This window comes from Streptomyces sp. NPDC001852 (assembly GCF_042891825.1).
Taxonomy (GTDB): Bacteria; Actinomycetota; Actinomycetes; order Streptomycetales; family Streptomycetaceae; genus Streptomyces.
Genome location: NZ_JBIATN010000030.1, coordinates 57672 through 114983, shown reverse-complemented (window position 1 = coordinate 114983; position 57312 = coordinate 57672). Strand labels below are relative to the sequence as shown.

47 protein-coding genes (2 of these 47 running past the window's edge) are annotated in these 57312 nt (G+C 71.5%); 24 read left to right on the top strand and 23 right to left on the bottom strand.

Annotated elements, in window-relative coordinates; translation table 11 throughout:
- Together ACFYZB_RS37290 and map are read right to left on the bottom strand one after the other, a co-directional pair.
- On the bottom strand, positions 1 to 2196 hold the 5' portion of the coding sequence (locus ACFYZB_RS37290) for an ATP-dependent Clp protease ATP-binding subunit (protein ID WP_388766037.1). Its footprint begins 339 nt before the window's first position; the window shows 2196 of its 2535 coding nt (coding positions 1-2196); it begins with the start codon at positions 2194 to 2196; its stop codon lies beyond the left edge, outside the window.
- Positions 2197 to 2313: 117 nt separating this feature from the next.
- Positions 2314 to 3090, bottom strand: a complete 777-nt coding sequence (gene map / locus ACFYZB_RS37285; protein WP_388766034.1) for a type I methionyl aminopeptidase — start codon at positions 3088 to 3090, stop codon at positions 2314 to 2316.
- Positions 3091 to 3151: 61 nt separating this feature from the next.
- Between map and ACFYZB_RS37280 the strand changes: the two genes are divergently transcribed.
- The 9 genes from ACFYZB_RS37280 (at position 3152) to ACFYZB_RS37240 (ending at position 14486) form a co-directional block, all read left to right on the top strand.
- Entirely contained in the window at positions 3152 to 3403 is a 252-nt protein-coding gene (locus tag ACFYZB_RS37280) for a helix-turn-helix transcriptional regulator (protein WP_351214673.1), read from the top strand.
- 138 nt (positions 3404 to 3541) lie between these two features.
- Positions 3542 to 5470 carry a hypothetical protein gene (locus tag ACFYZB_RS37275; RefSeq protein WP_388766032.1) on the top strand — a complete coding sequence of 643 codons (1929 nt, stop codon included), beginning with the start codon at positions 3542 to 3544 and terminating at the stop codon, positions 5468 to 5470.
- Positions 5471 to 5676: 206 nt separating this feature from the next.
- A complete protein-coding gene (locus tag ACFYZB_RS37270) occupies positions 5677 to 6519 on the top strand; it encodes a nitrilase-related carbon-nitrogen hydrolase (protein WP_351214671.1) in 843 nt (280 codons plus the stop codon).
- A gap of 29 nt (positions 6520 to 6548) precedes the next feature.
- A complete protein-coding gene (locus tag ACFYZB_RS37265) occupies positions 6549 to 7799 on the top strand; it encodes an aspartate aminotransferase family protein (RefSeq protein WP_388766055.1) in 1251 nt (416 codons plus the stop codon).
- A gap of 16 nt (positions 7800 to 7815) precedes the next feature.
- Positions 7816 to 9381 (top strand): PucR family transcriptional regulator, encoded by a 1566-nt coding sequence (locus tag ACFYZB_RS37260; protein WP_388766030.1) that lies wholly within the window; start codon positions 7816 to 7818, stop codon positions 9379 to 9381.
- Positions 9382 to 9536: 155 nt separating this feature from the next.
- Positions 9537 to 10379, top strand: a complete 843-nt coding sequence (locus ACFYZB_RS37255; protein WP_351214667.1) for a nitrilase-related carbon-nitrogen hydrolase — start codon at positions 9537 to 9539, stop codon at positions 10377 to 10379.
- Between the two features lie 24 nt (positions 10380 to 10403).
- Positions 10404 to 11807: a dihydropyrimidinase gene (gene hydA, locus ACFYZB_RS37250; protein ID WP_388766027.1), complete on the top strand. Its 1404-nt coding sequence runs from the start codon at positions 10404 to 10406 to the stop codon at positions 11805 to 11807.
- 11 nt (positions 11808 to 11818) lie between these two features.
- Positions 11819 to 12838: a TIGR03842 family LLM class F420-dependent oxidoreductase gene (locus ACFYZB_RS37245; RefSeq protein WP_388766025.1), complete on the top strand. Its 1020-nt coding sequence runs from the start codon at positions 11819 to 11821 to the stop codon at positions 12836 to 12838.
- 121 nt (positions 12839 to 12959) lie between these two features.
- Positions 12960 to 14486: an NCS1 family nucleobase:cation symporter-1 gene (locus tag ACFYZB_RS37240; RefSeq protein WP_388766054.1), complete on the top strand. Its 1527-nt coding sequence runs from the start codon at positions 12960 to 12962 to the stop codon at positions 14484 to 14486.
- Between the two features lie 15 nt (positions 14487 to 14501).
- Here the strand turns inward: ACFYZB_RS37240 and ACFYZB_RS37235 are convergent, their stop codons facing one another.
- Complete coding sequence (locus ACFYZB_RS37235) at positions 14502 to 15194, bottom strand: hypothetical protein (RefSeq protein WP_388766024.1); 693 nt, start codon at positions 15192 to 15194, stop codon at positions 14502 to 14504.
- Between the two features lie 191 nt (positions 15195 to 15385).
- Positions 15386 to 15922, bottom strand: coding sequence for a GNAT family N-acetyltransferase (locus ACFYZB_RS37230; RefSeq protein ID WP_388766023.1), 537 nt, complete (start codon positions 15920 to 15922; stop codon positions 15386 to 15388).
- A 146-nt stretch (positions 15923 to 16068) separates the two neighbouring features.
- Here ACFYZB_RS37230 and ACFYZB_RS37225 point away from each other — a divergent pair, with 146 nt between their 5' ends.
- The 5 genes from ACFYZB_RS37225 to ACFYZB_RS37205 all read left to right on the top strand — a co-directional run bounded on the left by ACFYZB_RS37225 (position 16069) and on the right by ACFYZB_RS37205 (position 25425).
- Positions 16069 to 17886 carry a gamma-glutamyltransferase family protein gene (locus ACFYZB_RS37225; RefSeq protein ID WP_388766022.1) on the top strand — a complete coding sequence of 606 codons (1818 nt, stop codon included), beginning with the start codon at positions 16069 to 16071 and terminating at the stop codon, positions 17884 to 17886.
- A gap of 92 nt (positions 17887 to 17978) precedes the next feature.
- On the top strand, positions 17979 to 18827 hold the full coding sequence (locus tag ACFYZB_RS37220; RefSeq protein ID WP_388766019.1) for an inositol monophosphatase family protein: 849 nt from the start codon (positions 17979 to 17981) through the stop codon (positions 18825 to 18827).
- Positions 18828 to 19134: 307 nt separating this feature from the next.
- Positions 19135 to 20553 carry an NAD(P)/FAD-dependent oxidoreductase gene (locus ACFYZB_RS37215; protein ID WP_351214653.1) on the top strand — a complete coding sequence of 473 codons (1419 nt, stop codon included), beginning with the start codon at positions 19135 to 19137 and terminating at the stop codon, positions 20551 to 20553.
- Positions 20550 to 21059, top strand: a complete 510-nt coding sequence (locus tag ACFYZB_RS37210; RefSeq protein WP_388766017.1) for an O-acetyl-ADP-ribose deacetylase — start codon at positions 20550 to 20552, stop codon at positions 21057 to 21059. The genes ACFYZB_RS37215 and ACFYZB_RS37210 overlap by 4 nt, the downstream gene beginning before the upstream one ends.
- A gap of 538 nt (positions 21060 to 21597) precedes the next feature.
- Complete coding sequence (locus ACFYZB_RS37205; RefSeq protein ID WP_388766016.1) at positions 21598 to 25425, top strand: amino acid adenylation domain-containing protein; 3828 nt, start codon at positions 21598 to 21600, stop codon at positions 25423 to 25425.
- 89 nt (positions 25426 to 25514) lie between these two features.
- Here the strand turns inward: ACFYZB_RS37205 and ACFYZB_RS37200 are convergent, their stop codons facing one another.
- The 4 genes from ACFYZB_RS37200 to ACFYZB_RS37185 all read right to left on the bottom strand — a co-directional run bounded on the left by ACFYZB_RS37200 (position 25515) and on the right by ACFYZB_RS37185 (position 28949).
- Positions 25515 to 27206 carry a PLP-dependent aminotransferase family protein gene (locus ACFYZB_RS37200; RefSeq protein ID WP_388766052.1) on the bottom strand — a complete coding sequence of 564 codons (1692 nt, stop codon included), beginning with the start codon at positions 27204 to 27206 and terminating at the stop codon, positions 25515 to 25517.
- 148 nt (positions 27207 to 27354) lie between these two features.
- Positions 27355 to 28056: a B3/4 domain-containing protein gene (locus tag ACFYZB_RS37195; RefSeq protein ID WP_388766014.1), complete on the bottom strand. Its 702-nt coding sequence runs from the start codon at positions 28054 to 28056 to the stop codon at positions 27355 to 27357.
- A gap of 2 nt (positions 28057 to 28058) precedes the next feature.
- Entirely contained in the window at positions 28059 to 28421 is a 363-nt protein-coding gene (locus ACFYZB_RS37190) for a chloride channel protein (RefSeq protein ID WP_388766013.1), read from the bottom strand.
- A gap of 36 nt (positions 28422 to 28457) precedes the next feature.
- Positions 28458 to 28949, bottom strand: a complete 492-nt coding sequence (locus tag ACFYZB_RS37185) for a hypothetical protein (RefSeq protein ID WP_388766011.1) — start codon at positions 28947 to 28949, stop codon at positions 28458 to 28460.
- 156 nt (positions 28950 to 29105) lie between these two features.
- On the opposite strand from ACFYZB_RS37185, the gene ACFYZB_RS37180 reads away from it, so the two are divergent.
- The 3 genes from ACFYZB_RS37180 to ACFYZB_RS37170 all read left to right on the top strand — a co-directional run bounded on the left by ACFYZB_RS37180 (position 29106) and on the right by ACFYZB_RS37170 (position 32157).
- Positions 29106 to 29975, top strand: coding sequence for a methylenetetrahydrofolate reductase (locus ACFYZB_RS37180; protein WP_388766009.1), 870 nt, complete (start codon positions 29106 to 29108; stop codon positions 29973 to 29975).
- Positions 29976 to 30164: 189 nt separating this feature from the next.
- On the top strand, positions 30165 to 31643 hold the full coding sequence (locus ACFYZB_RS37175) for an AlkA N-terminal domain-containing protein (RefSeq protein ID WP_388766008.1): 1479 nt from the start codon (positions 30165 to 30167) through the stop codon (positions 31641 to 31643).
- A 25-nt stretch (positions 31644 to 31668) separates the two neighbouring features.
- On the top strand, positions 31669 to 32157 hold the full coding sequence (locus ACFYZB_RS37170) for a methylated-DNA--[protein]-cysteine S-methyltransferase (protein ID WP_388766007.1): 489 nt from the start codon (positions 31669 to 31671) through the stop codon (positions 32155 to 32157).
- A gap of 87 nt (positions 32158 to 32244) precedes the next feature.
- Here ACFYZB_RS37170 and ACFYZB_RS37165 read toward each other — a convergent pair whose 3' ends face one another.
- On the bottom strand, positions 32245 to 32943 hold the full coding sequence (locus ACFYZB_RS37165) for an NAD-dependent deacetylase (RefSeq protein WP_388766005.1): 699 nt from the start codon (positions 32941 to 32943) through the stop codon (positions 32245 to 32247).
- Between the two features lie 214 nt (positions 32944 to 33157).
- Here ACFYZB_RS37165 and ACFYZB_RS37160 point away from each other — a divergent pair, with 214 nt between their 5' ends.
- Positions 33158 to 34312 (top strand): pentapeptide repeat-containing protein, encoded by a 1155-nt coding sequence (locus tag ACFYZB_RS37160; protein WP_388766004.1) that lies wholly within the window; start codon positions 33158 to 33160, stop codon positions 34310 to 34312.
- A 65-nt stretch (positions 34313 to 34377) separates the two neighbouring features.
- Here the strand turns inward: ACFYZB_RS37160 and ACFYZB_RS37155 are convergent, their stop codons facing one another.
- Both ACFYZB_RS37155 and ACFYZB_RS37150 read right to left on the bottom strand, forming a co-directional pair.
- Positions 34378 to 35112 carry an NAD-dependent deacetylase gene (locus ACFYZB_RS37155; RefSeq protein ID WP_388766002.1) on the bottom strand — a complete coding sequence of 245 codons (735 nt, stop codon included), beginning with the start codon at positions 35110 to 35112 and terminating at the stop codon, positions 34378 to 34380.
- Positions 35113 to 35506: 394 nt separating this feature from the next.
- Positions 35507 to 36703 (bottom strand): epoxide hydrolase family protein, encoded by a 1197-nt coding sequence (locus tag ACFYZB_RS37150; RefSeq protein ID WP_388766001.1) that lies wholly within the window; start codon positions 36701 to 36703, stop codon positions 35507 to 35509.
- A gap of 393 nt (positions 36704 to 37096) precedes the next feature.
- Between ACFYZB_RS37150 and ACFYZB_RS37145 the strand changes: the two genes are divergently transcribed.
- The 4 genes from ACFYZB_RS37145 (at position 37097) to ACFYZB_RS37130 (ending at position 42025) form a co-directional block, all read left to right on the top strand.
- Entirely contained in the window at positions 37097 to 39874 is a 2778-nt protein-coding gene (locus ACFYZB_RS37145) for an ATP-binding protein (RefSeq protein WP_388766000.1), read from the top strand.
- A 286-nt stretch (positions 39875 to 40160) separates the two neighbouring features.
- Complete coding sequence (locus ACFYZB_RS37140; RefSeq protein ID WP_388765998.1) at positions 40161 to 40526, top strand: hypothetical protein; 366 nt, start codon at positions 40161 to 40163, stop codon at positions 40524 to 40526.
- A 351-nt stretch (positions 40527 to 40877) separates the two neighbouring features.
- Entirely contained in the window at positions 40878 to 41177 is a 300-nt protein-coding gene (locus tag ACFYZB_RS37135; RefSeq protein ID WP_388765996.1) for a hypothetical protein, read from the top strand.
- A 107-nt stretch (positions 41178 to 41284) separates the two neighbouring features.
- A complete protein-coding gene (locus ACFYZB_RS37130; RefSeq protein WP_388765995.1) occupies positions 41285 to 42025 on the top strand; it encodes a class I SAM-dependent methyltransferase in 741 nt (246 codons plus the stop codon).
- A 254-nt stretch (positions 42026 to 42279) separates the two neighbouring features.
- Here the strand turns inward: ACFYZB_RS37130 and ACFYZB_RS37125 are convergent, their stop codons facing one another.
- Positions 42280 to 42879 (bottom strand): TetR/AcrR family transcriptional regulator, encoded by a 600-nt coding sequence (locus tag ACFYZB_RS37125; RefSeq protein WP_388765993.1) that lies wholly within the window; start codon positions 42877 to 42879, stop codon positions 42280 to 42282.
- Positions 42880 to 43033: 154 nt separating this feature from the next.
- Between ACFYZB_RS37125 and ACFYZB_RS37120 the strand changes: the two genes are divergently transcribed.
- Positions 43034 to 43558: an ATP-binding protein gene (locus ACFYZB_RS37120; RefSeq protein WP_388765992.1), complete on the top strand. Its 525-nt coding sequence runs from the start codon at positions 43034 to 43036 to the stop codon at positions 43556 to 43558.
- Here the strand turns inward: ACFYZB_RS37120 and ACFYZB_RS37115 are convergent.
- Positions 43543 to 44037, bottom strand: coding sequence for an NUDIX domain-containing protein (locus ACFYZB_RS37115; RefSeq protein WP_388765990.1), 495 nt, complete (start codon positions 44035 to 44037; stop codon positions 43543 to 43545). The genes ACFYZB_RS37120 and ACFYZB_RS37115 overlap by 16 nt on opposite strands.
- A 28-nt stretch (positions 44038 to 44065) precedes the next feature.
- The gene (locus ACFYZB_RS37110; protein WP_388765989.1) at positions 44066 to 45133 is read right to left on the bottom strand and encodes an ADP-ribosylglycohydrolase family protein; all 1068 of its coding nucleotides are present in this window, start codon (positions 45131 to 45133) and stop codon (positions 44066 to 44068) included.
- 165 nt (positions 45134 to 45298) lie between these two features.
- Between ACFYZB_RS37110 and ACFYZB_RS37105 the strand changes: the two genes are divergently transcribed.
- Complete coding sequence (locus ACFYZB_RS37105) at positions 45299 to 46435, top strand: glycerate kinase (protein ID WP_388765987.1); 1137 nt, start codon at positions 45299 to 45301, stop codon at positions 46433 to 46435.
- A gap of 107 nt (positions 46436 to 46542) precedes the next feature.
- On the opposite strand, the gene pssA is transcribed toward ACFYZB_RS37105, so the two are convergent.
- The 9 genes from pssA to ACFYZB_RS37060 all read right to left on the bottom strand — a co-directional run.
- Complete coding sequence (gene pssA / locus ACFYZB_RS37100; RefSeq protein ID WP_388766050.1) at positions 46543 to 47364, bottom strand: CDP-diacylglycerol--serine O-phosphatidyltransferase; 822 nt, start codon at positions 47362 to 47364, stop codon at positions 46543 to 46545.
- Between the two features lie 22 nt (positions 47365 to 47386).
- Positions 47387 to 48043 carry a phosphatidylserine decarboxylase gene (locus ACFYZB_RS37095; RefSeq protein WP_351214844.1) on the bottom strand — a complete coding sequence of 219 codons (657 nt, stop codon included), beginning with the start codon at positions 48041 to 48043 and terminating at the stop codon, positions 47387 to 47389.
- A gap of 169 nt (positions 48044 to 48212) precedes the next feature.
- Entirely contained in the window at positions 48213 to 49418 is a 1206-nt protein-coding gene (locus ACFYZB_RS37090) for an acyl-CoA dehydrogenase family protein (RefSeq protein WP_388765985.1), read from the bottom strand.
- Positions 49418 to 49930, bottom strand: a complete 513-nt coding sequence (locus ACFYZB_RS37085) for a MaoC family dehydratase (protein WP_019757884.1) — start codon at positions 49928 to 49930, stop codon at positions 49418 to 49420. Before ACFYZB_RS37085 ends, ACFYZB_RS37090 begins: the two co-directional genes overlap by 1 nt.
- Positions 49931 to 49935: 5 nt before the next feature.
- The gene (locus ACFYZB_RS37080) at positions 49936 to 50901 is read right to left on the bottom strand and encodes an HpcH/HpaI aldolase/citrate lyase family protein (RefSeq protein WP_388765983.1); all 966 of its coding nucleotides are present in this window, start codon (positions 50899 to 50901) and stop codon (positions 49936 to 49938) included.
- Positions 50898 to 52925 (bottom strand): protein meaA, encoded by a 2028-nt coding sequence (locus ACFYZB_RS37075; protein WP_388765981.1) that lies wholly within the window; start codon positions 52923 to 52925, stop codon positions 50898 to 50900. Before ACFYZB_RS37075 ends, ACFYZB_RS37080 begins: the two co-directional genes overlap by 4 nt.
- A gap of 9 nt (positions 52926 to 52934) precedes the next feature.
- Positions 52935 to 54278 carry a crotonyl-CoA carboxylase/reductase gene (ccrA, locus tag ACFYZB_RS37070; RefSeq protein WP_388765979.1) on the bottom strand — a complete coding sequence of 448 codons (1344 nt, stop codon included), beginning with the start codon at positions 54276 to 54278 and terminating at the stop codon, positions 52935 to 52937.
- A 428-nt stretch (positions 54279 to 54706) separates the two neighbouring features.
- The gene (locus ACFYZB_RS37065) at positions 54707 to 55516 is read right to left on the bottom strand and encodes a TetR family transcriptional regulator (RefSeq protein ID WP_351214837.1); all 810 of its coding nucleotides are present in this window, start codon (positions 55514 to 55516) and stop codon (positions 54707 to 54709) included.
- Between the two features lie 154 nt (positions 55517 to 55670).
- Positions 55671 to 57312 carry the 3' portion of a 3-hydroxyacyl-CoA dehydrogenase family protein gene (locus tag ACFYZB_RS37060; RefSeq protein WP_388765975.1) on the bottom strand. Its footprint extends 164 nt past the window's final position, so only the last 1642 of its 1806 coding nucleotides appear in the window; its start codon lies beyond the right edge, outside the window — the gene reads right to left on this strand; the stop codon is at positions 55671 to 55673.

Genomic DNA, 57312 nt, shown 5'->3' with positions numbered 1-57312 from the left:
GTTGAGGAACTCCGGCCGGAAGTGCTCGCGCAGCGGCCGCAGGATCTGCTCGCGTCGCGCCTCCTCGTCCGCGTCCGCCCCGCCCGGCCCGAACCCGATCCCGGCACCGCGCCGGGTGATCGCCTCGGAACCCAGGTTGCTGGTCATCACGATCACCGTGTTGGTGAAGTCGACCGTACGGCCCTGGGAGTCCGTCAGCCGGCCGTCGTCCAGGACCTGCAGCAGGATGTTGAAGACGTCAGGGTGGGCCTTCTCCACCTCGTCCAGCAGGAGCAGCGAGTACGGGTGCCGGCGCACCACCTCGGTGAGCTGCCCGGCCTCCTCGTGGCCGACGTACCCGGGCGGGGCGCCGACCAGCCGGGAGACGGTGTGCCGCTCCTGGTACTCGCTCATGTCGAGCCGGACCATGCGGTCCTCGCTGCCGAACAGCGCCTCGGCGAGCGCCCGGGCCAGCTCGGTCTTGCCGACGCCGGTCGGGCCGAGGAACAGGAAGCTGCCGATCGGCCGGTGCGGGCTCGCGAGCCCCGCACGGGAGCGCAGGACGGCCTCCGAGACCACGGCGACGGCCTCCTCCTGGCCGACGACCCGCTCGTGCAGGTGTTCCTCCAGGCCGAGCAGCCGTTCCTTCTCCTCCTGGGTCAGCCGGCTGACCGGGATGCCGGTCTGCCGGGACACCACCTCGGCGACGGCCTCCGCCGTCACCTCCAGGTCCAGGCCCTCGTCGACCTTGTCGTCCCCGCTCGCCTCGGCGATCCGCTGCTTCAGCTCGCCGATCCGGTCGCGCAGCTCCTTGGCCTTGTCGTAGTCCTCGCCGGCGACCGCCTGGTCCTTGTCCAGCACGAGCTGGTCGACCTCGCGCTCCATCGCCCGTACGTCCGTGCCCTTGGTGCGGGCGCCGAGCCGTACCCGGGCGCCCGCCTGGTCGATCAGGTCGATCGCCTTGTCCGGCAGCCGCCGGTCGGTGAGATACCGGTCGGACAGCTCCACCGCGGCGACCAGCGCCTCGTCGGTGTAGCGGACCTGGTGGTGGGCCTCGTACCGGTCGCGCAGCCCGCGCAGGATCTCTATGGTGTCCTCGGCCGTCGGCTCGGGCACCAGGACCGGCTGGAACCGGCGGGCCAGCGCCGCGTCCTTCTCGATCCTGCGGAACTCCTCCAGCGTGGTCGCGCCCACGATGTGCAGCTCGCCCCGGGCCAGGGCGGGCTTGAGGATGTTGCCGGCGTCCATCGCGCCGCCCTCGCCGCCGGTGCCCGCGCCCACGACGGTGTGCAACTCGTCGATGAACACGATCAGCCGGTCCGAGTGGGCGCGGATCTCCTCCACGATGTTGTTCAGGCGCTCCTCGAAGTCGCCCCGGTAGCGGGTGCCGGCGACCACGCCGGTCAGGTCCAGGGCGACGACCCGGCGGCCCGCCAGGATGTCCGGGACGTCCGAGTCGGCGATGCGCTGGGCGAGGCCCTCGACGATGGCCGTCTTGCCGACCCCCGCGTCCCCGATGAGGACGGGGTTGTTCTTGCCGCGCCGGGACAGCACCTCGATGGTCTGCTCGATCTCGGTGTCCCGGCCGATGACCGGGTCGATCCGGCCCTGCCGGGCCAGCTCGGTCAGGTCACGGCCGTACTTGTCCAGCGTGGGCGTGCCGGTGGCGCGCTGCCGCTCCACGCGGACCTGGGTGCCCTCCGGGACCTCGGGCGGCAGCGAGCCGGCCGAGAACCGGGCCGCGTTCAGGATGTGGCCGGCCGCCGAGTCCGGGTTGGCGGCCAGCGCGCTCAGGACGTGTTCCGGGCCGATGTACCCCGCACCGCTCGCCCGTGCCATGTCGTGCGCGTCCAGCAGGGCGCGTTTGACGGCCGGGGTGAGCGACAGCGAGGTCGGCGGTGGCACCTCGCCCGGCGGGTGCTGGGTCGGTCCGGCCCGGTCGTCGATCTCCGACGCCAGCGAGTCCGGGTCCGCGCCCGCGCGGCTCAGCAGGCTCCGGGTGGGCTCGGCCGCCACGGCGGCGCGCAGCAGGTGCTGGGTGTCCAGGTCCCGGCTGCCGTGCTCGGCCGCGTACAGGGCGGCCCCTCTGACCAGCTCGCGGGCCGGCTGGCTGAGCAGGCGGCCGATGTCGATGTGGCGTTTGGCTCCGCTGGGCGGGCCGCCGAAGAAGCGAGCCAGGAATTCGCCGAAGGGGTCAGGAGGGTAGCCGTTGGTCATGGCGATGCGCTTCCTTCGCTGACGACTGGCTCCGCCGGGTAACCGGGTGGGGGCTGTTCATGCCCACGATGACACGAACCGTGGGGGGTGGCATGTTCGCCCACCTCCCCGCGCCCTCTAGGAGGTTTCCCGTGCCGTGAGGATCCGGGGACCGTTCTCCGTGATCGCCACCGTGTGCTCCACGTGGGCCGCGCGGGAGCCGTCGGTGGTCCGCAGGGTCCAGCCGTCGCTCGCCGCGACATAGTCGTCCTTGCCACCGGCGATGAGCATGGGCTCGATGGCCAGGGCCATGCCGGGGCGCAACGGCAGTCCCCGCCCCGGGCGGCCCTCGTTGGGGACGTCCGGGTCCTCGTGCATACGGCGGCCGACGCCATGACCGCCGAAGCCGTGCGGGATGCCGTAGCCGGCCGTACGGCAGACGCGGCCGACGGCGTGGGCGATGTCGCCGATGCGGTTGCCGGCGACGGCCGCCTCGATGCCCGCGGCCAGTGCCCGCTCGGCGGTCTCGATCAGACGGACGTCCGCCGGACGCGGGCGGCCCACGGTGAAGCTGATCGCGGAGTCGCCGACCCAGCCGTCCAGGGTGGCGCCGCAGTCGATCGAGACCAGGTCGCCGTCGCGGAGCCGGTAGCGGGTGGGGACGCCGTGCACGATCGCGTCGTTCACGGAGGCGCAGATCACGGCGGGGAAGGGGGTCGGCGCGAAGGAGGGGCGGTAGCCGAGGAACGGCGACGAAGCGCCGGCCTCGCGCAGTACCTCCCGTGCCACCTCGTCCAGCTCCAGCAGGGAGACGCCGACGTCCGCGGCCCGTCGTACGGCCGTCAGGGCCCGCCCGACGACCTGCCCCGCCGCGTGCATCGCGTCGATCGATGTGTCCGTCTTCAGTTCCACCATGCCAATTACTATACCGGTATTTTAATGGGGGGCGCCTGCGGGCCGGTATTAGAATGGGTCCATGGTGCGTACCCCTCTCACACCCGAAGAGCGCGAACGCGGCGAGCGGCTCGGGCAGTTGCTGCGCGAGGCGCGCGGCGCCCGGAGCATGACCGAGGTCGCCGCGCAGGCGGGTGTCTCCGCCGAGACGCTCCGCAAGATCGAGACGGGCCGGGCTCCGACCCCCGCGTTCTTCACCGTGGCCGCGCTGGCCGGGGTGCTGGGGCTGTCCATGGACGAGCTGGTCGCGCGGTGCGCCCTCGTGGTCGCGTGAGGCGGCCCGTCCGCGCAGTGGCCGGGGGCCCGCGATGAGGTGCCCGCGCTCTGCCGGAAAACTCTGTGTAGCAGTGCCGTAACACGACTCGTGTTGCCTACCCACCGAAAGTGCCGGCGGTCGGGTGGGAGCTGAGCGATGGTCGTGGATCGACTTCCCAGCGGAGTGCGGGAGTTCGCGGGCTACCTGGACGGTCTGCTGGCGCGGCTGGACCAGGACGACGGGTGGAGCGGGGTCTTCTGGCGGCGTGACCCCGACGGCATGCGGGCCTGCCTGGACGGGCGCGAGGTGCTGCCGTGGGACGTGGTGGAGGCGCTGCTGGAGGACCTCGCCACGACGTACGGCACCGCCGCCGCCGGCGCCGAGCGGGAACGGGCCCGCGCCCTGTACCGGTCGGCGCTCACGGCGTACGACGCCCTTCCCGGCGCGCGCGACACCCTGCTGGACCGCCTCGACGTGATGCTCCGCGAACAGCGCTACGCCGCCGAACGCCAGGCCGAACTGACCCGCCTGCTGTCCACCCCGTCCACCACCGAGGACACCGGCTCCCTCCGCCTCGGTCTCGCCTGGGCCCGAGACGACCACGAGCGCGCCACCGCCCGCTGCGCGGAACTCCGGGACCGCTTGGCGGAACTGGACCGACGGGCGCCGGTGCGGGAGCGCGGGGTACGGCACTTGGGTGGTGCGAGCGGGCCGCTCTGGGCCGGGGGCGAAGCGGACGGGTCCCCTGTGGAGCGGCGTCTTCCGGAGGCCGGGCGCGATGGGCGGATGGTGGGGGAGGCGTGGTGGGGAGACCGGGGCGCGAGCGGGGTACGGCAAGGGGGCGAGCCCGGGCCGCCGTGGCGCGACGGAGAGGACGTGGCGGCCCCGCCCTCTCCGCCCCCGCCTGCGGACGGCTCCGCTCGGGCCCCGCACGCCGAGGGCTCGACTCGAGCTCCGTACATCGCGGCGTCCGCTCCGGTCCCGCACCCGGTCCCGCCCGCCCCTGCTGCCGCATCCCCTTCCGGCGCCGGCCGGGCGCCGCAAGCCACCTCTCCGGCTCACCACACCGAGCAGGCTGCGCAGGCCACCGCGCGTTCTCCGGAGGTCACTCGCGCCGTGCACTACACCCGGCCCTCGCTCCGCGCTGGTCAGGCCGCGCAAGCCGCCTCGCCCTCTCCGGGCGCCGGTCAGGCCGCGCAAGCCGCCTCCCCCTCGCCGGACGCCGCTCGGGCCGTGCACCCCACCCCTCCACCGCCATACCCCCACGCCGCCCCGCCCGCTTCTCGTGCCGTCCCCGTCGAGACCCGTGCCGCCACGGCCCCACCCCCCTCCCCGGCGACCGAGCCCGCGCCACCCGTCAAGCCGCGCAAGCGCCGGCGGGGCAGTGCGCGGTTCGCCGGGATGGTGGAGGAGGGGGCGGCCGCTGGTGTCGTGCTGCCGCAGGCGGCGCCGGTCGTGCCGGAGGCGCCCGCGCGTCGTACGCCGCGCGGGGCGCGGTTCGCCGGGGCCGGGCAGGCGGCCGAGCCCGCGACGGCTCCCGTCGAGGTGGTGGACGCCGAGGCGGTGGCCGCGGTGGCCGGGGTCGTGGAGCGGCTGGCGCGGTTGCGGGCCGAGGGGCGCAGCGGCGAGGCGCATGTGCTGCTCGTCGAGGTCGTGCAGTGGCCTCCCGGGCGGTTCCCGGCGCTCGCCGACGCGCTGCACCGCGCCGGGCTCGGCGCCGACTGGGCGACGCTGCTGTGGGAGACCGCCTCGCTGCCCGCGGAGCGGCTGGTGGCCGCCGCCGACGCGCTCACCGCGGCCGGACGGGAGGCCGACGGACGGGAGCTGCTGCGGCAGGGCGTGGACCGCCCGGCGGAGCAGATCGGCGCGGCCGTGCTGCGGCTGGCGGAGCAGGGGCGCATTCGGGAGGCGGGGGCTCTGCTGGACGCCTGCGTGCGGGTGCGTACGGCGGAGGAGGTCGCCCGGAGTGCCGTACCCGATCCGCACCGGCTCGTGCCGCTCCTGCTGGACGCCGCGCAGGCCGTCTCCGACGAGCGGCACTGGGACCTCGTGCACGCCCTGCGGGTGGCCGGGTACACGACGTGACCGGCAATCCGGCAGTTCGCCCGAGTATGCTCCTTTCGTCACGTCGAGCGACCTCGTCGCTCACCCACAGGAGTCAGGAAACGTGATCGACTCAGCGGGTTGACGACGATGGTCTTGGCAAGGGCCTCCCGGAGGCTTACTTTCGTCCCTCTACCGCCTGCTCTACGGGCGTAGAGGCTCTGACGGTCCCGTCGAAGGAGCAGCTCATGGCCAACGTCGTACGAGCCGCCCTGGTCCAGGCCACCTGGACCGGCGACACCGAGTCCATGGTGGCGAAACACGAGGAGCACGCCCGTGCGGCGGCCCGGCAGGGTGCCGGGGTCATCGGGTTCCAGGAGGTCTTCAACTCGCCCTACTTCTGCCAGGTCCAGGAGCCGGAGCACTACCGCTGGGCCGAGCCGGTGCCCGACGGGCCGACCGTGCGGCGGATGCAGGAGCTCGCGCGCGAGACCGGCATGGTCGTCGTGGTCCCGGTCTTCGAGGTCGAGCAGTCCGGCTTCTACTACAACACCGCCGCCGTGATCGACGCCGACGGGACCTACCTCGGCAAGTACCGCAAGCACCACATCCCGCAGGTCAAGGGCTTCTGGGAGAAGTACTACTTCAAGCCCGGCAATCTCGGATGGCCGGTCTTCGACACCGCGGTGGGCAAGGTCGGCGTCTACATCTGCTACGACCGGCACTTCCCGGAGGGCTGGCGGCAACTCGGCCTCAACGGCGCCCAGTTGGTCTACAACCCGTCGGCCACGCACCGCGGACTCTCCGCCCATCTGTGGCAGCTGGAGCAGCCGGCGGCCGCCGTCGCCAACGAGTACTTCGTCGCCGCCATCAACCGGGTGGGGCAGGAGGAGTACGGCGACAACGACTTCTACGGGACCAGTTACTTCGTCGATCCCCGTGGGCAGTTCGTCGGCGAGGTCGCGAGCGACAAGTCCGAGGAACTCCTCGTCCGTGACCTCGATTTCGACCTGATCGAGGAAGTGCGGCAGCAGTGGGCCTTCTACCGCGACCGCCGCCCCGACGCCTACGAAGGACTGGTGCAGCCGTGAACGACCTCTACTCCCGCCACCGCCAGGTCATGCCCGACTGGCTCGCCCTCTACTACGACGAGCCGATCGAGATCACCCACGGCGAGGGCCGCCACGTCTGGGACTCCGCCGGCAACAGGTACCTGGACTTCTTCGGCGGGATCCTGACGACCATGACCGCGCACGCGCTGCCCGAGGTGACCAAGGCGGTCGCCGAGCAGGCCGGGCGGATCATCCACTCCTCGACCCTCTACCTCAACCGGCCGATGGTCGAACTCGCCGAGCGCATCGCCCAGGTGAGCGGCATCCCGGACGCCCGGGTCTTCTTCACCACCTCCGGCACCGAGGCCAACGACACCGCCCTGCTGCTCGCCACCGCCTACCGGCGCAGCAACACGATCCTGGCGATGCGCAACAGCTACCACGGCCGCTCCTTCAGCACCGTCGGCATCACCGGCAACCGCAGTTGGTCGCCGACCTCGCTGTCCCCGCTGCAGACCCTGTACGTGCACGGCGGGGTGCGCACCCGGGGTCCCTTCGCCGAGCTGGACGACCGCGGGTTCATCGACGCCTGCGTCGCCGACCTCAGGGACATCCTCGGGCACACCCGCCCGCCCGCCGCGCTGATCGCCGAGCCGATCCAGGGTGTCGGCGGGTTCACCTCCCCGCCCGACGGGCTCTACGCCGCCTTCCGCGAGGTCCTGGAGGAGCGCGGCATCCTGTGGATCGCCGACGAGGTGCAGACCGGCTGGGGCCGTACCGGCGAGCACTTCTGGGGCTGGCAGGCGCATGCGCGCAGCGGCCCGCCGGACATCGTCACCTTCGCCAAGGGCATCGGCAACGGCTCCTCGATCGGCGGGGTGATCGCCCGCGCCGAGATCATGAACTGCCTGGACGCCAACAGCATTTCGACGTTCGGCGGCACCCAGCTCACCATGGCCGCCGGGCTGGCGAACCTGACGTATCTGCTGGAGCACGACCTGCAGGGCAACGCCCGCCGGGTCGGCGGCCTGCTCATCGAGCGGCTGCGGGCCGTCGCCGCCCAGCTGCCGGGAGTCCGGGAGGTGCGCGGCCGCGGGCTGATGATCGGCATCGAGCTGGTCAGGCCGGGCACGGACGAGGCCGATCCGCAGGCGGCCGCCGCCGTGCTGGAGGCGGCCCGCGAGGGCGGGCTGCTCATCGGCAAGGGCGGCGGCCACGACACCAGCGCCCTGCGCATCGCCCCACCGCTGTCGCTCACCGTGGCGGAGGCCGAGGAGGGCGCGGCGATCCTGGAACGGGCGCTCAGGAGTACGTACTAGAGAACGGTGTACGGCCATGACCACCACCCTGGAATCCCGGTACGGCTGGGAACCCGCGCTCTCCGTCCGCCAGGTGCTCACCCTGGAGCGGGTGCTCGCCGGGGAGCCCGAGGTGGTGGCCGGTGCCGGTCAGCTCGACCGGCCGGTGCGCTGGGTGCATGTCGCCGAGGCCGCCGACGTCGGGGTGATGCTCAGCGGCGGCGAGATGGTGCTCACCACCGGGGTGCTCCTGGCCGGCGACGAGGCCCGGCAGGCCGAGTACATCCAGTCGCTGCACCGGGCGGAGGCCTCCGCCGTCGTGCTCGGCCTCGGGCGGGCCTTCCCCACGCCGCCGGAGGTGATGCGCCGGGCCGCCGAGCGGTGCGGACTGCCGATGGTCGTCCTGCACCGGCCGTTCCCGTTCGCCGAGCTCACCGAGGAGGTCCAGTCCCGGCTGGTACGGCGGAAGTTCGCCGCCGTCAGCCTCTCGGAGACCGTACGGACCGAACTCACCGCCCTGATCACGGCCGGCGCGCCGCTGCAGCGCCTGCTCGACGAGGTCGCCCGGCACAGCGGCTGCCCGGTCGTCGTCACCAACCTCGCCCACCGCGTCCTCGCCACGGCGGGCGAGCGGTCCGCGGTGGACGACGTGCTGCGCGACTGGGAACGGGTCGCCCGGCAGGCCTCCGCCGGCGCGGACGGCGGCTGGATCAGCGCCGAGCTCGGCGGCCGCGGGGAGCGCTGGGGCCGGCTCCTGCTGTGCGGTTACCGGGGCGAGGCGGCCACCGGGCGGCTGCTCGCCGACCGGGCCGCCGAGGCGCTGGTCCTGCACCGCATGCTCGGCGGCGGCTCCGCGCACTCCTGGGAGGAGGAGTCCGCCCAGAGCCTCCTCACCGACCTGCTCTCCGGGGTCGTACCGGCGGGCCGGCTGCTGCCCAGGGCGCGTGCGGCGGGGCTGCCGGTCAACCGGCGCACCTTCGTGCCGCTCGTCGTCCTCGGCCGCGCCCCGGACGAACTCGACCGGGTACTACGCCTGTTGGGGATGTCCGGGCTGGTCGCCGAACTCGACGACGGCCGGGCCGCCGTGCTGCTCAGCCTCGCCCGCGACCAGGACGCCGAGGCCCTCACCGCGCACTTCGCGGCCCGGCTGCGCGCCGGGTCACAGGCCCTGGTCGCAGCCAGCGCCCCCCGTACCGGCTGGGACGACGTGCCCGCCGGACTGCGCGAGGCCCGGCATGTCGCCGACGCCGTCGCCGACTCCTCGGCCGCCCTCGACCTGCCGGCCGTGGTCCGCCTCAAGGACGTCCACCTGCGCGGACTGGTCCGGCTGCTGCGCGACGACCCGCAGGTGCAGTCCTTCGCCGAGCGGGAACTGGACGGCCTGCTGTGCACGTCCGAACCGGAGCTGCTGAACGTCCTGCGGACCTATCTCGCCACCGGCCGGAACAAGTCCCGCACCGCCCAGCTCCACCATGTCTCCCGGCCCGCCCTCTACCGCCGCCTGGAGGCCATACAGACCCGCCTCGGCGTCGACCTGGACGACTTCGAACAGGCGGCCTCCGTACACATCGCGCTCCTCGCGCACGACGCGCAACAGGGGTGAAACATGCGACGACCTGGGAAAACGGCGGTGAAACATGGGACTTGGCAGACGTGACACGGTGGCACGCCGGGCGCCCGCAGACGTGACACGCTGCCCGTCGAACCGCCCGCGCGGGCTTTCTACGCTCACGGCACACCGAGCTACCGGAGGTCCCGATGAGCCGAGTGATCCGTGCCGCCCTGTTCCAGACCGCGTGGACCGGCGACAAGGAATCCATGATCCAGGTCCACGAACAGGCGGCGCGCGACGCGGCCGCTCAGGGCGCCCAGGTCCTCTGCTTCCAGGAGCTGTTCTACGGCCCCTACTTCTGCCAGGTCCAGGACAAGGCCTTCTACGAGTACGCCGAGCGGATCCCCGAGGGCCCGACCGTGCGGCGCTTCCAGTCCCTCGCCCGCGAGCTGGGCATCGTCCTCGTGCTGCCGATGTACGAGGAGGAGCAGCCGGGCGTGCTGTACAACACCGCCGCCGTGATCGACGCGGACGGCTCCTACCTCGGCAAGTACCGCAAGACCCACATCCCCCAAGTGCGGGGATTCTGGGAGAAGTTCTACTTCCGCCCGGGCAACAGCGGCTGGCCCGTCTTCGACACGGCCGTCGGCCGGATCGGCGTCTACATCTGCTACGACCGCCACTTCCCCGAAGGCTGGCGGGCGTTGGGTCTCGCCGGGGCCGAGATCGTCTTCAACCCCTCCGCCACCTCGCGCGGCCTGTCCCGCTACCTCTGGCAGCTGGAGCAGCCGGCGGCGGCCGTCGCCAACGAGTACTTCGTCGGCGCGATCAACCGGGTCGGCGTGGAGGACCTGGGAGACAACGACTTCTACGGCACGACCTACTTCGTGGACCCCGAGGCCCAGTTCGTCGGCGAGGTCGCGAGCGACAAGGAGACCGAACTGGTCGTCCGCGACCTGGACCTGGCGAAACTCCGCGAGGTCCGGGACCGCTGGCAGTTCTACCGGGACCGGGCACCGGGGGCGTACACGCCGCTGACCGCACCCTGACCGACTGTTGACCGAGGGAGCAGCATGAGCAGCCGTACCGTCATCCGTGGGGGTCTCGTCATCACCGCCTCGGACGAGATCCACGCCGACGTCCTGATCGAGGACGGCCGTGTCGCCGCCCTCGCCGCCTCCGGCACCCCCGCCGCCGAGGCGTTCACCGCCGAGAAGGTCATCGACGCGGCCGGCAAGTACGTCATCCCGGGCGGCGTCGACGCGCACACCCACATGGAACTGCCCTTCGGTGGCACCTTCGCCTCCGACACCTTCGAGACCGGCACCCGCGCCGCCGCCTGGGGCGGTACGACGACCATCGTCGACTTCGCGGTGCAGAGCGTCGGGCACAGCCTGCGCGAGGGCCTGGACACCTGGCACGCCAAGGCCGAGGGCAACTGCGCGATCGACTACGCCTTCCACATGATCGTCTCCGATGTGAACGACGAGACGCTCAAGGAGATGGACCTCCTGATCGAGGAAGGCGTGACCTCCTTCAAGCAGTTCATGGCGTACCCCGGGGTCTTCTACTCCGACGACGGCCAGATCCTGCGTGCCATGCAGCGCTCCGCCGAGAACGGCGGGCTGATCATGATGCACGCCGAGAACGGCATCGCCATCGACGTCCTGGTCGGGCAGGCCCTCGCGCGGGGCGAGACCGACCCGCGCTACCACGGCGAGGTCCGCAGGGCCCTGCTGGAGGCCGAGGCCACCCACCGCGCCATCCGACTCGCCCAGGTCGCGGGCGCCCCGCTGTACGTCGTGCACGTCTCGGCCATGGAGGCGGTGGCCGAGCTGGCCCGGGCCCGGGACGAGGGGCTGAACGTCTTCGGCGAGACCTGCCCGCAGTACCTGTTCCTGTCCACCGACAACCTCGCCGAGCCGGACTTCGAGGGCGCGAAGTACGTGTGCTCGACGCCCCTGCGGCCGCGCGAACACCAGGCCAAGCTGTGGCAGGGACTGCGCACCAACGACCTGCAGGTCGTCTCCACCGACCACTGCCCCTTCTGCTTCACCGGCCAGAAGGAACTGGGCCGCGGCGACTTCTCCAAGATCCCCAACGGCCTGCCGGGCGTGGAGAACCGTATGGACCTGCTCCACCAGGCCGTCGTCGACGGGCACATCTCCCGCCGCCGCTGGATCGAGATCGCCTGCGCGACCCCGGCCCGGATGTTCGGGCTGTACCCGAAGAAGGGCACCATCGCCCCGGGCGCCGACGCCGACATCGTGATCTACGACCCGCACGCCGAGCAGGTCATGTCGGCCGAGACCCACCACATGAACGTCGACTACTCGGCCTACGAGGGCAAGCGCACCACCGGCCGGGTCGAGACCGTGCTCTCGCGCGGCGAAGTCGTCATCAGCGAGCGGGAGTACACCGGGCACACCGGGCACGGCGCCTTCACCCCGCGCTCCACCTGTCAGTACCTCAACTAGGAGCAGCGCCCATGGACTTCGGACTCGTCCTGCAGACCGACCCGCCGGCCTCCCGTGTCGTCAGCCTGATGAAACGGGCCGAGCGCAACGGTTTCACGTACGGCTGGACCTTCGACTCCGCCGTGCTCTGGCAGGAGCCGTTCGTGATCTACAGCCAGATCCTGGCCAACACCTCGAAGCTGAAGGTCGGCCCGATGGTCACCAACCCGGGCACCCGCACCTGGGAGGTCACCGCCTCCACCTTCGCCACCCTCAACGACATGTTCGGCAACCGCACCGTCTGCGGCATCGGCCGCGGCGACTCCGCGATGCGGGTCGCGGGCCGCAAACCCAACACGCTCGCGCGCATCAGCGAGGCGATGAAGGTCATCCGGGCGCTGGGCAGCGGCGAGGAGGCCGACCTCGGCGGCACGAAGATCCGCTTCCCGTGGATCAAGGAGGGCGCCCGGCTCCCCGTCTGGATGGCCGCGTACGGCCCGAAGGCGCTGAAGATGACCGGTGAGGAGGCCGACGGGTTCATCCTCCAGCTGTCCGACCTGTATCTGACCGAGTACATGGTGAAGGCGGTGAAGGACGCCGCCGCAGCCGCCGGACGCGACCCGTCCGAGGTCACCATCTGCGTGGCGGCCCCCGCGTACGTCACCGCCGACGACTCGCCCGAGGCCCTGGCGCACGCCCGCGAACAGTGCCGCTGGTTCGGCGGCATGGTCGGCAACCACGTCGCCGACCTGGTCGCCAAGTACGGCGAGCACTCCGCCCAGGTCCCCGAGGAACTCACCGACTACATCAAAGCCCGTGAAGGGTACGACTACTCCCACCACGGACGGGCCGACAACCCCGACACCGCGTTCGTGCCCGACGAGATCGTCGACCGGTTCTGCGTCGTCGGGCCCGCCGAGAAGCACATCGAGAAACTGACCGCACTCCGCGCGCTGGGCGTCGACCAGTTCGCGGTGTACGACATGCACGACGCGCAGGAAGCCACCATCGACGCCTACGGCACGAAGGTGATCCCGGCCATCAACGCCTGATCCAAACCCCGCAGTTCGAGCCCCCCACCGCCCCTCTTGGTCTCCCCTCCCCACCTCCCCGGGGAGGGGGCTGGTGCCCGCACGGCCTCTCCAGACCCACCTCACCCCGATTGGCCAGCCCATGACCGACACCGCTCCCACGGCCATACCCCTGTCCGGCCAAGTCACCCTCCCCGACGGGCGCGTGGAACTCGCTCCTGGTACTCCGCCGCCCAGCGGTCCGTACGCCAACACGGACCTGCTCCCGGTCCCGGCCGAGAAGCGCACCTGGACCACGTACAACTTCTCCGCCCTGTGGGTCGGCATGGCCCACAACACGGCCTCCTGGACGCTGGCCTCCGGCCTGATCGCCGTCGGCATGGACTGGAAGCAGGCGGTGTTCACCATCGCCCTCGCCAACCTGATCGTGCTGGTGCCGATGCTGCTGACCGGACACGCCGGCCCGAAGTACGGCATCCCCTTCCCGGTCTTCGCCCGCGCCTCCTTCGGGGTGCGCGGGGCCAACCTCCCTGCCGTCGTACGGGCGTTGGTGGCCTGCGGCTGGTTCGGCATCCAGACCTGGATCGGCGGCGAGGCGATCTACTTCCTCGCCGGCAAACTGATCGGCGACAGCTGGTCGAACGCGGCGCACGTCGGTGGCTACGCCTGGACCATGTGGCTGTCGTTCGCGATCTTCTGGGTCATCCAGGTCGCGATCATCCACCGCGGCATGGAGACCATCCGCCGGTTCGAGAACTGGGCCGCGCCCTTCGTGCTCGTCGGCGCGTTCGTGATGCTGTGGTGGATGAGCAGCAAGGCGGGCGGCGTCGGCCCGCTGTTCGACCAGCCGTCGAAGCTCGGCTGGGGCGCGGACTTCTGGAAGCTGTTCTGGCCGTCCCTGATGGGCATGATCGGCTTCTGGTCGACCCTGTCGCTGAACATCCCGGACTTCACCCGCTACGGCAGGAGCCAGCGGGCCCAGACCTGGGGCCAGGCCCTCGGCCTCCCGACGACGATGACCCTCTTCGCGTTCCTGTCCGTCCTGGTCACCTCCGGCTCGCAGGCGGTGTACGGCAAGCCGGTCTGGGACCCGGTCCAGCTGGCGGCGAAGACGGACAACGTGGTCGGCCTGCTCTACGCGCTCGTGACGGTCCTCGTGGCCACCCTCTCCGTGAACATCGCGGCCAACCTGGTCTCCCCGGCGTTCGACTTCTCCAACGTGGCGCCGCGGAAGGTGAGTTTCCGCACCGGGGCCCTGATCACCGCCGTCCTCGCCGTCCTGATCTTCCCCTGGAAGCTGTACTCCGACCCGCAGGGCTACATCTTCACCTGGCTCGGCCTGGTCGGCGGTCTGCTCGGCACCGTCGCGGGCATCCTCGTCGCCGACTACTGGCTGCTGCGCCGCACCCGCCTCGACCTCGCCGACCTGTACCGCACCGGCGGCCGCTACTGGTACGCGGCCGGCTGGAACTGGCGGGCGGTCGTGGCGTTCGTCGCGGGCGGTGTCCTCGCGGTCGGCGGTGCCAGCTTCAAACCCCTGATCGACGGCCGCCCCATCCCCGCGCTGTCCTCCCTCGCCGACTACGGCTGGGCGGTGGGCCTCGGCACCTCCCTGGTGCTCTATCTGGCCCTCACGCTGCTGACCGGCCGCAGGGAGGCGACGGCGTAGCGGAGTCGGGGGCGGTCAGCCGGAGGCCGACTGCGACTGCCCGCCCCCGAGCGCGCCCACCGCCGCCCGTGCCGCCTGGATGGCCCCCTTGTTGATCTCGTCCGTGCCGGGTGCCTTCTTCGTGTCGAAGTTGCTGCCGTTGTAGGTGACGATCACGAGGGCGTTGGACACCCGGACCAGCACCACGCCCTCGCGCGTCTGCTGCTTGTCCTGCGTGGTGAGGTTCACGACGGAGTAGGCGCTGTTTCCGAGCCCCGGCACGGCCCCGCCGCCGCTCTTCTCCTGCACCCGCTGCTGGTACTCCTGCGTCGCCTCCTGGTCCGACCCGCTGATCTCGAACGACACGTCCAGCCAGCGGTAGTCGTAGCCCTTCAGCGCGTTCCAGGAGCAGGTGCGGCGCAGCTTGGTGTCCGTCGAGGGGATCTCCTTGCCGGTCGTGTTCGCGCCCGGCACCAGGGACTTCACGGTCGCCGCGGGCACGCTGGTGCAGGGGGAGGGCGCGGTGCTGTACGCCTTCGCCGCCGTGGCGGAGGACGGGTCGGAGGAGGAAGAGGAGGCGGACTGGGTGGACGTCTTCTGGGCCGCGTCGTGCCCCGCGGCGGCCGAGGACGCGGCCGGACCGGAGGTCAGCGCCCAGCCGGCACAGGCGAGGACCGCGACCGGCGAGATCCGCGCGGTGAGGGCGAGCGGCAGAGGAAGAGAACGCACGGCGCACTTCTCGTGTGGGGGAGGGGGTACGGCAGGGGTCCGCATGGTGGATGTGGGACGCCAGTGTCACACGACTCCCTGTGCGGCGGAAGCGGAAACTCGCAGCGTGCGCGTCCGGTTACGACGGCCCGCTCACGACGTCCCGTTCCGCCTGTTTTGCCCCTCGAGTCGATGGGGCCGGCGACCCGCGCTCACCGCGGTTCGCCGCCTGGCCGCTCCGTGCGGAGCATGGAGAAGATCACCTGATCGTGCCACCGGCCGCCGCGCCACTGTGCCGAGCGCAGCACGCCCTCCCTGACGAAGCCCGCCTTCTCCAGCGCGCGCTGCTCGGCGAGGTTGGCGCAGTCCGTCCAGGCCTGGAGCCGTTCGGCCCGGGTGTGGTCGAAGAGGTACTCGGCGAGCAGGCGCTGGGCCCGGGTGCCTATGCCGCGGCCGTGCGCGGCCGGTATCAGGCCGATCCCCAGGGTCCAGCAGGTGGAGGTGGCGGGCCGCCCCCAGGCGCCGGCGAACCACTCGACCCGGCCCACCGTCCGGCCCGCCTCCGCCACGGACAGCACGCCGCCGTCGGGGCCGAGCAGGCCGGTCTCCGCGAACTGCCGGCGCAGGCCGGCCGCTGAGCCGAAGCCGAACCACTGGTACGGGCCGGTCCCCTCCGGCCCGTTGAACTCCCTCTCGAACAGGTCGAGATCGTCGGCGGTCACGGGGCGCAGCGTGATCTCGTCAGACATGGAACGACTCCTGATCCGTAGGGCCGGCGCGGGCAACGGCGTCCGACTCTTCCACACATCGAGCCGGGCCCCGGCGGGACGTCGTTTCCGGGCGGAGGCGGAGGCGGAGGGGGAGGCTTGGGGTTCGGGCAGCCGACGGAGGAGAGATGCATTTCACGACGCGCCCCACTCTTCAAGGGACGTACGGCATGGTCTCCTCCACCCACTGGCTGGCCTCCCAGTCGGCGATGGCGGTCCTGGAGGACGGCGGCAACGCCTTCGACGCCGCCGTGGCGGGGGCGTTCGTGCTGCACGTGGTGGAGCCGCACCTCAACGGGCCGGCCGGCGAGGTGCCGATCCTGCTCGCGCCGGCCGGCGGCGAGGTGCGCGTGCTGTGCGGGCAGGGCGTGGCCCCGGCCGGGGCGTCCGTCGCCCACTACCGGGGGCTCGGACTGGACCTCGTACCCGGCACCGGGCCGCTCGCCGCCGCCGTGCCCGGCGCCTTCGACGCCTGGCTGCTGCTCCTGCGCGACCACGGCACGAAGTGCCTGGACGACGTGCTGAAGTACGCCGTCGGATACGCCGAGCACGGGCACGCGCCCGTGGAGAGGCTCGGCGCGACGGTGGAGACCGTACGGGAGCTGTTCGAGACCGAGTGGACCTCCTCGGCGGAGATCTACCTGCCCGGTGGGCGGGCTCCCCGGCCCGGTGAGCGTTTCCGCAATCCTGCCCTCGCCGCCACCTGGAGGCGGCTGCTCGCCGAGACCGCGGGCAGCGGCGACCGGGAGACCCGGATCGACGCCGCGCGCGAGGTGTGGCGCTCCGGGTTCGTCGCCGAGGCCCTGGTACGGCAGTCGCGGCGGCCCACGACGGACACCAGCGGCGCACGGCACACCGGCACGCTCACCGAGGCCGACCTCGCCGACTGGTCGGCGCGCTACGAGACCCCGGTGACCTACGACTGGAACGGCTGGACCGTGTGCAAGGCGGGCCCCTGGAGCCAGGGCCCCGCCCTCCTCCAGCAGCTCGCCCTGCTCCCGGCCGAGCTGCCCGCCTACGGCTCCGCCGAGTACGTCCACCTGCTGATCGAGGGCTGCAAGCTCGCCATGGCCGACCGCGAGGCCTGGTACGGGGACGCGGCCGAGGTGCCGGTCGCCGAGCTGCTGTCGGACGGCTACAACGCCGGGCGGCGGGCCCTGGTCGGCGCCAAGGCCTCCTGGGAGCTGCGGCCCGGCAGCCCCGGCGGACGGGCCCCGCGGCTGCCGGCACAGGCGTACGCGCGCGTGGAGACCGGCGCCGACCGCGGCTTCGACCCGATGGGCGCCGGTGAGCCGACGTTCGCCCAGCTCCCCGGCGAGCAGGTGGCCGCCGACGGCACGACCCGCGGCGACACCTGCCACCTGGACGTCGTCGACCGCTGGGGCAACATGATCGCGGCCACGCCCAGCGGGGGCTGGCTGCAGTCCAACCCGGTCGTGCCCGAGCTGGGCTTCCCGCTCGGCACGCGCCTGCAGATGACCTGGCTGGAGGAGGGGCTGCCGAACTCCCTCACCCCGGGCCGCCGCCCGCGCACCACCCTCACCCCGTCCCTCGCCCTGCGCGACGGCGTGCCGGTCCTGGCGTTCGGCACCCCCGGCGGCGACCAGCAGGACCAGTGGCAGCTGCACTTCTTCCTCGCCGCCGCCCTGCGCGCCCCGGTCCGCGGCGGCCTCGACCTCCAGGGCGCCATCGACGCCCCGAACTGGCACAACGACAGCTTTCCCAGCTCCTTCCACCCGCGCGGCCGCCGCCCCGGCAGCGTGACCGTGGAGGCCCGCATGCACGAGGACGTGATCGAGGAGCTGCGTCGGCGCGGCCACGACGTCACCGTCGGCCCCGCCTGGTCCGAGGGGCGCCTGTGCGCGGTGGCCCGGGACCCGGAGACCGGCGTGCTGTCGGCGGCGGCGAACCCGCGCGGGATGCAGGGGTACGCGGTGGGCCGCTGAGTGATCGTCCGGCACCCGTTCTTCATCCCGATTCCACCCGCTGTGCACCGGGCGGGCGGGGATTGTCAGGGGGACGTGGTCTCATGGAGGGCATGATCGAAGCAATGACGGAAACCATCGACGAGTTTCTCACCCGCTGCTCGGCCGACGTGGAAGAGGCGGTCCGCAAGGCCGCCGCGGCCGAGATCCTGCCGCGCTTCCGCCGCCTCGCCGAGCACGAGGTGGACCAGAAGAGCGGCCCCCACGACCTGGTGACGGACGCCGACCGGCTCGCCGAGCTGCGGCTGACCTCGGACCTCGGCGCGCTGCTGCCCGGCTCGGTCGTGGTCGGCGAGGAGGCGGTGCACGCCGACCCGGCGACCTACGCGGCGCTCCAGGGCGACGCACCGGTCTGGATCGTCGACCCGGTCGACGGCACCCGCCAGTTCGTGCACGGCGACGACGGGTTCTGCACCCTGGTCGCCCTCGCCCACCGGGGCGTCGTCCTCGCCTCCTGGACCTACGCCGCGGCGCACGACCGGCTGGCCACCGCGGTCCGCGGTCAGGGGGCCTTCCTCGACGGCGAGCGGCTCTTCGCGGGCCGACCCGCGCCCGGCCGGGACCTCGTCGTCGCCACGTCGCACCCGGACTACACCACCGACGAGGAGAAGCGCGCCCTGAGCGTCCTGTGGACCGACGGCCTCGCCCCCCGCCCCTGCGGTTCGGCGGGCCTGGAGTATCTCGCCATCGCCCGGGGCGAGTTGGACTGCGTAGCATTCTCCTGGGAGGCGGCCTGGGACCACGCGGCCGGGCTGCTCCTGGTCGAGGAGGCGGGCGGCGCCCATCTCACCCGCGACGGCGAGCCGTTCCGCGTGACAGGCGGCAACGCACTGCCCTTCACCGCGGCCCGGGACGCCGCGACCGCCCGCCGGGTGGCAGGGCTGCTGCGCGCGGGGGCGTGAAGCCGCTAGGCGCGCCCGGCCTCAGGGGCGCGGAGCTGTGTCCCTGTGCGGATTCCGCCGTGACGGGGGCACCGCCGTTCGAGTGAAGCCGGGAACCCGGGGGAGCGACGAGCCACGACGGACCCGCACCCGGCAACGGGGCCCCGGCCACCCGGCACGGCCCCCGGCGCCACCCCACCCGGCACCGGCCGGCCCGGCCCCCGGCACCGGCCCGCCCACCGCCGCCGGGCCACCCGGCCCGAAAGAATGTCAGTCATCCGGCATATCCTGACCCCGAGTGGCCATCGGCTGACGAAGGGGTCCGAAGGTGCCGTCGATGCTCGATGCGGTCGTGGTGGGTGCGGGACCGAACGGACTGACCGCTGCCGTGGAGCTGGCCCGTCGCGGCTTCTCCGTCGCGCTGTTCGAGGCGAAGTCCACCGTGGGCGGTGGCGCCCGTACCGAGGAACTGACCCTGCCCGGCTTCCGGCACGACCCGTGCTCGGCCGCCCACCCCCTCGGCATCAACTCACCGGCGTTCCGCGCCCTGCCCCTCGACCGTTACGGCCTCGAGTGGCTGCACTCCGAGCTGCCGATGGCGCATCCCTTCCCCGACGGCACCGCGGCCGTGTTGTCCCGCTCGGTGGCCGAGACCGCCGCCTCCTTCGGGCCACGGGACGCGGGCGCGTACCGAAGACTGGTCGAGCCGTTCCTCGCCCACTGGGACACCCTCGTGCGGGACTTCATGTCCCTGCCGCTCACCGCGCTCCCGCGCGACCCCGTCACCCTGGCCCGCTTCGGCCTGGCCGGGCTGCCGCCGTCCACCTGGCTGCTGCGCCGCTTCAAGGACGAGCGGGCCAAGGCCCTGTTCGCCGGCCTGGTCGCCCATGTGATCGCGCCGCTCAGCGGCCTGGCCACCGGCGCCGTCGGCCTGGTCTTCGCCCTGTCCGCCCACGCCCGCGGCTGGCCGGTGCCCCGCGGCGGCTCCCAGGCCATCTCCGACGCCCTCGCCGCGTACCTGAAGGACCTCGGCGGCGCCGTGCACACCGACTACGAGGTCAAGCGGCTGGACGACCTGCCGCCCGCGCGGGCGTACGTCTTCGACACCTCGCCCACCGCGCTGGCCCGCATCGCCGGTTTCGGCGACACGTACGCGCACTACCGCTACGGCCCGAGCGTCTTCAAGATCGACTACGCCCTGGACGGTCCCGTGCCCTGGACCGCGCCCGAGGCCCGCGCCGCCACGACCGTGCAGATCGGCGCGAGCAAGGCCGAGATCTCCACGGCCCTGCGCGCCGCCTCCCGCGAGGGCCGTGCCCCCGGCCGGCCGTTCCTGATCACCGTGCAGCCCAGCATCGTCGACCCGACCCGCGCCCCCGAGGGCAAGCAGGTCTTCTGGGCGTACGGCCATGTGCCGAACGGCTGGTCCGGCGATCTCACCGACGCCATGGAACGCCAGCTGGAGCGCTTCGCCCCCGGTTTCCGCGACCGCGTCCTCGCCCGCGCCGTCGCCGGCCCCGCCGAGCTGGCCGCCCACAACGCCAACTACGTCGGCGGCGACATCGCCTGCGGCGCGGCGTCCGGACTCCAGCTGCTGTTGCGCCCCAGACTGTCCCTGTTCCCCTACCACACCCCTCATCCGGCCGTCTTCATCTGCTCCTCGGCCACCCCGCCGGGCCCCGGCGTGCACGGCATGTCGGGGCACAACGCGGCCAAGGCCGTATGGCGAAGACTGAGGCAGACATGACCACCATCACGCTCGCCCAGGGCGACATCACCCGGCAGAGCGCCGACGCGATCGTCAACGCGGCCAACTCCTCCCTCCTCGGCGGGGGAGGAGTCGACGGCGCGATCCACCGGCGCGGTGGCCCCGCCATCCTCGAGGAGTGCCGCGCCCTGCGCGCCTCCGGCTACGGCAAGGGCCTGCCCACCGGCCAGGCGGTCGCCACGACGGCGGGTGAACTCGACGCCCGCTGGGTCATCCACACGGTGGGTCCCCGGTTCACCCGAGAGGAGGACCGGTCGGAGCTGCTGGCCTCCTGCTATCGGGAGTCCCTGCGGGTCGCGGACGAACTCGGTGCTCGTACGGTCGCGTTTCCCGCCGTCTCCGCCGGTATCTACGGCTGGCCGTTGGAAGACGCCGCACGGATCGCGGTGGAGACCGTGCGGACCACGGACACGGCGGTCGAGGAGGTCCGGTTCGTCCTCTTCGACGACCGGGCGTACGAGGCGTTCGCCGCGCAACTTCGCTGACGCACCTCGGGTTGTGGCCCGACCAAGGCATCGTCCACCGGTCCGCATGACGACGCCCGGCAACTCGCCGTCGTACGAGGAGGGTGTGCCGACGCGGAGCACGTCCGCAGTCCGCACGAGTCCCCTGGCCCCGTCGGTTCCACATGCCTGTTCGACGTCCCGGCCGTACAGTGGGAGTCGCTCTACCGACAGGGTGTCGATGTCGTACTCGCCCCCGTCCGCCGCACGGCCGGCAGCCGGCGCACGGTGGCCAGAACGGAGGCGTTGAGCGAGTTCCGACGGACCTTTCCGGGGACGAGAGCACTCCTCGTCACGGTGGCCGGTCCTTCACAGGTGTCACGGGTTGCGCGGTTCCCGCTCCTGGGATGCGCGGCCGAGCGGGTGGTCGTGACCGATCCCGATGCAGTCGGTCGCCGTTCCCGAACACCTCCCGCACATGTGCCGTCCCGGGCCCCCACGCGCTCGGAAGATCTTCAGGAGCCCCCGCCCCACGCCCGCCGTGGCCAGTCAACGAGCACAACGACGCGGGGACGATGCTATGAAGACTGCGAGCGCACTGATGTCCGGCACGCCCCTCACGGGCCGGTGCCTGCCCGATCTGCTGGCCCGTCAGGCCGCCCTGCGCCCGGAGGCCACGGCGGTCACCTTCCGCGACAGGCGGCTCAGTTACCGCGAACTCGACCGGCACAGCCGGGACCTCGGGGCCCGTCTCGCCCGGCTCGGCGTCGGCCCCGACACCTGCGTCGGGCTGTTCACCGAGCCGTCCCTGGACCTGATGACCGGGGTGTGGGGCATCCTCGGCGCGGGCGCCGCCTATCTGCCGCTGTCCCCGGACTACCCCGAGGAGCGGCTGCGCCACATGATCGAGGACTCCGGGGCCTGCGTCATCGTGACGCAGGAACACCTGGGCGAGCGGCTGACGGCCGTCGCCCCGCGGGGTGTTGTGGTGCTCACGCCGGCCGAGCCGGCGCCGGACCCGGGCGACCGCGCCGCCTGCGACCGGCAGCCCGGCCATCTCGCCTACGTCATCTACACCTCGGGCAGCACCGGCCGGCCCAAGGGCGTGGGGATCGAGAACCGGGCCATCCTCAGCCAGCTCCGCTGGCTCGGCTCCCGTGGCCATCTCGGACCGCAGGTCACCATCCTGCAGAAGACGCCCATGAGCTTCGACGCCGCACAGTGGGAGATCCTCGCCCCGGCCGCCGGAGCCCACGTCGTCATGGGCGCCCGGGGCATCCACCGGGACCCGCAGGCCGTCGTGGAGGCCGTGCGCAGCCACGGCGTCACCCACCTGCAGTGCGTGCCCACGCTGCTCCAGGCGCTGCTGGACACCGAGGAGTTCTCCTCCTGCACCTCGCTGCGGCGAGTCTTCTCCGGCGGCGAGGCGCTCACCCACAGGCTGGCCCGTGACTTCTTCCACGCGCTGCCGGGCGTGTCCCTGGTCAACCTCTACGGGCCGACCGAGACCACCATCAACGCCACCTTCCACGAGGTCGACCCCGCGGCCCTCGACGGCGGCACCACCTGCACCGTGCCCATCGGCGTGCCCGTGACCGGCGTCTCGGCGCACGTCCTGGACGAGAACCTGACACCGGTCGGCACCGGCGTGGCCGGCGAACTGTATCTGGGCGGCGCCCAACTGGCCCGCGGTTACCTGGGCTGCCCCGAGCAGACCCGGGAGCGCTTCGTCGACTCGCCGTTCGAGCCGGGCGAGCGCCTGTACCGCACCGGTGACGTGTGCCTGCGGAACCCGGACGGCACCCTGCAGTTCGCGGGCCGCGCCGACAACCAGGTCAAGCTGCACGGCTGCCGCGTGGAGCCGGAGGAGGTGGCCTCGCGCATCGAGGAGCACAACTGGGTGCGCCGCGCCGCCGCGATCGTCACCGACGACCCGCGCACCGGCCATCCGGCCCTGGTCGCGTGCGTCGAGCTGGACCCCCGAACGGCGGCCGTCATGGACCAGGGCACACACGGCGCCCACCACCAGTCCAAGGCGTCCAAACTCCAGGTCAGGGCGCAGCTGTCCAACCCGGGCCTGCGCGAGCCGGCAGAACTCGCGGGCCGCCCCGCCATCGCCCTGCCGGGCCACGCGGAGACCCCCGAGCAGCGCCGGGAGGCCTTCGCGCGCAAGACGTACCGCTTCTACGACGGCGGCCCGGTCACCCGCGAGGACCTCCTCGACCTGCTCGCACCCCGGCCGGTCCCCGCACACTCCCGCCCGCTGAGCGCGCTGGCACCGGCCGAACTGGGCCGGATCCTGCGCTGGTTCGGCCAGTTCCGCAGCGAGGAAAGGCTGCTGCCGAAGTACTCCTACGCCTCACCGGGCGCCCTGTACGCCACTCAGTTGTACGTCGAGTCCGGCGGCGTCGCGGGCCTGGCGCCCGGTGTGCACTACTACCACCCGGTCGACCACTCTCTGGTCCGCGTCGGCGACGGCACCGGCCACTGCCCGGACGGCGGGCTGCTGGTGCACTTCCTCGGCAAGCGGCGCGCGATCGAACCCGTCTACACGACCAACATCCAGGAAGTGCTGGAACTCGAGACCGGGCACATGGTGGGCGTGTTCGAGGAGGTACTGCCCGCCCACGGCCTGACCATCGCCCCGCTCGGCCACTTCACACCGGTCAAGGACGACCTGGACGTCGCCGGGGAAGACCACTACCTCGGCACCTTCGAGATCACCGCGAACCACGGCCGCCCCCGCCACGACCCCACCGAGCTGTACGTCCAGGCCCACCCCGCCCGCGTCGAGGGCCTGCCCGGAGGTCAGTACCGCTACCGCGAAGGGACGCTGGAACCCATCGGCGACGAGCTGATCGAGATCCGGCACGTCATCGCCATCAACCAGGGTGTGTACGCCCGCGCGAGCTTCGGCATCAGCGCGGTCAGCCGGGCCGCCGAGCCCTGGCTGCAGTACATCGCCCTCGGCACCCGCCTGCACCACCTCCAGCGCACCCCGGGCTTCGGCTTCATGTCCTCCGGCTACTCCTCCCGGTCCGGGCATCCGCTGCCCAGCGCCCTCCGCCTGGGCGACATCCTCGGCTCCGCCGGAATCCCCGGCGGCCCGTCGTACTTCTTCCTCGGCGGCCGGGTCAGCGACGCCCAGGTGGCCGACGAGGGCATGCACGAGGACGCCGTGCACACCAAGGGCCCCGCGGAGATGATCCGCGACGAACTGGCCCGCGCCCTGCCGGACTTCATGCTCCCGAGCCGCGTCGTCGTCCTCGACGCGCTGCCGCTGACGGCCAACGGCAAGGTCGACCGCAAGGCCCTGGCCGTCTCGCCCGAGGTGGCCGCCACCCGGCGGCCCGGGGTGTACGTGGCACCGGCCACGCCGACCGAGCAGTGGCTGGCGGACGTCTGGGGCGCGACGCTCAGGTACCAGAACGTGTCGGGCGAGGACGAGTTCTTCGCCTGCGGCGGCAACTCGCTGAGCGCCGTGGCCCTGGTCAACCGGATCAACAAGCTCCGCGGCACCCGTCTGCCGCTCCAGGTCCTCTTCGAGACACCCAGGCTGCGGGATCTGGCCGCGCGGATGGACGACCACGCGACGACCCGGGTCTCCCGGATGATTCCCCTGGCCAAGGAGGGCGGCTTCGCCCCGGTCTTCTGCTGGCCCGGCCTCGGCGGCTACCCGATGAACCTGCGCCTGCTGGGCCAGGGGGCCGGCCTGGACCGCCCGTTCTACGGCATCCAGGCGCACGGCATCAACGCCGGCGAGACCCCGTACCACACCATCCGCGAGATGGCCGCCGCGGACCTCGCGGAGATCCGCCGCATCCAGCCGAGCGGCCCCTACACCCTGTGGGGCTACTCCTTCGGCGCCCGGACCGCCTTCGAGACGGCCTGGCAGCTGGAGCAGACCGGCGAGAAGGTCGAGCACCTGTTCCTGATCTGCCCGGGCAACCCCAAGGTCCACCAGGAGGACGGCCGCGCCCCCGTCCGACGGGCGTCGTACGACGACCCGGCGTACGTCACGATCCTCTTCTCCGTCTTCGCCGGCACGATCCACGGCCCCGCCGTGGACGCCTGCCTGGCCCGGACCCAGGACGAGGACACCTTCGTCGCCCACGTCCACGATCTGCTGCCGTCCCTCGACGAGGACACGATCCGCCGCATCACCCGCATCGTCGGCCTCACCTACGAGTTCGACTACACCTTCCACGAGCTGACCGAGCGCACGGTGGAGGCACCGGTCAACCTCTTCAAGGCCCGAGGAGACGACTACTCCTTCGTCGAGTCCCACGCCGCGTACTCGACCCGGCCGCCCACGGTCGTCCACCTGAACGGCGACCACTACAGCGTCCTCAAGCCCCCCGGCCTCCCGGAACTGCTCACCGCGACCCGCACGGCGATGGGCCAATGACCCACCACTCTGGCCAGGCGCAGCAGGGCGGCCGCACGATGCCACGACACCACCTCCGGCCAGGACCGGCCGACCGGGCCGGATCCGCGTCAGCGACCCGGAGGGCCGGACAGCTCGCGCAGGGTCCGGCCGAGCAGGGCCACGCCCTCGGCGATGACACCCGGGGCGGTGGCCGCGTAGCCGAGGACGAGGCCGGGCCGGCCCGGCAACTGCCGGTGCCAGGAAAGCGGTTGGCACTTCACGCCCCGGTCCAGCGCGGCGGCGGCGAGCTCGGTGTCGGGTACGTCGGCGGTGTACGTGACCGTCAGATGCAGGCCCGCCGCGGCGCCGTGCACGGTCCCGCCGGGCAGATGCTCGGCGAGGGCGGCGATCATCGCGTCGCGGCGGTCACGGTGCCGCCGCCGCAACAGCCGCAGGTGCCGCTCCAGCCCACCGGACCTCATCAGCCCGGCGAGCACCAACTGCGGCAGCATCGCGTTGCCCAGGTCGTTGAACCGCTTGGCGTCGACCAGGTCCGTGCGGTAGCGGGGCGGGGCCACCAGCCAGCCGATGCGCAGCGCCGGAGCGAGCAGCTTCGACACGCTGCCCATGTAGCACACCCGGTCGGCCAGCAGCGCCCGCAGCGCGGGGACCGGCGGCCGGTCGTAGCGGTGCTCCGCGTCGTAGTCGTCCTCCAGGATCAGCCCGCCCTCGCGTGCCCACCCCAGCAGCTCACGCCGGCGCTCGCCGCTGGTCACCACGCCGGTCGGGAACTGGTGGGCCGGCGTGAGCAGCACCGCGCCGGCGCCGGTCGCGCGCAAGGCGTCCACGCGCACCCCGTCCCCGTCGACCGGCACCGGCGGGGTGTCGAGCCCCCCGTTGCGCAGATGCTGGCGCCCGCCGAGCGAGCCGGGGTCCTCCACCGCGACGGCGTCGATGCCGTCCGCCCGCAGCACCTGGTGCAGCAGCGTGAGCGCCTGGGCCGTGCCCGCCACGATCAGCACCTCGTCCGGCTCCACCCGAACGCCCCGCATCCGCGCGAGCCAGTCGGCGACGGCCCGCCGCAGCGCGGGAGCGCCACGGGGGTCGCCGTACCCGAGGTGCTCGGCGGACAGCTCCGCGAGCACGGCACGTTCGGCACGCAGCCAGGCGGTGCGCGGAAAGGCGGCGAGATCAGGCCGCCCGGGTGTGAGGTCGACGTCGGCCGGTGCCTCCCGCAACGCGTCGAAGACATCGGCACCGGGCGCCCGGAGGAACGGCGTCGCAGGTGCGGTGGGGTGCGCGCGGGCGGCGGCCGGGCGCGGGGGGCGGGGTGCACGGGGGAAGAGGGGCGGGCTCTGCGTACCGGGGGCGCGAGAGGACGGTGCGGGGACGAGAGCGGGGGCGGCCCCGGACGGCCCGCGAGAGAAGCCGCCGGACGCGCCTCGCCGTACGGTGCCGGACATGCCGGTCCCCGGCGTCCCGGACGGGGCGGCGGGCGGTGTCGCTGACGGCCCGGCCGGCGGCCTGCCGAGTGCGGCATCCCCGGGGCCCTCCGGCGGTACGCCACCTCCCGGAGCCCCGCCGCCGCGGGCGCCCCGTGCCTGAGCCCCGCCGCCATGGGTGTCCCGGGTCGGAGCGAACGGTGCCGCCACCACCACCGTGCCCCCGCGGCGGCGGCCCTCCAGGTGGCCGTCCTCGGCGAGGCGGCGGTAGGCCTCGGTGATCACGCCGCGGGAGACATGCAGTTCGGTGGCCAGCACCCGGGTGGGCGGGAGCCTGCTGCCCACCGCCAGACGGCCGTCCGCTATCGCCTGCCGCAGCCGTCCGGCCAGCCACTCGGCCTTCCCGCCGACGGGCACGTCACCGGCCGCGAGCTGCAGGAAGTCCGAGCCGCGGCCCGGGAGTTCGCCCGCGCCGGCCGTCACCCCTCGCTCCTCGTCCACCGTACTCATGCTGTCACGCGCCGGTTCAGCCGCCGAAGTCGAAGTCCGGAGCGGCCCGGGTGAGTACGGCCGTCCCCGTGGCGGCCCCCCAGTGTGCCGCCACCTCCGCCTCGAGCGTCTTCAGCAGCTCGGGCACGATCTCCGCGCCGCCGTCGTGCATGGCCTCCGCCACCACCAGCACCCGGCGGGTGTCCCCGCCGACCGCCGAGTGGCCGCTCTGCCGGTGGGACCAGCGCCGCGCGTGCGCGCGGCCGGCGGAGTCGACGAAGGTCACCTCGCCGGGCGCGGGCCGCTCGACGCTCCCGCCGAAGGCCGTGTACGTCTCGTCACCGCCCGCCGGCCGCACCTCCAGCAGCGGCCCGGTGATCCGGTCCACGTCGAGGACCGCCACCGGAACCGCGTACGCCACCGACAGCGCGTTGCACAGGTCGACCAGTGGATGGATGCGCGGCAGCGTCCCCTCCTTCCGCAGCCGGCGCAGCAGCGACTCCGAGGCGCACCGGTACTGCGTCGGCTTGACCCCCGTCCGGCTGAACGTCCGCCGCCAGGCGAGCACTTCGGGGAACTCACCCTCGGTGGCACCGGCCAGCCGGGCCAGGGCGCGGGCGGTGTACTCGGCGGCGCGCGGACCGGTGTCCACGGCGGCGCCGATGCCGTCGGCGTACAGCACGCCGGAGGCCAGTTCGGGAAACGTGGCCCAGATGGTGTCCGCGTGCCGGAAACGCATGGTCAGGGACCTCCTCGGGTTCGGGAGCACCACTCTGCCGCCGCCATGGTCCGCTCACCAGGGCCAAAGCCGGTCCGGGACACCGGTCCATAAGTGTGCCGCGGGCACCGGCACCCGCGCCGGCCCGGGAGCGGTGGACGACGTACGGGCGGGCGACGTACCCGAACGGGACGGCGAAGGCGTGCACCAGCCGGCATGCCGGCGGCCGAACCCGCCACCAGCAGGGCCTTGCGCTCGTCGATGGTGACCTTCAGGAACTGGGCCAGCAGGGAGCCGACGGCGCCGCCGGTCATGATGATCGGGCCCTCCGCGCCGAACGGCCCGCCGGTGCCGGTCGACACCGAGGCCGAGGCGGGCTTCGGCACGGCGACGCGCGGTCCGCGCGGGACAACCGGCGGTTCCTACAGGCATATCCAGCAGTACAGCCGCTCGCCGGCGGCGCGGGCCCGCCGTGCGAGTCCGATCAACTCCTCCGCCAGGGGTTGCATGTCCTCGGCGAGGGCTCCGTGCAGCTCCTCGGACCGGACCCACCTGGCGACGGCCGCGGGCACGTCGGCGTCCGGCACTCCCGCGAGGGCGTCCCGTACGGCGGTGTCGAGTTCGGTCACCCACGGCCCGGTCGCCCAGGGATCGTCCTCGCTCGCCGGGCCGTCCGGGCCGGGTTCCGGGGTCGCGGGCCAGACGCTCACCTCCGCGACGAGGTCCGGCGACCACGGAACCCGGCACACCGCGGCGACCAGTTCGCCCAGGACGACGTCCGGGTCCAGTCGCTTGGCCTGGACCCCGTCCAACCCGAAGCCGGTGAGCACCGGAGAGCCGCCCTCCGTACGCTCCAGCGCCCGGACCACCGTGGTGGCATCGGGCGCCCTGAAGTAGTCGGTCAACACACCCATCGGTCCCCCCGAGAACGTCGGTCCACAGAACGTCGATCCATCTGCCGCAAGTAGAGCAGACGCCACTGACACCGGGCCCCGGCCCCGGGCCGCGCCCCCCGCGGCCCGCGTGACATCATCGGCCGGGGACCCGAACGCCGTCGTACGAGGAGCACGATGAACCCCGCTCTCACCGTCCCCCCGGTCATCGGTGCCGCGCTGCTGGACGACTTCTCGATGGAGATGACCGGCAAGGACGTGCCCCGGCTGGAGGAGGCGCAGGGCAGCATCCCGCCGGGCACCCGGATCAACATCACCTTCCTCGCCGGGGAGGACCTCGGCATGCGGCTGGCGGCCGCCCGCGCGGTCAAGCGGCTCGGTTTCGTCCCCGTGCCCCACATCTCGGCCCGCCGCCTGCCCTCCCGCGCCGCCCTGGAGGAGTTCCTGTCCGGGCTGGCCGAGGACGGCACCGCCGAGAACGTCTTCGTCGTCGGCGGCGACCCCGCCCGCCCCGAAGGCCCGTACCCGGACGCCCTCGCCGTCCTGCGCACCGGCCTGCTCCAGCGCCACGGCGTCCGGCACGTCGGCATCAGCGGCTACCCGGACGGCCACCCCGCGATAGCCGACGGCACGCTGTGGTCCGCGCTCACCGACAAGGCGGCGGCCCTCGGGGCGCACCGGTTCGGCGGCGACGTCATCACCCAGTTCGGCTTCGACGTCGACCCCGTCCTCGGCTGGCTGGAGGCCGCCCGTGCCCGGGGCGTGCAGCTGCCCGTCCGCGTCGGTGTGCCCGGACCGGCGGGCGTACGGCGGCTGCTCGGCCACGCCACCCGGTTCGGCGTCGCCACCAGCGCCTCCGTCGCCCGCAAGTACGGCTTCTCGCTGACCAACCTCATGGGTACGACCGGCCCGGACCGCTTCCTGCACGCGCTCGCCCACCGCTACGACCCCGAGCGGCACGGCGCCGTGAAGGTGCACTTCTACACGTTCGGCGGGCTCCGCCACACCGCCGAGTGGATCGCCGGGTTCCGGCAGGCCGCCGCCTGACCGGACCACCGAAGACGGCCGGTGAGGGCACCGACGGGAGTGGCCGCGGCAACACGACCGGCGGCTGGAGCGGGACGCGGGCGCACGGGGCGACCGTACGAGCCCCGGATCGGGACCCCGCCAGGCCCGCGGACGCTGGTGTCGGATTTCCGCCAGCGGTCGTGGCCCCGGGTGGCCGATGCTGGACGCATGCAGACAGCGACGCACCTCGACCGGGAGCACTGCGTGCGCGCCGTGCAGTCCAAGGACGCGCGGTTCGACGGGTGGTTCTTCACGGCCGTCCTGACCACCCGGATCTACTGCCGGCCCAGCTGTCCCGTCGTCCCGCCCAAGCCGGAGAACATGACCTTCTACCCGAGCGCGGCCGCCTGCCAGCAGGCCGGGTTCCGGGCCTGCAAGCGCTGCCGCCCGGACACCAGCCCCGGCTCCCCGGAGTGGAACCAGCGCGCCGACCTGGTGGCCCGCGCCATGCGGCTTGTCGCCGACGGCGTCGTGGACCGCGAGGGCGTGCCCGGACTCGCCGACCGGCTCGGCTACAGCACCCGACAGGTGGAGCGACAGCTGCTCGCCGAACTCGGCGCGGGCCCCCTCGCACTCGCCCGCGCCCAGCGCGCCCAGACCGCGCGGCTGCTCATCGAGACCACCCCGCTGCCCATGACGGAGATCGCCTTCGCGGCCGGTTTCTCCTCCATCCGCACCTTCAACGACACCGTCCGCGAGGTCTTCGCCCTGACCCCGAGCGAGCTGCGCGCCCGCGCGCCGCAGTCCGGGGCCGGCGCGCCGGGCGGGCTCAGCCTGCGGCTGCCGTTCCGTGCACCGCTCAACCCGTCCAACCTCTTCGGCCACCTCGCCGCCACCGCCGTACCCGGCGTCGAGGAATGGCGCGACGGCGCCTACCGGCGCACGCTGCGCCTGCCGTACGGCCACGGGATCGTCTCGCTCACGCCCCGCCCCGACCACATCGCCTGCCGCCTCACCCTGAGCGATCTGCGCGACCTGCCCGTGGCGATCAGCCGCTGCCGCCGCATGCTCGACCTGGACGCCGACCCCGTCGCCGTCGACGACCGGCTGCGCACCGACCCGGTGCTCGCCCCGCTGGTCGACAAGGCGCCCGGCCGCCGGGTGCCGCGCACGGTCGACGAGGCCGAGTTCGCCGTCCGCGCCGTACTCGGACAGCAGGTCTCCACGGCCGCCGCCCGCACCCACGCGGCCCGCCTGGTCACGGCGCACGGCAAGCCCCTGGACGACCCCGAGGGCGGCCTCACCCACCTCTTCCCGTCCCCCGAGGCACTGGCCGCCGTCGATCCCGGGACCCTGGCGATGCCCCGGACCCGGCGCACCACCCTGACCACCCTGGTCCGCGAACTGGCCGACGGCTCCCTCCACCTGGGCGTCGAGTCCGACTGGGCCGAGGCCCGCGCCCGGCTCCTCTCGCTGCCCGGCTTCGGACCGTGGACGGTCGACGTCATTGCCATGCGCGCCCTCGGCGACCCCGACGCCTTCCTCCCCACCGACCTCGGCATCCGGCGCTCGGCACAGGAGCTGGGACTTCCCTCCACCCCGGCCGCGCTCACCGCCCGCGCCGAGGCCTGGCGGCCCTGGCGGGCGTACGCCGTGCAGTACCTGTGGGCGACCGACGGCCACCCGATCAACTTCCTTCCCGTCTGAGGACTTATCGATCAAGGATTCATCGATGAAGCAGCACACCGTCATCGACAGCCCCTACGGCCCCCTGACCCTCGTCGCCGACGACGGGGTCCTGTGCGGCCTGTACATGACCGACCAGCGCCACCGGCCGCCCGAGGAGACCTTCGGCAGCCGCGACGACGCCCCCTTCGCCGAGGCCGAGGAACAGCTGTCGGCCTACTTCGCGGGCGAGCTGACCCGCTTCACCCTCGAACTCCGCCTGACCGGTACGCCGTTCCAGCGCAGCGTCTGGGACCGGCTGACCCGGATCCCGTACGGCGAGACCCGCTCCTACGGCGAACTCGCCGAGGCCCTCGGCAACCCCAAGGCGTCCCGCGCGGTCGGCCTCGCCAACGGCAGGAACCCGATCGGCATCATCGTGCCCTGCCACCGCGTCGTCGGCGCGGGCGGTGACCTCACCGGATACGGCGGCGGCCTGGACCGCAAACGCCGGCTGCTGGACTTCGAACGGGGAGCGGCGCTGTTCTCGTCGTGACCCGACGGCGTCCGCCCGGTACGCGGTGCGACGCCGGCGGGGCTCCAGTTCGGGCCGCCGTGGGGGCTGCTGGGGGCGGGCGGGATCCTATGTGCCGCTCTCGGTCCGGATGCGGTCCAGCAGTTCGGGCAACGCCGTGCCGATCGGCTCGCGTACGACCTCGTCGGCGAGCTCGTCGTACGGTGTCGGCTCGGCGTTGACGATGACCAGACGGGCGCCGTGGTCCGCGGCGACGCCGACCAGGCCTGCGGCGGGCTGGACCTGGAGGCTGCTGCCGACGGCGACGAACACGGTGCACGCCCTGCTGATGGCCATGGCCTGGCCGAGGACCATCGGGTCCAGCCGTTCGCCGAACATCACGGTCGCCGACTTCAGGATGCCGCCGCACTCCAGGCACGCCGGGTCCTCCTCGCCGGCCTCGACCCCGGCGAGGGCGTCGTCCATCGGGCCGCGCGCATGGCACCGGGTGCAGACGACACTCCGTGCGCTGCCGTGCAGTTCGAGCACCTTGCGGGCGGGCATCCCGGCGAGCTGGTGCAGCCCGTCCACGTTCTGCGTGATGACCCGCACCGGGATGCCGGACCTCTCCAGCTTGGCGACGGCCCGGTGCGCGGCGTTCGGCTCGGCCTGGAGCGTGCGGTTCTCGCGCCGCATCTGCCAGGACCGCCGCCGGATCTCCCGGTCCGCCATGCAGTACTCGTACGTCACGAGCTTCTCGGCCTCCGGATCCCGCCGCCACAGCCCGTTCGGCCCGCGGTGGTCCGGGATCCCGGAGTCGCAAGGCATCGGTGGATGTAACACACGCAGCTTTAGCGCACCGTCAGTGTTGTGCAGGCGGTATTCCGAGCGGTGTTCTGAGGAATGCCCTGTTGCCTCGTGCCTTGGGGTCCTTCTGCGGTGCGTCGGGCTTTGTACCCAACCAGCCATCCCCCACCCGAAGTTGGATCCCTTTCGGTCATTGCTGTTCCCGTGGGCGGACAGCCTGGCATAGTGGCAGATCGTGCCTTCTGCGGAGTCTCCTGAGAGTTCCAGCCCGGCGTCGCGCGGCGTGATGCGCTGGTCGCTGGGCCGACATGTTGCCGTAGTGCTGGTGGTGGCCGTTGCGGCAGTGGTTGTGGTCTTGGGGCTGCTATGGCTGGTGCTCGGTGCACCCCGGATACGGGTGATCGGAGTGCTCGGGCCCGCTGACACGTACGACGCCATCAAGATTGCACTGACGGTGGTCGCGGGATCCGGTGGTGTGGTGGCTCTGGTGGTTGCCTACCGCCGTCAGCAACTTGGTGAGACGGCTGAGGCGCGCGAGCACGACAAAACGCGGACCGAACGATTCGGCGCTGCTGCCGAGCAACTCGCGGCGAATCAGCCGGCAGTTCGGATGGCCGGCGCCTCTGCCATGGCGCGGCTCGCCGACGAGTGGCTGCAAGAACGGCAGATGTGCATCGATGTCCTGTGCGGCTATCTGCGGATGCCGCACGCGCCCGATCCACCCAGCGATGAGGAAGCACTCAGGGTGTGGCAGTGCGAACGAGAGGTCCGCCTGACCATCCTGCGGCTCATAGCCGCTCACCTACGAGACGACTCGGTCCAGTCCTGGCAAGGCTACGATCTCGACTTCACCGGAGCCGTGCTGGATGAGGCCGACTTTCGGCGAGCCCGTTTCACCGGGGGTGAGATCATCTTCATCAAAGCCCTGTTCGTCGGTCACGGCCATGACCAGATTGTCTTCGACGAGGCCGAATTCGCCGAAGGCGCTCATGTCTACTTCCGCCTCGCCGAGTTCCGAGGTGGGACCCTGCGTTTCAACCGCGCCAAGTTCAACGGCGGCTGGGTCACCTTCGACAGTGCTTGCTTCGCCGATGCTCAAGTAATCTTCCGTGACGCCGCCTTCACCGCAGGTGAGATCCTTTTTGAGGCCGCCGAGTTCCGTGGTGGACGTGTTGACTTCACCGGGGCGGCATTCGCAGGTGGCATAGTCAATTTCGGTGAACACCGTCTCCCGTCCATCTACAGCACGGCTCCACCCGCTCAATTTACCGGTGGCATCGTCGACTTCGCTCAAGCCGCTGACTTCAGCCATCCCCCACACTTCGGCTTGCAGGAGGCACCTCCTGGCCTCCGGCTGCCAGTCGGCGTTGACATCGCCGATCTACCCTGAGTACTCCCGTTTACTTCGTACCGCCGAGTGGCGACAGAACCTGCAGAACGACTTCACGCGAGCTGTCACTCGTGCTTCCCACTCAGCCGGTGCAGCAGTTCGGGCAGGGCGGTGCCGATCGGCTCCCGTAGGACCTCGTCGGCGAGTTCGTCGTACGGGGTCGGCTCGGCGTTGACGACGACGAGGCGGGCGCCGTGGTCGGCGGCGACTCCCGCGAGTCCGGCGGCGGGCTGGACCTGGAGGGTGCTGCCGACGGCGATGAAGATCTGGCAGGCCTTGGAGATGGCGGCGGCCTGGCCGAGGACGACGGGGTCGAGGCGTTCGCCGAACATGACGGTGGCGGGCTTGAGGATGCCGCCGCACTTCTGGCAGGCGGGGTCGTCCTCACCGGCGTCGACGCGGGCGAGGGCGTCCTCCATGGGTCCGCGGGCATGGCACTTGGTGCACACGACTTCGCGGGCGGTGCCGTGGAGTTCGAGGACCTTGCGGGCGGGCATGCCGGCGAGCTGGTGGAGTCCGTCGACGTTCTGGGTGAGGACCCGCACCGGCACCCCGGACCTCTCCAGCTCGGCGACGGCCCGGTGCGCGGCGTTGGGCTCGGCCCCGAGCTTCTGCGTCTCCCGCCGCATCAGCCAGGCCCGGCGCCTGATCTCCGGATCACCCATGTAGTACTCGTACGTCACGAGCTTCTCGGCCTCGGGATCCTTGCGCCACAGACCGTTGGGACCGCGGTAATCAGGGATGCCGGAGTCGGTGGAGACGCCTGCCCCGCTGAGGATGGCGACGAGTGGCCTGTTCATGGACATGAAGGTACGGCGCTCGCCTGCTCGGAGCGACCGGATATCTGGACGCGGGACAGGGTGACATGGATCATCAAGCCGCGTTCACAGACCTCATCTGGGTCGGCAGTGCAGCACACCACCACCGCGGACAGCTGGACTCCGGAGGTCGCCTCCCCGGCCTGGCCCAACGAGCGCGTCCTGCTCTGAGCGCGTGCGTGGCGGCTCGCGTGCGGTAGGCCCGCGAGCAGCCGCGGACGTACGGCTGGGTGCGCAGCCAGTTGATGCACGTCAGCGTGCCGAAGTCCGCGAGGACGACGCGGCTGCGCAGCTCGGGGCGACCGAGTGGCTCGGAGTTGAGCCACTCGGTCGCACCCGCGAGCGAGGGCATGTGCCATCCCTCGATCAGGGTCGTCTAGCGGAGCGACCGGAGTCCCGCACGAATCTCCTCAACGAGCAGCTCCGGCTGCTCCCAGGCCGCGAAGTGGCCGCCCTTGGGGAGCTTGTTGTAGTGGACGAGGTTCGGGTAGGCCTGCTCCGCCCAGCTCCTCGGGGCCTGGTACATCTCATCGGGGAAGACACTCACGGCGACCGGCAGGTTCACGCCCTTGACACCGAAGAAGGAGGTCGTGTTCTCCGCGTAGAGGCGAGCCGCGGAGATCGCCGTGTTGGTCAGCCAGAAGAGCGTGATGTTGTCCAGGACGTCGTCCCGGGTGAGGCCTTCGGTGCCTCCGGCGAAGGCCCGGGAGATCATGGCCAGGCTGGCCGCGTCATGGTCGAGCAGGAAGGCCGCCAGGCCGACAGGGGAATCCACCAGTCCGGTCAGTGACTGCGGACGCGAGCCCATCATGTAGGCGAAGTAGACGTGCCGGTACACGAAGTCCAGCTGCTCGACCGCCGCGTTCTCCTCGTCGGAGAGCGACAGGTCCTCAGGCAGCGGGTTGCCCGCGATGAGTGCAGCGTCGATGGCGGGCGGAATCACGCCGGCCATGTTGGTGTGGATGCCGATCAGGCCCTCGGGCTCCTGCACACCCATGTGGTCGGCGACGATCGCACCCCAGTCGCCGCCCTGCGCGACGTACTTGGTGTAGCCGAGGCGTTTCATCAGCTCGCCCCAGGCGCGCGCGATGCGCTCGGGACCCCAGCCGGTCGTGGCCGGCTTGCCCGAGAAGCCGTAGCCGGGCATCGACGGGATGACCACGTGGAAGGCGTCCGAGGCGCTCCCGCCGTGGCCGGTGGGGTTGGTCAGCGGCTCGATGATTTTCAGCTGCTCGATGATCGAGCCGGGCCAGCCGTGCGTCACGATCAACGGCAGGGCATCCTCATGCTTCGACCGGACGTGGATGAAGTGGATGTCCAGCCCGTCGATCTCGGTGATGAAATGCGGCAGGGCCTTCAGCTTCGCCTCGACCTTGCGCCAGTCGTACTCAGACGCCCAGTAACGCGCAAGCTCCTTCATCGTCTCCAGCTGCGTGCCCTGCGACTGGTCCGCAACGGTCTCCTTCTCGGGCCACCGCGCCGCCTCGATGCGAGCGCGCAGGTCCTTGAGTTCCGTCTCGGGGAACTCGAACGTGAACGGCCGGATCGCTATCTCTTGGGGTGTTGCAGACATGTGTGGGGGTCTCCTTGTCATCGTCAGCGGCCCTGTGCCGCCGACTCCTCCACGGTGGCAGTGCCGTGCGTGCCTCGCCCCCGTGGAAACCCCGGGGTCGGACCCGTGGCTGGACCCGGGGGCATCGCGTTCGCGCCGGGAGCGAGGAACTTCGGGGCACGTACGGTCTGGGGCGCTTGCTGCCGGCAGCGGGCGTTTGAGAGCGGTGCGCCAAAGGCGGAGGGGCGTCGGCGGGCCGTGCGGTCATCGGAGCTACCCAGGCTCCGTGCGGGCCTGGACCTGCGCAGCTACTGAAAGTCCCTAAAGCGCACTAAAGTGACCATTGGCTCGACCTGAAAAAATGTCCGTATTGGTCGCGCCATGTACCAAGCAGCCGACCTGGGAGATCGACCCATGGGCGTGCCCGCCGGCGATACGCAGGTCGCACTGCGGGGCCGGAGCCAGGAGCTGGCCGCGCTGGAGCGGGTACTGGCCACAGCGCGGGCGGGCAGCAGTGCGGTCCTGGTCCTTCGCGGTGAGGCAGGGATCGGCAAGACCGCATTGCTGGACTACGCAGCCGGCCGGGCCGTCGGATTTCGTACCGCCGGCGTCGCAGGCATCGAGTCGGAGATGGAGCTCCCGTTCGCGGGCCTTCACCAGCTCTGCGGGCCCATGCTGGGTCGCCTTGATGAGCTGCCTGGACCGCAGCGTGATGCGTTGTCCGTCGCGTTCGGACAGCGGGAGGGCGATGCGCCCAATCGGTTCCTGGTAGGCCTGGCTGTGCTCAGTCTGTTGGCCGGCGCCGCCGAGGACCAGCCGCTTGCCTGCCTCGTCGATGATGCGCAGTGGCTCGATGAAGGGTCCCTCCAGGTGCTGGCGTTTGTCGCCAGGCGATTGATGGCCGAACCGGTGGCTTTGATCTTCGCCCTGCGAGATCCCGATGACAATCGTGAGCTGGCAGGTCTGCCGGAGCTGGTCGTCGAGGGCCTCAGCGAGCCCGATGCGCGTGCCCTGCTGGCTTCGGTCGTCCGCGTGCCGCTCGACCCGCTCGTACGGGACCGGATCGTGGCCGAGGCGCACGGCAACCCGATGGCCTTGTTGCAGGTGACGCACGCGCTCACCCCTGCCGAGCTGGCGGGCGGCTTCGGGCTCCCCGGCAGACGCTCCGTCGCGAGCTGTATCGAGACCGCCTTCCACCGGCAGTTCCGGTCGCTTCCGCAGGAGAGCCGACGACTTCTGCTGACCGCCGCGGCCGAGCCGACCGGAGACGTGGATCTGTTGTGGCGGGCGGCCGATCTGCAGGAGATACCGGCGGACGCCGCCGCGTCGGCCGAGGCGGCAGGACTGGTCGAGTTCGGCACCAGGGTGCGGTTCCATCACCCCCTGGTGCGCTCGGCCGTCTACCGGAGGGCATCCGCGCCGGGCCGCCGGGCGGCACACCGAGCACTGGCGGAAGCCACCGATCCCCGCCGTGATGCTGATCGCAGAGCGTGGCATCGCGCACACGCCGCCGCCCGGCCCGACGAGAGCGTCGCCGTCGACCTGGAGCGTTCGGCCGGCAGGGCACAAAGCCGGGGAGGAGCCGCCGCGGCAGCCTCGTTCCTGCGGCGGGCGGCCGAGCTGACGCCCGATCCCGCGCACCGCATCACCCGTACACTGGCCGCCGCTCAGGCCGAGATCGACGCCGGCGGGGCCGACCGTGCTCACAACCTGCTGGCAGCCGCGGAGGCCGGCCCGCTCGACGATCTGCAGCGCGCCCGGCTGGAGCGGCTGCGGGCCCGGCTGGTGTTCTCCCAGCTGCGCGGCAGCGACGCGCCGCGGCTTCTGCTCGATGCGGCATGCCGGCTGGCGCCTCTCGACACCGCCCTTGCCCGTGACACCCTGATGGAAGCGGTGGGCGCGGCGATCTTCGCCGGCCGCCTGAGCGTGGGCCCCGGGCAGCGCGAGGTGGCCGAGGCCGCCCGCGCCGGACCGCCCCCGTCGACGCCGCCGCGGATGGTAGACGTCCTGCTGGACAGCATGGCCGGCCTGATCATCGACGGCCACGCCGCCAGCGTCGACGCTCTCAGGCGTGCCCTGCACGCCGTCCGGCAGGAGCAGAGATCGGGCGCGCCGGATGCGGACAGGCGCTGGCTGTGGCTGGCGTTCCGGGTGACACCCGAGCCTCTCGCCCCGGAACTGTGGGACGACGACGCGTGGCATGAGCTGGCGACCGGCGCCGTCGGAATCGCCCGCGAAGCGGGCGCGCTCGCTGTCCTCCCGATGGCGCTGACCTACCAGGCGTGCTGCCATGTGCACGCTGGCGAATTCGACACCGCGGCGGCTCTGATCGACGAGGCGACGGCGATCTCGGAGGCGGCGGGCGGCGTACCCATGATGTACACGTCCCTGCTACTCGCCGCCTGGCGAGGGCAGGAGTCCCAGGCACGGAACCTTATCGAGACCACCATCGAAGAGGTGCGCGCCCGGGGTGAAGGGCGTGTTCTCAGCCTGGCCGAGTACGCGACAGCAGTGCTGCACAACGGCCTCGGCCGCTACGAGGACGCCCTGGCAGCCGCGACGCGCGCATGCCAATACGAGGACCTGGGCTTCTTCGGCTGGGCACTGGTCGAACTGATCGAGGCGGCCGCCCGCAGCGGACGGCCGGCGGCCGCCGCGCCGGCGCTGGACAAGCTCACCGAACGCACGCACACCAGCGGAACAGAGTGGGCACTGGGCACGGAGGCCTGCTCGCGCGCGCTACTGAGCGACGGCGAAGCCGCCGATGCGCTCTACCGGGAGGCCATCGAGCATCTCGGACGCTGCCGGGTCGCCGTCCAGCTGTTCCGTGCGCGTCTGCTGTACGGCGAGTGGCTGCGTCGCCAGAACCGCCGCCAGGAAAGCCGTGCTCAACTGCGCTCCGCCTACGAGGCGTTCAGCCGGGTCGGAGCCGACGGCTTTGCCGAGCGGGCCCGCAGGGAGCTTCTGGCGACCGGAGAAACCGTACGCAAGCGGACGGTCGGCGCCGTCGACGAACTCACTGGCCAGGAGGCACAGATCGCCGGCCTGGCCAGAGACGGGCACACCAACTCAGAGATCGCCGCCCAGCTGTTCATCAGCCCACGCACGGTGGAGTGGCACCTCGGCAACGTATTCAGCAAGCTCGGAGTCAGCTCTCGCAGACACCTTCGCTCAGTCGTCGCTCCTCCGTAGCCGACGACGGCGTATCCAGCAGCGGACGCCCCAGGGCCCGCAGCTCGCTGGGCACCGAGTTGATCGCCTCGGAGGCCCTGCCCGACGATCCGTGTCCGTGCCGCGTGGCACGTACGTCGGCAGCCGCGCCGCCAGCGCCGTACCGGCACCCGATGCTTGCGCGGGTGGGAGCGCGCGGTAAAGGACTGTGAACACGGCTTGACGTGGATCACCAAGGCGCGTTCACAGCCCCATCCGTGGTCGTAAGATCCTTCGCTGGTGGTCGACACAGCTTGTGGGGGCGAACTTGGAGAGACCGGACGACCGCATCGCATCCGTTCTGCGCTTCGCTGCGGAACTCGTCGCCTGGGTGGCCAGTCCCTGGGCCTTGTCCAAGTACTCATGGCTGCTTGCCGCCTTGGCGGTCGTGATGCTGATTGGCCTCCCGACCGTCTTCTCCACTCCGGGAGACAAGGCGCAGGTGATCATCCCTGTTCCGGGTACGGTCACGATCCTGCTCGTGCTGCTTCAGCTCGCTGCTGCCGCGATCGCCGCATGGTTGGCGTGGCCCATCTATGCGGCAGTCCTCGTGTCTCTCCTCGTGGCCGCCACCCTCGTCACGGAACGTCGACGCTGGCAGTGGCTACTCTCCACGGACCGGCACACCGGCTGAGCCGGGAGAGGGGTGGCACCGGACGGCGTTCGCCCTCCGGGCAGGCCGAGACCGCGCGTTCGTCGTCCTCGCCGGCCTCCGGGTCGAGGCCGCGCGCACGCAACGAATGCGCACTCCGCGGCAGACCCTGAATCAGCCGCCCCGGGCGAGAAGCGCGGCCCGTGACACCATGCGCACATGCATTTCGAGCTCGCCCCACCCATCGGCGTCGGGCCCCTGCAGATTGGCATGTCGCGCCAGGCTGCGAACAGCGCACTGGACTCGCTGCGGGAACCAGCGGCCCTGTCCCCGTCCGATCAAGCGGGTCAGCACATCTTCCGACCGAGCGGCCTGATGATCAGTATCGGATGCATGCGTGACCAGCTGGAGGCCGTGGAGCTGGGACGCCCTTCTGGACCGTCCGACGTCGTGTTCTTCCGTGGAATCGACGTCTTCGGCCTGCCGGCCCTCGAGGTGGTGACCCGAGTGTCGAAACTCACGGCCATCGTCGCCGACTACGAGGACCCCGCGTCATTCGTTGCGCCAGACCTGCTGCTCAGCTTCTGGCGCCCCTTCGACGGCGACGATCAACCGGACGACGAGCAGGGCTACTACTTCAACTCCGTGTTGGTGGCCCCGCCCGGCTACTACGACGGCCCCAGACAGGGCTAGGGCTCGTCCGGCGGATCACGGGCCGAGCCAGGGCCGGACCGAGGCGAGGGCCGGCCAGTGCCCTAATCGTGTTGACCGCCCCCGGCAGGCAGTGCTGGAGTCGGCACGTGGACAGCATCCCCGCCAACCGGCGGCTCTGGAACCAGATCAGCAGCGCCTACCAGCACGAGCACGACCCGCAAATCAGCGCAGCTCCCCGGCTGTGGGGCATGTACTCCATCCCCGACGCACACCTGCACGCCCTGGGCGACGTCACCGGCAAGCGCGTCCTCGAACTCGGCTGCGGCGCCGGCCAGTGGTCCAGGGCGCTCGCCGCCGAGGGCGCCACCGTGGTCGGGCTCGACCTGTCCGAAGCCCAACTCGCCGCAGCGGCCGGCGCGATGGGAGCGGCCCGCTACCCGCTGGTGCAAGGCGCCGCCGAACAACTCCCCTTCGCCGCCGACAGCTTCGACCTGGTGTTCTGCGACTTCGGTGGGCTCAGTTGGGCGCCCCCGCATCTGGCCGTCCCACAGGCCGCACGCGTCTTGTGCCGAGGCGGGCGCCTGGTGTTCAACGTCGCCAGCCCATGGTTCGAAGCTTGCTACGACGAAGCCGCCAGCCGCGTGACCACGACGCTGCAGCAGGACTACTTCGGGCTGAACACCATCGCCGAAGACGACGGCGCGACCAGCTATCAGCTCACCTACGGCGACTGGGTCAAGGTCCTGCGCGGCGCGGGTCTCATCATCGACGACCTCATCGAGCCGCGGCCCGAACTCGGAACACCCAACGGCTACAACGAAACCGACCCACCCGACTGGGCACGCCGCTGGCCGGCGGAACTGCTCTGGGTAACCCACAAACCGTAAGTTCCGCCGCGCCGAGACGTGAAGGCATCCCCTCGCCGGGCAGGCCTAGGGGTGCTGGCCCGGGACGTTGGTGACACGCGTCGCCCCAGTGCGCCCGCTGAACTAAGTCCTGGGTCATGGGGCGAGGTTACTTCTGCCGATGCTCTGCTCCGTGGAGATACCTGCGCCACTGAGAAGGGCAAGGAGAGGCCTGTCCATGGGCCGAGAGTAGGACGCCTGTCCGATGCGGGGCGAGTGGGTATTCCGTGGCGTCGTCACGCCGTGGGCCGCCACCCGGGTTCCAGGATGTCGAGGAGGGCGTGGAAGGCCTTGTCCGCCCGGTCCCATTCGCCGTTCGCCAGCGGGGCGATCACGAGGCCGAGGGAGGCGTCGGTCAGCAGGACGGCCTGGGTGCGGGCCCGGTCCTGGTCCATGCCGAGATCGCGGAAGACCGAGGTGAACAGGTCCGTCCACTCGGTGACGATGTCGTGCAGGACGGGTCCGTACCGGTCGGGGTGGAGCACGCTGGCGCTCATCACCTCGAGATAGAGGGGCAGCGAGGCTCGCACCTCCGGGTCGCTGAACCGGTGCCACGCCTCCTCCATGAAGCGGCGAACGCCCGCCGCGTCCCTCGGCGGGCCGAAGGTCTCCAGCAGGTCGCGGGTGCGCAGAAGGGGCCGGCGCTCGTAGTCGGCGAGGGCCTCGGCGACCATCCGTTCCTTGGAGCCGAAGTAGTACAGGAGCATGCGGTCGCTGGTCCCCAGGGCACGGGCCAGGGGCCGCAGGGAGAGGTCCGCCAGCCCGTTGCGGAGGACGTATGTGCGGATCCGGTCGAGCAGGTCGCGTCGTTTGGCCGGATCGGGCGGCCGGGGCATGAATGCTCCTGGATGCGGTGAGCGAGGCGGGGCGGGATCCCATAGGTACCTTTAAATACCTTTTGGGGATGTCTTTACCGTAGCACCCGCTACGTCTATATTCGAGGTGTAGCGACTGCTACATGTACGGCCTCGCTCAGAAGGACTGATTCCCATGGCCACCCACGCCGCCCTCTCCTGGGCCACCCGGCAGTGGGCCCTGTGGTCCCGTGCACTCGCACCGGTTCGACCGCTGGACGCGCCCCGTGGCCGCGCCACGGAATGGGACGCCTCCTGGCCCCTGCCGCGCGATCCGGCCTCCGCGGGGCGGGCCCGCCGGCTGGTCACCGCCCAGCTGAGCGAGTGGGCGTTGACCGACCAGGCCGAGACCGCCGAACTCCTGGTCAGCGAGGTCGTCACCAACGCCCTGCGGCACACCCGCGGGCCGCTCAGGCTCAACCTGCGGGTGCGTGACGCCCGGCTGACGTGCGAGGTCGAGGACACCGAGTCCGCCGGCCCCCTGCGCAGGGTCGTCGACACCGAGGCGGAAGGCGGGCGCGGCACGGAACTCCTCGACCTGCTCGCGGACGCCTGGGGCAGCACGGAGACGCCCACGGGCAAGACCATCTGGTTCGAACTGCGGGCGGAGGCGGCCCCGGTCGTCGTCACTGCGGCCGGGAGCGGTCACGCCACCCGGTGACCGTTCTCCAGCTCCGCCGTGCCGGTGCCGTCGGCGAGGACGTCCAGGGCGGTCAGCACCCGGTGGCCGAGGGCGCCCGGGAGGAGGCCGGTGATCTCCTCCCGGGCGACCATGCGCCAGGACAGCAGTTCCTCCTCCTGCAGGCGGATGGCCTTGAGGTCGGCGTCCGTCAGGACACCACCGTCGTACAGGTACGCCACCAGCGGCGGACGGCCCGCGCCGTGCACCCAGTCCACCGCCAGCAGCCGGCCCGGCTCCCGGTCGAGCCCGATCTCCTCCAGCGTCTCGCGGCGCGCGCCCTGGCGCGGGGTCTCCCCGTCGTCCGACTCGATCGTGCCGCCCGGAAGCGCCCAGCCCTCGCGGTAGTTGGGCTCGACCAGCAGCACCCGCCCCTCGGCGTCCCGGAAGAGCGCGGCTGCACCGGCGAGGACCCGGGGCAGGCTCGCGATGTACGCGGCGAAGTCACCAGTCGTGGTCATTCAGGAAGGGTAACCAGCCGCCGTACGGCTACGGGGCGGCCGTCGCCAGGCGCAGGGTGCGTTCGGCCAGCGCACTGATCCGTACGCCGTCGAAGCCGAACACCGCGCTCCGGGCCGTGTCCTGAAGCGGGTCCTTCCACCGGGCGGGGATCGCGTCCGCGCCGGTGAGCACCCCGGCCACCGAGCCGGCCGTCGCCCCGTTGGAGTCGGTGTCCAGACCGCCGCGCACGGTCAGGGCGACGGTCCGGGTGAAGTCGCCGTCGCCGTACAGCAGCCCGGCGGTGAGGACGGCGGCGTTCGGGACGGTGTGGATCCAGCCGAGCCCGGCGGTCTCCGCGGCCAGCGTGGCCAGGGTCTCCTCCCACGGCAGCCGCGTCTCGTGCAGCGTCATGACCCGCCGTACGGCACGGGCGAGCCGGCTGCTAGCCGGGATCACACCGAGCGCGCTCTCCAGGGCGTCCCGCACGGTCGGCGCGGTGAACGCCGCCGCGATCAGCGCGGCCGCCCACATGGCGCCGTAGACGCCGTTGCCGGTGTGCGACAGCACCGCGTCCCGGCGGGCCAGGCCGGCGGCGGCCACCGGGTCGCCGGGGCGGGTCCAGCCGTGGACGTCGGCGCGGATCAACGCGCCGATCCACTCCTGGTAGGGGTTGTCGTACGTCGCCGTCAGCGGCGGCTTCAGCCCGTTCGCGAGATTGCGGTACGCCGCCCGTTCCGCGGTGAAGGTCTGCAGATACGGCAGCCGCAGCAGCCACAGCTCGCCCACCTGCTCCGTGCCGAAGCCGAAGCCGTACGTCTCCAGCAGGTGCAGGCCGAGGATCGCGTAGTCGACGTCGTCGTCGCGCACACTGCCGTGGATCCGGCCGCGCACACACTGGCGCCACTCCGGGCGCAGTACGGCGGTGTCGGCCGGGTCGACGGGCTCGGGCAGGTAGTCGGTGAGCGGCAGCGCCTCGGCCTTGCGCAGATAGCGGTCGATGCGCTCGCGGGTCCACACCTCGCCCTGCTCCACCGGTTTGCCGAGCATGTTCCCGGCGATCCGGCCGAGCCAGCCGCCGTGGACGCGGTCGGCGAGGCCCGGTCCTGTGGTGGTCATGGCTGCGGTGTACCCGTTTTCCCCAGCCGCCTCTCAGCGGCTTCCCAGCCTTCGGTCGGGGCATGACGGCGGGGGTCTCCTCCGGTTAAGGTCGCAGCGGCGCGACTGGCCCTGACGTGCGCGGGGCCCGGAGAGCAAGGGGAAAGCAAGGTGGCGGACGCTGCAGTGAACGAGACCCGTCGGGTGCTCATCGCCGCGGACAAGTTCAAGGGCTCGCTGACGGCCGTGCAGGTCGCCGAGCGGGTGACGGCCGGGCTGCGCCGGGTGGCGCCGGACCTGACGGTCGAGGCGCTGCCCGTGGCCGACGGCGGCGACGGGACCGTGGACGCGGCGGTCGCGGCCGGTTTCGAGCGCCGTGAGGTACGGGTCGCCGGGCCGCTGGGCCAGGAGGTGACCGCCGCGTTCGCGCTGCGCGGCGGGACCGCGGTCGTGGAGATGGCCGAGGCGAGCGGCCTCCAGCGCCTCCCGGCCGGCGTCTTCGCGCCCCTGACGGCCTCCACGTACGGCTCCGGCGAGCTGCTGCGGGCCGCGCTCGACGCGGGCGCCCGGACGATCGTGTTCGGCGTCGGCGGCAGCGCCACGACGGACGGCGGCGCGGGCATGCTGGCCGCGCTGGGTGCCCGGTTCCTGAACGAGGACGGCGAACCGGTGTCGCCGGGCGGCGGGGGACTGGCCGACCTGGCGCGTGCGGATCTGTCCGGCCTGGACGCGCGGCTGTCGTCCGTGGAGCTGGTGCTCGCCAGCGACGTCGACAACCCGCTGACCGGGCCGAAGGGCGCGCCCGCGGTGTACGGCCCGCAGAAGGGCGCCTCGCCGGACGACGTGGACACCCTGGACGCGGCCCTCGCCCACTTCGCCAAGGTGCTGGAGGCCGAGGTGGGGCCGCGGGCGGCGCAGTACGCGGCGTCGCCGGGCGCGGGCGCGGCGGGCGGCATCGGCTACGGCGCCCTGCTGCTGGGCGCCCGCTTCCGGCCCGGCATCGAGGTCATGCTGGACGTCCTGGGCTTCGCACCCGCGCTGGAGCGGGCCTCGCTGGTGATCACCGGTGAGGGGTCACTGGACGAGCAGACGCTGCACGGGAAGGCGCCGGCGGGGGTGGCCGCGGCGGCTCGCTCCGCGGGAAGGACCGTGGTGGCGGTGTGCGGGCGGCTGGCTCTGTCGCCGGAGGCGCTGCGGGGAGCGGGGATCGGCCGGGCCTACCCGCTGACCTCCGTCGAGCCGGACGTCGCCAAGTGCATCGCGGACGCGGGGCCGATTCTCGAGCGGGTCGCCGCGCAGATCGCTGAGGACTACCTGGGCTGAGGCCCCTGGGGGCTCCGCCCGCCCCCAGGTCGCGCGCACAGACGAAGGGCCCCGGACCGGGCAACGGTCCGGGGCCCTCGGCATGGGCGCCGCAGGCGTACGCGCCGCTACGGCAACTGCGCCGCCCGTGCCTCACGCCGGTTGTCGCGGAAGTTGTTCACCCGCCGAGCCGTGGCGAACAACGGAATCACCGCGCCCATGACCAGCTGCAGTGCACAGCCCGTCTGGAGGAGCAGCTGACCGCCCGGGGCGTCGAAGGCCCAGGCCGCCAGCAGGCCCATCGACAGGACGATCCAGGAGAGCATGGCCCCGGCCAGGCGCCCCCTGGGCTTCGGGTACTCCACCCGGCTCACCATCAGCCACGCCGTCCCCAGGATCGCCAGCAGCGTCGCCACGAAGGGCAGCTCCAGCAGGACGATGGAGACCACCGTCAGCGCCCCGAAGGGGCTGGGCATGCCCTGGAACATGCCGTCCTTCATGGTCACGCACGAGAAGCGGGCCAGGCGCAGGACGACGGCCAGGAGCACCACGATCGCCCCGAGCGCCGCCATTCTCTGGTGCGCGTCGTCCGCGACCATGCCGTAGACGAGGACGAAGTACGCGGGCGCGAGCCCGAAGCTGATCAGGTCGGACAGGTTGTCCAGCTCGGCGCCCATGGGCGAGGAACGCAGCTTGCGTGCCACCAGTCCGTCGAACAGGTCGAAGACGGCCGCGCAGAGCATCAGGATGACGGCCGTGGCGGCGCTGTGCCGCGCCATGCCCGCGGACTCGTCGTTGCCGGTCAGATGCGGGATCAGGATGCCGGTGGTGGTGAAGTACACGGCCATGAACCCGCACGTGGCGTTGCCGAGGGTGAGGGTGTCCGCTATCGACAGACGGAGAGAGAGGGGCATCTCCTCCTCTTCGTCCACCTCGTCGGCCTCGGGCACCCAGCCCGCCTGGGTCTCCGGATCAATCACGGTCAATGCGAGTCACCCCAGCCACGGTCTTCTGTCCGACCTCGACCGCGACCTCCACGCCCTCGGGCAGGTAGAGGTCGACACGCGAGCCGAAGCGGATCAGACCGATACGGTCGCCCTGCTCGACCTTCGTGCCCTGAGGGATGTAGGGCACGATGCGGCGGGCCACCGCGCCGGCGATCTGGATCATCTCGATGTCGCCGAGTTCGGTGTCGAAATGCCAGACTACGCGCTCGTTGTTCTCGCTCTCCTTGTTGAAAGCCGGAACAAAGCCGCCGGGGATGTGCTCGACGGACGTCACCGTGCCCGCGAGGGGCGCGCGGTTGACGTGGACGTTCAGCGGGCTCATGAAGATCGCGACGCGGGTGCGCCCGTCCTTCCACGGCATGATGCTCTGCACCACACCGTCGGCGGGCGAAATCACCCGGCCGGAGCCGATCTCGCGCTCGGGGTCGCGGAAGAACCACAGCATGCCCGCGGCGAGCGCGGTGGCGGGCACGGCCACGGCCTTGGCCGCGCCGGAGCGGCGGGCGCGGGCGAGGCTGAGGGCTGCGGTGGCGACGGTCGGGAGAAGCCACGGCGATGCTCCGCGCGCGAGGCGTACGCCGGCTCGGCTGTCGCGAGGTGCAGAGGTTTGGCTGTGGGGCATGGATGACCTTCGTAGCGGATGATGCCGCGCAAGACGGGGGACGGCGGCTTTCCGGGGATCGTACCGGTCGCGGGCTGCAACTGGGCAAGCCAGGCTGCCGAGTCGACGGCCGAAGAGTATCTACGGGGTGTGATCTTCTTCTCGAAGAAAACACCCCGTACCGGGACAATCAGCCCTGGAACCGATACTCTTCGAGCAGCCTGCGGCCGATGATCATTTTCTGGATCTCGGCGGTACCTTCACCGATGAGCAGCATCGGGGCCTCGCGGTAGAGGCGCTCGATCTCGTACTCCTTGGAGAAGCCGTAGCCGCCGTGGATCCGGAAGGCGTCCTCCACGACCTCCTTGCAGTACTCGGAGGCCAGGTACTTCGCCATGCCGGCCTCGAGGTCGTTCCGCTCGCCGGAGTCCTTCTTGCGCGCGGCGTTGACCATCATCGCATGGGCCGCCTCGACCTTGGTCGCCATCTCGGCCAGCTTGAACTGGATGGCCTGGTGCTGGGCGATCGGCTTGCCGAAGGTGTGCCGCTGCTGGGCGTACTGCACGCCGAGCTCGAAGGCGCGCTGGGCGACGCCACAGCCGCGCGCCGCCACGTTGACCCGGCCGACCTCGACGCCGTCCATCATTTGGTAAAAACCTCGGCCGGTGACGCCGCCGAGCACCCGATCGGCCGGAAGGCGCAGGCCGTCCATGATCAACTCGGTGGTGTCGACGCCCTTGTAGCCCATCTTGTCGATCTTGCCGGGGATGGTGAGGCCCGGCCGGACCTCGCCGAAGCCCGGCTCCTTCTCGATCAGGAAGGTGGTCATCGACTTGTGGGGCGCCGTGCCCTCGGGGTGACCCTCGTCACTCCGGACCAGCACGGCCACCAGGGACGACGTCCCGCCGTTCGTCAGCCACATCTTCTGGCCGTTCAGGACGTACTCGTCGCCGTCCTTGACCGCCTTGGAGGTGATCGCCGACACGTCGGAGCCCAGACCCGGCTCCGACATCGAGAAGGCGCCCCGGATGTCGCCGGCCGCCATGCGCGGCAGGAAGTGGTCCTTCTGCTCCTGCGTGCCGTGCTGCTTGAGCATGTACGCGACGATGAAGTGGGTGTTGATGATGCCGGACACCGACATCCAGCCGCGGGCGATCTCCTCCACGCACAGCGCGTAGGTGAGCAGCGACTCGCCCAGGCCGCCGTACTCCTCGGGGATCATCAGACCGAACAGGCCGAGTTCCTTCAGGCCGTCCACGATCTGCTGCGGGTACTCGTCGCGGTGCTCCAGCTCGGTCGCGACAGGAATGATCTCCTTGTCGACAAAGTCCCGGACGGTGGAGAGGATCTCCTGCTGGACGTCGGTCAGACCGGCGGTCTGGGCGAGGCGCGCCATTACTTCTCCTGCTGCTTCAGCTCCGGGCGGCCGGGCTGCTCGCCGCCGCGCTCCTTGATGTACGTCTCGGTGGGCACCATGACCTTGCGGCGGAAGACACACACCAGGGTGCCGTCCTGCTTGTAGCCCTTGGTCTCGACGTAGACGATCCCGCGGTCGTTCTTCGACTTCGACGGCCACTTGTCCAGCACCGTCGTCTCGCCGTAGATCGTGTCGCCGTGGAAGGTCGGCGCCACGTGCTTCAGCGACTCGATCTCCAGGTTGGCGATCGCCTTGCCGGAGATGTCCGGCACGGACATGCCGAGCAGGAGGGAGTAGATGTAGTTCCCGACGACGACGTTCTTGCCGAAGTCCGTCGTCTTCTCCGCATAGTTGGTGTCCATGTGGAGCGGGTGGTGGTTCATGGTGAGGAGACAGAACAGGTGGTCGTCGTACTCCGTGACCGTCTTGCCCGGCCAGTGCTTGTACGTCGCCCCGACCTCGAACTCCTCGTAGGTGCGTCCGAACTGCATCGCGCTCAGGCCTCCGGGATCTCGAACTTCGACGTGCGCTGCATGCCGGCGGCCCGGCCCTTGCCCGAGATGACCAGGGCCATCTTGCGGCTGGCCTCGTCGATCATCTCGTCGCCGAGCATCGCGGAGCCCTTCTTGCCGCCCGCCTCGGACGTGTAGTAGTCGTACGCGTCCAGGATCAGCTCGGCGTGGTCGTAGTCCTCCTGCGAGGGCGAGAAGATCTCGTTGGACGCCTCGACCTGGCCCGGGTGCAGCACCCACTTGCCGTCGAAGCCGAGCGCGGCGGCGCGCTGGGCGACCGCGCGGTAGCCCTCGACGTTGCGGATCTGCAGGTAGGGACCGTCGATGGCCTGGAGGTTGTTGGCGCGGGCGGCCATCAGGATCTTCATCAGGATGTAGTGGTAGGCGTCCGCCGGGTAGCCGGGCGGCTGCTCGCCCACGACGAGGGACTTCATGTTGATGGAGGCCATGAAGTCGGCCGGGCCGAAGATGATGGTCTCGACGCGCGGGGAGGCCTGCGCGATCGCGTTGACGTTGTTCAGGCCCTGGGCGTTCTCGATCTGCGCCTCGATGCCGATCTTGCCGACCTCGAAGCCCATGGTCTTCTCGATCTGGGTCAGCAGGAGGTCCAGGGCGACGACCTGCTCGGCCGTCTGCACCTTCGGCAGCATGATGCAGTCGAGGTTCTGGCCGGCGCCCTCGACGACCGTGACGACGTCACGGTACGTCCACTCGGTCGTCCAGTCGTTGACGCGCACGACCCGCGTCTTGCCCGTCCAGTCGCCCTCGTTGAGGAACTTGACGATGGTGTGCCGCGCCTCGGGCTTGGCGAGGGGCGCGCAGGCGTCCTCCAGGTCCAGGAAGACCTGGTCCGCCGGGAGGCCCTGCGCCTTCTCCAGGAAGCGCGGGTTGCTGCCCGGTACGGCCAGGCAGGAGCGCCGCGGGCGAAGGCGGTTGACAGGGGTGGTCATGCGGGGACCTCCAGGGGGTCGAGCTTGTTCGCTTTCCGGATCTCGTCGACGATGCGGCCGATGATTCCGGTGATGTCGAAGTCCTTCGGGGTGAAGACGGCGGCCACTCCGGCGGCCCTGAGCTGCTCGGCGTCACCATTCGGGATGATGCCACCAGCGATCACGGGTATATCTGTGGCACCGGCCACACGCAGCCGCTGGAGTACGTCCGGCACCAGCTGGGCGTGCGAGCCGGACAGGATCGACAGGCCGACCGCGTGCACGTCCTCGGCGAGGGCCGCGTCCACGATCTGTTCGGGCGTCAGCCGGATGCCCTGGTAGACCACCTCGAAGCCGGCGTCACGCGCGCGAACGGCGATCTGCTCGGCGCCGTTGGAGTGCCCGTCCAGGCCCGGCTTGCCGACCAGGAAGCGCAGCTTGCCGACGCCCAGGTCGCGGGCGGTGGCGTCGACCTTGGCCCGGACCTCGGCGAGCGCGGAGCCCGGCTCGGCGGCGACGGCCACCGGTGCGGAGGAGACCCCGGTGGGCGCCCGGAACTCGCCGAACACCTCGCGCAGGGCCCCGGCCCACTCGCCGGTCGTGACCCCGGCGCGGGCGCACTCCAGCGTGGCCTCCATCAGGTTGTCCGTGCCCTTGGCGGCCTCCTTCAGCCGCTCCAGCGCCTTGCAGGGGCGCGGGTGGTTGAAGGGCGGCTGGTAGCGCGTGTCGCGCCAGTTCTGCAGCCCGGCGATGACCCGGGCCTCGACCGCCGGGTCGACCGTCATGATCGCGGTGTCCAGGTCGGCCGTCAGCGGGTTCGGCTCGGTGCCCTCGAAGGCGTTGACACCGATGATCTTCTCCTCGCCGGACTCGATCCGGGCGCGGCGCTCGGCGTGCGAGGCGACGAGCTGCGACTTCAGGTAGCCGGACTCCACGGCGGCCATGGCGCCGCCCATCTCCTGGATCCGGTCGATCTCGGCGAGGGCGTCCGCGACCAGCTGGTCCACCTTCGCCTCGATCACCTTCGAGCCCTCGAAGATGTCCTCGTACTCCAGCAGATCGCTCTCGTACGCCAGCACCTGCTGGATGCGCAGGCTCCACTGCTGGTCCCAGGGCCGGGGCAGGCCCAGGGCCTCGTTCCAGGCCGGCAGCTGTACGGCACGCGCGCGTGCGTCCTTGGAGAGGGTGACCGCCAGCATCTCCAGCACGATCCGCTGGACGTTGTTCTCGGGCTGCGCCTCCGTCAGGCCTAGGGAGTTGACCTGGACGCCGTACCGGAAGCGGCGCTGCTTGGGGTCCTCGATGCCGTACCGCTCGCGCGTGACCTTGTCCCAGATGCGGCCGAAGGCCCGCATCTTGCACATCTCCTCGATGAAGCGGACGCCCGCGTTGACGAAGAAGGAGATGCGGGCGACCACGTCACCCATGCGCTCCTGCGGCACCTGGCCGGAGTCACGGACGGCGTCGAGGACGGCGATGGCGGTGGACATCGCGTACGCGATCTCCTGCACCGGCGTGGCCCCGGCCTCCTGCAGGTGGTAGCTGCAGATGTTGATCGGGTTCCACTTCGGGATGTGGGAGACCGTGTACGCGATCATGTCCGTCGTCAGGCGGAGCGAGGGCCCCGGCGGGAAGACGTGGGTCCCGCGGGACAGGTACTCCTTGACGATGTCGTTCTGGGTCGTGCCCTGGAGCTTGGTGATGTCCGCGCCCTGCTCCTCGGCGACGACCTGGTAGAGCGCCAGCAGCCACATGGCGGTGGCATTGATCGTCATCGAGGTGTTCATCTGCTCCAGCGGGATGTCCTGGAACAGCCGGCGCATGTCACCGAGGTGCGCGACGGGCACGCCGACCCGGCCGACCTCGCCGCGGGCGAGGATGTGGTCGGGGTCGTAGCCGGTCTGCGTCGGCAGGTCGAACGCCACCGACAGACCGGTCTGGCCCTTGGCGAGATTGCGCCGGTACAGCTCGTTGGACGCCTCGGCCGTGGAGTGGCCGGCGTACGTCCGCATGAGCCACGGACGGTCCTTCTGACGCTCTGTCATCTGCGGCTCTCAGACGTTCCGGAAGCGGTTGATGGCGTCGATGTGCTGGGCGCGCATCTCCTCGTCGCGCACACCGAGGCCTTCCTCGGGCGCGAGGCAGAGCACGCCGACCTTGCCCTGGTGCAGGTTGCGGTGGACGTCGTACGCCGCCTGACCGGTCTCCTCAAGGGAGTACACCTTCGACAGGGTCGGGTGGATCTTGCCCTTGGCGATGAGGCGGTTGGCCTCCCAGGCCTCGCGGTAGTTGGCGAAGTGGGAGCCGATGATCCGCTTCAGGGACATCCACAGGTAGCGGTTGTCGTACTCGTGCATGTAGCCCGAGGTCGAGGCGCAGGTGGTGATGGTGCCGCCCTTGCGGGTGACGTAGACGCTCGCGCCGAAGGTCTCGCGGCCGGGGTGCTCGAAGACGATGTCGATGTCCTCGCCGCCGGTGAGCTCGCGGATGCGCTTGCCGAAGCGCTTCCACTCCTTCGGGTCCTGGGTGTGCTCGTCCTTCCAGAACTTGTAGCCCTCGGCGTTGCGGTCGATGATCGACTCGGCGCCCATCGAGCGGCAGATGTCCGCCTTCTGCTCGCTGGAGACGACACAGATCGGGTTGGCGCCGCCGGCCAGGGCGAACTGGGTGGCGTAGGAGCCGAGGCCGCCGCTCGCGCCCCAGATGAGCACGTTGTCGCCCTGCTTCATGCCGGCGCCGTTGCGGGAGACCAGCTGGCGGTAGGCGGTGGAGTTCACCAGGCCCGGGGCCGCGGCCTCCTCCCAGCTGAGGTGGCCCGGCTTCGGCATCAGCTGGTTGGACTTGACCAGGGCGATCTCGGCGAGGCCGCCGAAGTTGGTCTCGAAGCCCCAGATGCGCTGCTCGGGGTCGAGCATGGTGTCGTTGTGGCCGTCGGAGGACTCCAGCTCGACCGACAGGCAGTGCGCGACGACCTCGTCACCGGGCTTCCAGGCGTTCACGCCCGGGCCGGTGCGCAGGACGACGCCCGCGAGGTCGGAGCCGATGATGTGGTACGGCAGGTCGTGGCGCTTGGCCAGCTCGTTGGTGCGGCCGTAGCGCTCCAGGAACCCGAACGTGGACAGCGGCTCGAAGATCGAGGTCCACACCGAGTTGTAGTTGACCGAGGAGGCCATGACGGCCACCAGGGCCTCACCCGGGCCGAGTTCCGGCACGGGGACCTCGTCGAGGTGGATCGACTTGCGCGGGTCCTTGTCGCGGGTCTGCAGGCCCGCGAACATCTCCGTCTCGTCCTTGTGCACGGTGATCGCGCGGTACGAGTCGGGGAGCGGCAGGGCGGCGAAGTCGGCGGACGTGGCGTCCTTCGACTGGATCGCGTCCAGGATGTCCTTCACGGTCACGGTGTTGCCTCCGGCGGTGAGCGCCCTGAGGGAGGGGCGCTGAGGGTTCGTCGGTGCTGCTGCTTGGGAGTGCTGCTGAGGGTTTTGAGAGGGTTGCCGTCGGTTCGGCTCGGTGGTGCTTCGGCAGCGCTTTGTGGCGCGGGAGGTTGCCTGTGACGCAGGCGTCCGGGCGCTCGGGCCATGAGCCCTTGGGGACAGCCGGCGAGCGAATGGTCTCTGCTCGCCGGCCGCCCGGACACCTTCAACGTATGACACCGCGTGTCAGGTGGCAAGGCACTGAGTGCCAGAGCTTGCCCTCAGATGAAATCTTTACTTGACAGATGAGCGATGATCGATCGAATGCGGTCCCGAGTGAGGGTGAAAAGGTGCGCTGACATGCAAAAACGGCCACCCGGGGGGTGGCCGTTGTCACAGTCGGAAACGCGGGTTCAGCGCTCCTTGAGGGCCTGTTCGATGGTGCGCATGACCTCGTGCAGCGGCGCGTCGGTGTGGGCGACCGTCACGAGCACCTCGCCCTGCACGGAAGCCGTGGCGGCCGCCGGTCGCGGAGCCGTGCCGCGCCCCGCCCCGATCCCGGTGCCGAACGTCTTCCGCACGATCGCGAAGGCGTGGTCGAGCTGGGCCTCGACGTCCCCCTGGCCGCCCGCCCGCAGCCAGCGCCTGAGGACGTGGTTGTGGGCCGTGACGACCGCGGAGGCGGCCACCTCGGCCAGCAGCGGGTCGTCGTTGGCGTCGTCCGCGTGCGCGTGCTCGTCGAAGTGGCCGAGGAGGTAGCGGGTGAAGAGGCGCTCGTAGCGGGCCACCGAGGCGATCTCGGCCTCCCTCAGGGTCGGCACCTCGCGGGTCAGCTTGTAACGGGCGACCGAGATCTCCGGCGCGGCCGCGTACATCCTCATGACTTCCTTGATGCCGCGGCACACGGTGTCGAGCGGGTGCTCGTGCGCGGGGGCGGCGTTGAGCACCGCCTCGGCGCGGATCAGCGTGTCGTCGTGGTCCGGGAAGATCGCCTCTTCCTTGGAGCGGAAGTGGCGGAAGAACGTACGGCGGGCGACTCCGGCGGCGGCCGCGATCTCGTCGACGGTGGTCGCCTCGTACCCCTTGGTCGCGAAGAGCTCCATGGCTGCGGCCGCCAGTTCTCGGCGCATCTTGAGCCGCTGGGCGGCGGCGCGGCTGCCTGCGGCACTTTCCGGCGCGTCGGGCGTAGCTGGTGTACGTGAGGACTTGGCGGGCTGGGACATGACCCGAACGTACTGCATGTGCGCAGTTCGGTGCGCGGGTGAGGGGGTTGTCCCGTCCCGGGAGCCACCCCCGCCCCAGGAGGGCGGGGGCACGTCCGCGGGGCCGAGCAGTCCGCCCCAGTCCGTCTCCGCGTCGGACCAGTCGCCGGCGCCGTCAGCGGCGGGCATACTCGCGGAAGCCACGGCCGGTCTTGCGGCCGAGGCAGCCCGCGGCCACCAGGTGCTCCAGCAGCGGGGCCGGGGCCAGGCCGGGGTCGCGGAACTCGCGGTGCAGGACCTTCTCGATGGCCAGCGAGACGTCCAGGCCGACCACGTCCAGCAGCTCGAAGGGGCCCATCGGGTAGCCGCCGCCGAGCTTCATCGCCGCGTCGATGTCGTCCAGGGACGCGTAGTGCTCCTCGACCATCTTGATGGCGTTGTTCAGGTACGGGAACAGCAGCGCGTTCACGATGAAGCCGGCCCGGTCGCCGCAGTCCACCGCGTGCTTCTTGATCTTCGCGCAGACCTCGCGGACGGTCGCGTGGACATCGTCGGCCGTCAGTACGGTCCGCACGACCTCGACCAGCTTCATGGCCGGTGCCGGGTTGAAGAAGTGCATGCCGATGACGTCCTGCGGGCGCGAGGTGGCGCGGGCACAGGCCACGACGGGCAGCGAGGAGGTGGTGGTGGCGAGGACCGCACCGGGCTTGCAGACCTTGTCCAGCGTGGCGAACAGCTGCTGCTTGATCTGCAGGTCCTCGGCGATCGCCTCGACGGCCAGGTCGACCTCGGCGAAGGAGTCGTAGGACCCGGCCGGGGTGATCCGGTCCAGGATCTGCGCGGCGGCCTCGGCGGTCAGCCGGCCCTTGTCGACGGAGCGCGAGAGCGACTTGCCGATCCGGGCCTTGGCGGCCTGGGCCTTCTCCTCGCTGCGGGCGGCGAGGACGACGTCGTAGCCCGCCTTGGCGAAGACCTCGGCGATGCCGGAGGCCATGGTGCCGGAGCCGGCGACGCCGACCGAGCGCACCTCGCGCCCCTGAGCCGTCGCACCGTCCGCCGCCGGGGTCAGGGCGTCCGGGACCACCGTGGCGCTGCCCGGCGCCTCGTAGCTGTAGAAGCCGCGCCCGGACTTGCGGCCGGTCAGGCCCGCCTCGCTGAGCTGCTTCAGGATCGGGGCCGGGGCGTGCAGCCGGTCGTGGGACTCGGCGTACATGGCCTCCAGGACCGTACGCGCGGTGTCGATGCCGATCAGGTCCAGCAGCGCGAGCGGGCCCATCGGCAGACCGCAGCCGAGCCGCATCGCCGCGTCGATGTCCTCGCGGGAGGCGTACCGGGCCTCGTACATCGCGGCGGCCTGGTTGAGGTAGCCGAAGAGCAGGCCGTCCGCGACGAAACCGGGGCGGTCGCCGACCGCGACCGGCTCCTTGCCCAGCTCGATCGCGAGGTCCGTCACCGCGGCGACGGCACCCGGCGCGGTCAGCACCGAGGAGACGATCTCGACCAGCTTCATGGCCGGCGCCGGGTTGAAGAAGTGCAGGCCGAGCACGCGCTCGGGGCGGGCCGAGTCGGCGGCAAGGCGGGTGACGGACAGGGCGTTGGTGCCGGTGGCGAGGATCGTCTCCGGGCGGACGACGCCGTCCAGCTCGCGGAAGATCTTGTGCTTGACCTCGTACGACTCCGGGGCCACCTCGATGACGAGGTCGGCGTCGGCGGCCGCCGCGAGGTCGGTGGTGGTGCGGACCCGGGCCAGGGCGTCGGCGCGCTCCTGCTCGGTGAGCCGGCCGCGCTCCACGCAGTGGGCGGTGCGGGCCTCCAGG

Excerpts from the sequence above, each read along its gene's own strand:
- ACFYZB_RS37170 (WP_388766007.1), top strand. The coding sequence starts at position 31,669 with ATGAAGCAGCACACCGTCATCGACAGCCCCTACGGCCCCCTGACCCTC.
- ACFYZB_RS37115 (WP_388765990.1), bottom strand. The coding sequence starts at position 44,037 with ATGACCACGACTGGTGACTTCGCCGCGTACATCGCGAGCCTGCCCCGG.
- ACFYZB_RS37165 (WP_388766005.1), bottom strand. The coding sequence starts at position 32,943 with ATGCCTTGCGACTCCGGGATCCCGGACCACCGCGGGCCGAACGGGCTG.
- ACFYZB_RS37085 (WP_019757884.1), bottom strand. The coding sequence starts at position 49,930 with ATGCAGTTCGGACGCACCTACGAGGAGTTCGAGGTCGGGGCGACGTAC.
- ACFYZB_RS37125 (WP_388765993.1), bottom strand. The coding sequence starts at position 42,879 with ATGCCCCGGCCGCCCGATCCGGCCAAACGACGCGACCTGCTCGACCGG.
- ACFYZB_RS37225 (WP_388766022.1), top strand. The coding sequence starts at position 16,069 with ATGCATTTCACGACGCGCCCCACTCTTCAAGGGACGTACGGCATGGTC.
- ACFYZB_RS37080 (WP_388765983.1), bottom strand. The coding sequence starts at position 50,901 with ATGACCACCCCTGTCAACCGCCTTCGCCCGCGGCGCTCCTGCCTGGCC.
- ACFYZB_RS37265 (WP_388766055.1), top strand. The coding sequence starts at position 6,549 with ATGCCCGACTGGCTCGCCCTCTACTACGACGAGCCGATCGAGATCACC.
- ACFYZB_RS37150 (WP_388766001.1), bottom strand. The coding sequence starts at position 36,703 with ATGTCTGCAACACCCCAAGAGATAGCGATCCGGCCGTTCACGTTCGAG.
- ACFYZB_RS37155 (WP_388766002.1), bottom strand. The coding sequence starts at position 35,112 with ATGAACAGGCCACTCGTCGCCATCCTCAGCGGGGCAGGCGTCTCCACC.
- ACFYZB_RS37075 (WP_388765981.1), bottom strand. The coding sequence starts at position 52,925 with ATGACAGAGCGTCAGAAGGACCGTCCGTGGCTCATGCGGACGTACGCC.
- ACFYZB_RS37195 (WP_388766014.1), bottom strand. The coding sequence starts at position 28,056 with ATGCGTTTCCGGCACGCGGACACCATCTGGGCCACGTTTCCCGAACTG.
- ACFYZB_RS37245 (WP_388766025.1), top strand. The coding sequence starts at position 11,819 with ATGGACTTCGGACTCGTCCTGCAGACCGACCCGCCGGCCTCCCGTGTC.
- ACFYZB_RS37180 (WP_388766009.1), top strand. The coding sequence starts at position 29,106 with ATGAACCCCGCTCTCACCGTCCCCCCGGTCATCGGTGCCGCGCTGCTG.
- ACFYZB_RS37275 (WP_388766032.1), top strand. The coding sequence starts at position 3,542 with ATGGTCGTGGATCGACTTCCCAGCGGAGTGCGGGAGTTCGCGGGCTAC.
- hydA (WP_388766027.1), top strand. The coding sequence starts at position 10,404 with ATGAGCAGCCGTACCGTCATCCGTGGGGGTCTCGTCATCACCGCCTCG.
- ACFYZB_RS37095 (WP_351214844.1), bottom strand. The coding sequence starts at position 48,043 with ATGCCCCACAGCCAAACCTCTGCACCTCGCGACAGCCGAGCCGGCGTA.
- ACFYZB_RS37210 (WP_388766017.1), top strand. The coding sequence starts at position 20,550 with ATGACCACCATCACGCTCGCCCAGGGCGACATCACCCGGCAGAGCGCC.
- ACFYZB_RS37110 (WP_388765989.1), bottom strand. The coding sequence starts at position 45,133 with ATGACCACCACAGGACCGGGCCTCGCCGACCGCGTCCACGGCGGCTGG.
- ACFYZB_RS37220 (WP_388766019.1), top strand. The coding sequence starts at position 17,979 with ATGATCGAAGCAATGACGGAAACCATCGACGAGTTTCTCACCCGCTGC.
- ACFYZB_RS37205 (WP_388766016.1), top strand. The coding sequence starts at position 21,598 with ATGAAGACTGCGAGCGCACTGATGTCCGGCACGCCCCTCACGGGCCGG.
- ACFYZB_RS37065 (WP_351214837.1), bottom strand. The coding sequence starts at position 55,516 with ATGTCCCAGCCCGCCAAGTCCTCACGTACACCAGCTACGCCCGACGCG.
- ACFYZB_RS37135 (WP_388765996.1), top strand. The coding sequence starts at position 40,878 with ATGCGTGACCAGCTGGAGGCCGTGGAGCTGGGACGCCCTTCTGGACCG.
- ACFYZB_RS37260 (WP_388766030.1), top strand. The coding sequence starts at position 7,816 with ATGACCACCACCCTGGAATCCCGGTACGGCTGGGAACCCGCGCTCTCC.
- ACFYZB_RS37230 (WP_388766023.1), bottom strand. The coding sequence starts at position 15,922 with ATGTCTGACGAGATCACGCTGCGCCCCGTGACCGCCGACGATCTCGAC.
- ACFYZB_RS37240 (WP_388766054.1), top strand. The coding sequence starts at position 12,960 with ATGACCGACACCGCTCCCACGGCCATACCCCTGTCCGGCCAAGTCACC.
- ACFYZB_RS37255 (WP_351214667.1), top strand. The coding sequence starts at position 9,537 with ATGAGCCGAGTGATCCGTGCCGCCCTGTTCCAGACCGCGTGGACCGGC.
- ACFYZB_RS37120 (WP_388765992.1), top strand. The coding sequence starts at position 43,034 with ATGGCCACCCACGCCGCCCTCTCCTGGGCCACCCGGCAGTGGGCCCTG.
- ACFYZB_RS37185 (WP_388766011.1), bottom strand. The coding sequence starts at position 28,949 with ATGGGTGTGTTGACCGACTACTTCAGGGCGCCCGATGCCACCACGGTG.
- ACFYZB_RS37145 (WP_388766000.1), top strand. The coding sequence starts at position 37,097 with ATGGGCGTGCCCGCCGGCGATACGCAGGTCGCACTGCGGGGCCGGAGC.
- ACFYZB_RS37280 (WP_351214673.1), top strand. The coding sequence starts at position 3,152 with ATGGTGCGTACCCCTCTCACACCCGAAGAGCGCGAACGCGGCGAGCGG.
- map (WP_388766034.1), bottom strand. The coding sequence starts at position 3,090 with ATGGTGGAACTGAAGACGGACACATCGATCGACGCGATGCACGCGGCG.
- ACFYZB_RS37090 (WP_388765985.1), bottom strand. The coding sequence starts at position 49,418 with ATGGCGCGCCTCGCCCAGACCGCCGGTCTGACCGACGTCCAGCAGGAG.
- ACFYZB_RS37270 (WP_351214671.1), top strand. The coding sequence starts at position 5,677 with ATGGCCAACGTCGTACGAGCCGCCCTGGTCCAGGCCACCTGGACCGGC.
- ACFYZB_RS37175 (WP_388766008.1), top strand. The coding sequence starts at position 30,165 with ATGCAGACAGCGACGCACCTCGACCGGGAGCACTGCGTGCGCGCCGTG.